The sequence below is a fragment of the Pantoea sp. GD03673 genome (assembly GCF_029844725.1).
In the GTDB taxonomy this organism is placed as follows: domain Bacteria; phylum Pseudomonadota; class Gammaproteobacteria; order Enterobacterales; family Enterobacteriaceae; genus Pantoea.
In genome coordinates this window covers 1-57,396 of the sequence record NZ_JAOCKJ010000004.1, presented here as the reverse complement: position 1 = coordinate 57,396, position 57,396 = coordinate 1, and the positions used below count along the sequence as shown (strand labels likewise).

At 56.9% G+C, this 57,396-nt stretch carries 49 protein-coding genes and 2 pseudogenes (1 of these 51 only partly in view); 31 read left to right on the top strand and 20 right to left on the bottom strand.

The window, feature by feature from the left end; translation table 11 throughout:
* From N5J69_RS08420 to dld, 3 genes are all read right to left on the bottom strand, one after another.
* Positions 1–2,010, bottom strand: partial view of a beta-N-acetylhexosaminidase gene (locus tag N5J69_RS08420; protein ID WP_279769543.1) — the 5' portion only. Its footprint begins 642 nt before the window's first position; only the first 2,010 of its 2,652 coding nucleotides appear in the window; its start codon is at positions 2,008–2,010; its stop codon lies off the left edge, out of view.
* 48 nt (positions 2,011–2,058) lie between these two features.
* Positions 2,059–3,456 carry an OprD family outer membrane porin gene (locus tag N5J69_RS08415; protein WP_279769542.1) on the bottom strand — a complete coding sequence of 466 codons (1,398 nt, stop codon included), beginning with the start codon at positions 3,454–3,456 and terminating at the stop codon, positions 2,059–2,061.
* A 292-nt stretch (positions 3,457–3,748) separates the two neighbouring features.
* Positions 3,749–5,449, bottom strand: coding sequence for a D-lactate dehydrogenase (gene dld / locus N5J69_RS08410; RefSeq protein WP_279769540.1), 1,701 nt, complete (start codon positions 5,447–5,449; stop codon positions 3,749–3,751).
* Positions 5,450–5,604: 155 nt separating this feature from the next.
* Between dld and bglX the strand changes: the two genes are divergently transcribed.
* The 3 genes and pseudogenes from bglX to N5J69_RS08395 all read left to right on the top strand — a co-directional run.
* Positions 5,605–7,902, top strand: a complete 2,298-nt coding sequence (gene bglX / locus N5J69_RS08405; protein WP_279769539.1) for a beta-glucosidase BglX — start codon at positions 5,605–5,607, stop codon at positions 7,900–7,902.
* A 96-nt stretch (positions 7,903–7,998) separates the two neighbouring features.
* Positions 7,999–8,874 (top strand): oxygenase MpaB family protein, encoded by an 876-nt coding sequence (locus N5J69_RS08400; RefSeq protein ID WP_279769537.1) that lies wholly within the window; start codon positions 7,999–8,001, stop codon positions 8,872–8,874.
* Between the two features lie 62 nt (positions 8,875–8,936).
* Positions 8,937–9,059, top strand: a pseudogene (locus N5J69_RS08395) (GNAT family N-acetyltransferase); the annotation flags it as partial.
* 72 nt (positions 9,060–9,131) lie between these two features.
* Here N5J69_RS08395 and N5J69_RS08390 read toward each other — a convergent pair.
* Positions 9,132–9,548, bottom strand: coding sequence for a GNAT family N-acetyltransferase (locus tag N5J69_RS08390; protein WP_279769535.1), 417 nt, complete (start codon positions 9,546–9,548; stop codon positions 9,132–9,134).
* 343 nt (positions 9,549–9,891) lie between these two features.
* Here N5J69_RS08390 and N5J69_RS08385 point away from each other — a divergent pair, with 343 nt between their 5' ends.
* Entirely contained in the window at positions 9,892–10,611 is a 720-nt protein-coding gene (locus N5J69_RS08385) for an alpha/beta hydrolase (protein WP_279769533.1), read from the top strand.
* A 238-nt stretch (positions 10,612–10,849) separates the two neighbouring features.
* Complete coding sequence (locus tag N5J69_RS08380) at positions 10,850–11,590, top strand: DUF4145 domain-containing protein (protein WP_279769532.1); 741 nt, start codon at positions 10,850–10,852, stop codon at positions 11,588–11,590.
* Between the two features lie 740 nt (positions 11,591–12,330).
* Here the strand turns inward: N5J69_RS08380 and N5J69_RS08375 are convergent.
* Positions 12,331–12,972, bottom strand: coding sequence for a hypothetical protein (locus N5J69_RS08375; protein ID WP_279769531.1), 642 nt, complete (start codon positions 12,970–12,972; stop codon positions 12,331–12,333).
* An 842-nt stretch (positions 12,973–13,814) separates the two neighbouring features.
* Between N5J69_RS08375 and N5J69_RS08370 the strand changes: the two genes are divergently transcribed.
* The 3 genes from N5J69_RS08370 (at position 13,815) to idi (ending at position 17,700) form a co-directional block, all read left to right on the top strand.
* Positions 13,815–14,924: a suppressor of fused domain protein gene (locus N5J69_RS08370; protein ID WP_279769530.1), complete on the top strand. Its 1,110-nt coding sequence runs from the start codon at positions 13,815–13,817 to the stop codon at positions 14,922–14,924.
* Between the two features lie 191 nt (positions 14,925–15,115).
* Positions 15,116–17,011, top strand: coding sequence for a methyl-accepting chemotaxis protein (locus tag N5J69_RS08365; RefSeq protein WP_279769528.1), 1,896 nt, complete (start codon positions 15,116–15,118; stop codon positions 17,009–17,011).
* A gap of 146 nt (positions 17,012–17,157) precedes the next feature.
* Complete coding sequence (idi, locus tag N5J69_RS08360; protein ID WP_279769525.1) at positions 17,158–17,700, top strand: isopentenyl-diphosphate Delta-isomerase; 543 nt, start codon at positions 17,158–17,160, stop codon at positions 17,698–17,700.
* Between the two features lie 56 nt (positions 17,701–17,756).
* Here the strand turns inward: idi and N5J69_RS08355 are convergent, their stop codons facing one another.
* Positions 17,757–19,232: an MFS transporter gene (locus N5J69_RS08355; RefSeq protein WP_279769523.1), complete on the bottom strand. Its 1,476-nt coding sequence runs from the start codon at positions 19,230–19,232 to the stop codon at positions 17,757–17,759.
* Between the two features lie 298 nt (positions 19,233–19,530).
* Here N5J69_RS08355 and N5J69_RS08350 point away from each other — a divergent pair, with 298 nt between their 5' ends.
* The 4 genes from N5J69_RS08350 to N5J69_RS08335 are packed head-to-tail and all read left to right on the top strand — an operon-like array spanning position 19,531 to position 23,280.
* Positions 19,531–20,442 (top strand): ABC transporter substrate-binding protein, encoded by a 912-nt coding sequence (locus N5J69_RS08350; protein WP_279769521.1) that lies wholly within the window; start codon positions 19,531–19,533, stop codon positions 20,440–20,442.
* A 3-nt stretch (positions 20,443–20,445) separates the two neighbouring features.
* Positions 20,446–21,621, top strand: coding sequence for an ABC transporter permease (locus N5J69_RS08345; protein WP_279769520.1), 1,176 nt, complete (start codon positions 20,446–20,448; stop codon positions 21,619–21,621).
* Complete coding sequence (locus N5J69_RS08340) at positions 21,614–22,561, top strand: ABC transporter ATP-binding protein (RefSeq protein WP_279769519.1); 948 nt, start codon at positions 21,614–21,616, stop codon at positions 22,559–22,561. The genes N5J69_RS08345 and N5J69_RS08340 overlap by 8 nt, the downstream gene beginning before the upstream one ends.
* On the top strand, positions 22,549–23,280 hold the full coding sequence (locus tag N5J69_RS08335) for an ABC transporter permease (RefSeq protein ID WP_279769517.1): 732 nt from the start codon (positions 22,549–22,551) through the stop codon (positions 23,278–23,280). The genes N5J69_RS08340 and N5J69_RS08335 overlap by 13 nt, the downstream gene beginning before the upstream one ends.
* Here N5J69_RS08335 and N5J69_RS08330 read toward each other — a convergent pair.
* On the bottom strand, positions 23,261–23,368 hold the full coding sequence (locus N5J69_RS08330) for a hypothetical protein (protein ID WP_008925078.1): 108 nt from the start codon (positions 23,366–23,368) through the stop codon (positions 23,261–23,263). The two genes, N5J69_RS08335 and N5J69_RS08330, sit on opposite strands and share 20 nt — an antisense overlap.
* 87 nt (positions 23,369–23,455) lie before the next feature.
* Complete coding sequence (locus N5J69_RS08325; protein ID WP_279769514.1) at positions 23,456–24,190, bottom strand: MerR family transcriptional regulator; 735 nt, start codon at positions 24,188–24,190, stop codon at positions 23,456–23,458.
* A 149-nt stretch (positions 24,191–24,339) separates the two neighbouring features.
* Here N5J69_RS08325 and N5J69_RS08320 point away from each other — a divergent pair, with 149 nt between their 5' ends.
* The 4 genes from N5J69_RS08320 (at position 24,340) to ybiB (ending at position 28,763) form a co-directional block, all read left to right on the top strand.
* The gene (locus tag N5J69_RS08320; protein ID WP_279769512.1) at positions 24,340–24,903 is read left to right on the top strand and encodes an XRE family transcriptional regulator; all 564 of its coding nucleotides are present in this window, start codon (positions 24,340–24,342) and stop codon (positions 24,901–24,903) included.
* Positions 24,900–25,418 carry a GNAT family N-acetyltransferase gene (locus N5J69_RS08315; protein WP_279769511.1) on the top strand — a complete coding sequence of 173 codons (519 nt, stop codon included), beginning with the start codon at positions 24,900–24,902 and terminating at the stop codon, positions 25,416–25,418. The genes N5J69_RS08320 and N5J69_RS08315 overlap by 4 nt, the downstream gene beginning before the upstream one ends.
* A gap of 181 nt (positions 25,419–25,599) precedes the next feature.
* A complete protein-coding gene (gene dinG / locus N5J69_RS08310; protein WP_279769510.1) occupies positions 25,600–27,768 on the top strand; it encodes an ATP-dependent DNA helicase DinG in 2,169 nt (722 codons plus the stop codon).
* A 26-nt stretch (positions 27,769–27,794) separates the two neighbouring features.
* Positions 27,795–28,763 carry a DNA-binding protein YbiB gene (gene ybiB / locus N5J69_RS08305; RefSeq protein ID WP_279769508.1) on the top strand — a complete coding sequence of 323 codons (969 nt, stop codon included), beginning with the start codon at positions 27,795–27,797 and terminating at the stop codon, positions 28,761–28,763.
* Position 28,764: 1 nt separating this feature from the next.
* Here ybiB and N5J69_RS08300 read toward each other — a convergent pair.
* The 3 genes and pseudogenes from N5J69_RS08300 to hutH (N5J69_RS08290) form a co-directional block, all read right to left on the bottom strand.
* Positions 28,765–29,922: pseudogene (locus N5J69_RS08300) on the bottom strand (M20 aminoacylase family protein).
* Between the two features lie 200 nt (positions 29,923–30,122).
* Positions 30,123–31,808, bottom strand: coding sequence for a urocanate hydratase (gene hutU / locus N5J69_RS08295; protein WP_279769507.1), 1,686 nt, complete (start codon positions 31,806–31,808; stop codon positions 30,123–30,125).
* A gap of 15 nt (positions 31,809–31,823) precedes the next feature.
* Complete coding sequence (gene hutH / locus N5J69_RS08290) at positions 31,824–33,374, bottom strand: histidine ammonia-lyase (RefSeq protein ID WP_279769486.1); 1,551 nt, start codon at positions 33,372–33,374, stop codon at positions 31,824–31,826.
* A 326-nt stretch (positions 33,375–33,700) separates the two neighbouring features.
* Between hutH (N5J69_RS08290) and hutC the strand changes: the two genes are divergently transcribed.
* Complete coding sequence (hutC, locus tag N5J69_RS08285) at positions 33,701–34,456, top strand: histidine utilization repressor (RefSeq protein WP_279769485.1); 756 nt, start codon at positions 33,701–33,703, stop codon at positions 34,454–34,456.
* A 109-nt stretch (positions 34,457–34,565) separates the two neighbouring features.
* On the opposite strand, the gene N5J69_RS08280 is transcribed toward hutC, so the two are convergent.
* Complete coding sequence (locus tag N5J69_RS08280; protein WP_279769484.1) at positions 34,566–35,129, bottom strand: HutD family protein; 564 nt, start codon at positions 35,127–35,129, stop codon at positions 34,566–34,568.
* Positions 35,126–36,481: a formimidoylglutamate deiminase gene (locus N5J69_RS08275; RefSeq protein ID WP_279769483.1), complete on the bottom strand. Its 1,356-nt coding sequence runs from the start codon at positions 36,479–36,481 to the stop codon at positions 35,126–35,128. Before N5J69_RS08275 ends, N5J69_RS08280 begins: the two co-directional genes overlap by 4 nt.
* A gap of 81 nt (positions 36,482–36,562) precedes the next feature.
* On the opposite strand from N5J69_RS08275, the gene hutI reads away from it, so the two are divergent.
* The 7 genes from hutI (at position 36,563) to hutH (N5J69_RS08240) (ending at position 43,653) form a co-directional block, all read left to right on the top strand.
* Positions 36,563–37,780 (top strand): imidazolonepropionase, encoded by a 1,218-nt coding sequence (gene hutI / locus N5J69_RS08270; RefSeq protein WP_279769482.1) that lies wholly within the window; start codon positions 36,563–36,565, stop codon positions 37,778–37,780.
* On the top strand, positions 37,777–38,568 hold the full coding sequence (gene hutG / locus N5J69_RS08265; RefSeq protein WP_279769481.1) for an N-formylglutamate deformylase: 792 nt from the start codon (positions 37,777–37,779) through the stop codon (positions 38,566–38,568). Before hutI ends, hutG begins: the two co-directional genes overlap by 4 nt.
* A 316-nt stretch (positions 38,569–38,884) precedes the next feature.
* On the top strand, positions 38,885–39,733 hold the full coding sequence (locus N5J69_RS08260; RefSeq protein ID WP_279769480.1) for a transporter substrate-binding domain-containing protein: 849 nt from the start codon (positions 38,885–38,887) through the stop codon (positions 39,731–39,733).
* 12 nt (positions 39,734–39,745) lie between these two features.
* Positions 39,746–40,465, top strand: a complete 720-nt coding sequence (locus N5J69_RS08255; protein ID WP_279769479.1) for an ABC transporter permease subunit — start codon at positions 39,746–39,748, stop codon at positions 40,463–40,465.
* A gap of 8 nt (positions 40,466–40,473) precedes the next feature.
* A complete protein-coding gene (locus tag N5J69_RS08250) occupies positions 40,474–41,199 on the top strand; it encodes an ABC transporter permease subunit (RefSeq protein WP_279769478.1) in 726 nt (241 codons plus the stop codon).
* A gap of 145 nt (positions 41,200–41,344) precedes the next feature.
* Positions 41,345–42,139, top strand: coding sequence for an ATP-binding cassette domain-containing protein (locus N5J69_RS08245; protein ID WP_279769477.1), 795 nt, complete (start codon positions 41,345–41,347; stop codon positions 42,137–42,139).
* An 8-nt stretch (positions 42,140–42,147) separates the two neighbouring features.
* A complete protein-coding gene (gene hutH, locus N5J69_RS08240) occupies positions 42,148–43,653 on the top strand; it encodes a histidine ammonia-lyase (protein ID WP_279770092.1) in 1,506 nt (501 codons plus the stop codon).
* Between the two features lie 3 nt (positions 43,654–43,656).
* Here the strand turns inward: hutH (N5J69_RS08240) and N5J69_RS08235 are convergent, their stop codons facing one another.
* On the bottom strand, positions 43,657–44,289 hold the full coding sequence (locus tag N5J69_RS08235; protein ID WP_279769476.1) for a flavin reductase family protein: 633 nt from the start codon (positions 44,287–44,289) through the stop codon (positions 43,657–43,659).
* A 142-nt stretch (positions 44,290–44,431) separates the two neighbouring features.
* On the opposite strand from N5J69_RS08235, the gene rlmF reads away from it, so the two are divergent.
* Positions 44,432–45,364: a 23S rRNA (adenine(1618)-N(6))-methyltransferase RlmF gene (gene rlmF / locus N5J69_RS08230; protein ID WP_279769474.1), complete on the top strand. Its 933-nt coding sequence runs from the start codon at positions 44,432–44,434 to the stop codon at positions 45,362–45,364.
* 228 nt (positions 45,365–45,592) lie between these two features.
* Here rlmF and glnQ read toward each other — a convergent pair whose 3' ends face one another.
* The 5 genes from glnQ to rhtA form a co-directional block, all read right to left on the bottom strand.
* Positions 45,593–46,315 (bottom strand): glutamine ABC transporter ATP-binding protein GlnQ, encoded by a 723-nt coding sequence (glnQ, locus tag N5J69_RS08225; protein ID WP_010254327.1) that lies wholly within the window; start codon positions 46,313–46,315, stop codon positions 45,593–45,595.
* Positions 46,312–46,971 (bottom strand): glutamine ABC transporter permease GlnP, encoded by a 660-nt coding sequence (gene glnP, locus N5J69_RS08220; RefSeq protein WP_013357248.1) that lies wholly within the window; start codon positions 46,969–46,971, stop codon positions 46,312–46,314. Before glnP ends, glnQ begins: the two co-directional genes overlap by 4 nt.
* A gap of 78 nt (positions 46,972–47,049) precedes the next feature.
* Entirely contained in the window at positions 47,050–47,796 is a 747-nt protein-coding gene (glnH, locus tag N5J69_RS08215) for a glutamine ABC transporter substrate-binding protein GlnH (RefSeq protein ID WP_090962721.1), read from the bottom strand.
* Positions 47,797–48,114: 318 nt separating this feature from the next.
* The gene (gene dps / locus N5J69_RS08210) at positions 48,115–48,618 is read right to left on the bottom strand and encodes a DNA starvation/stationary phase protection protein Dps (RefSeq protein ID WP_279769469.1); all 504 of its coding nucleotides are present in this window, start codon (positions 48,616–48,618) and stop codon (positions 48,115–48,117) included.
* Positions 48,619–48,943: 325 nt separating this feature from the next.
* Positions 48,944–49,858 carry a threonine/homoserine exporter RhtA gene (gene rhtA, locus N5J69_RS08205; protein WP_279769467.1) on the bottom strand — a complete coding sequence of 305 codons (915 nt, stop codon included), beginning with the start codon at positions 49,856–49,858 and terminating at the stop codon, positions 48,944–48,946.
* A gap of 368 nt (positions 49,859–50,226) precedes the next feature.
* Here rhtA and ompX point away from each other — a divergent pair, with 368 nt between their 5' ends.
* A complete protein-coding gene (gene ompX, locus N5J69_RS08200; protein ID WP_150012099.1) occupies positions 50,227–50,739 on the top strand; it encodes an outer membrane protein OmpX in 513 nt (170 codons plus the stop codon).
* A 235-nt stretch (positions 50,740–50,974) separates the two neighbouring features.
* On the opposite strand, the gene N5J69_RS22210 is transcribed toward ompX, so the two are convergent.
* Positions 50,975–51,166: a hypothetical protein gene (locus N5J69_RS22210; protein WP_033782439.1), complete on the bottom strand. Its 192-nt coding sequence runs from the start codon at positions 51,164–51,166 to the stop codon at positions 50,975–50,977.
* A 252-nt stretch (positions 51,167–51,418) separates the two neighbouring features.
* Between N5J69_RS22210 and mntR the strand changes: the two genes are divergently transcribed.
* From mntR to N5J69_RS08170, 5 genes are all read left to right on the top strand, one after another.
* On the top strand, positions 51,419–51,877 hold the full coding sequence (gene mntR, locus N5J69_RS08190) for a manganese-binding transcriptional regulator MntR (RefSeq protein WP_010254350.1): 459 nt from the start codon (positions 51,419–51,421) through the stop codon (positions 51,875–51,877).
* 20 nt (positions 51,878–51,897) lie between these two features.
* On the top strand, positions 51,898–53,007 hold the full coding sequence (locus N5J69_RS08185; protein WP_279769460.1) for an SLC13 family permease: 1,110 nt from the start codon (positions 51,898–51,900) through the stop codon (positions 53,005–53,007).
* 149 nt (positions 53,008–53,156) lie between these two features.
* Complete coding sequence (locus N5J69_RS08180) at positions 53,157–54,302, top strand: HlyD family secretion protein (protein ID WP_279769458.1); 1,146 nt, start codon at positions 53,157–53,159, stop codon at positions 54,300–54,302.
* Positions 54,299–55,867, top strand: a complete 1,569-nt coding sequence (locus N5J69_RS08175) for a DHA2 family efflux MFS transporter permease subunit (RefSeq protein ID WP_279769457.1) — start codon at positions 54,299–54,301, stop codon at positions 55,865–55,867. The genes N5J69_RS08180 and N5J69_RS08175 overlap by 4 nt, the downstream gene beginning before the upstream one ends.
* Position 55,868: 1 nt before the next feature.
* On the top strand, positions 55,869–57,396 hold a 1,528-nt coding region (locus N5J69_RS08170; protein WP_279769456.1), incomplete at its 3' end, for an efflux transporter outer membrane subunit.

Here is a 57,396-nt window from a genome sequence, read left to right as displayed (position 1 = left end):
GAAGTCCAGATAGAGGTAGTCAGGACTGGAAATCACAACGTCGTAACCTTTCTGAGACCAGTCCATGGCGCTGTCAAAACCGCCCCAGTAGAGGGTATCCCAGAAGTTGACCGCCACGTGTGGGGTCGCGAAAGCGGCGGCATTGGTCACTTCTTTTAAACCATCCTGCCAGGCCTGCATTTTGCCAATGCCGTGCCGGTTAACAATTTCACTGACGGTCAGAGCAAAATAGCCCGGCAGGTGCGCCAGATCTTCCACTTTGCCGCTCTTCACCAGCGCCTGGCACGCCTGTGATTTCGCCCACGGCAGATCTTCTTTACGCCAGTCGAGCAGACCGGTGCCTGGTTTAGGATTATTTTTGTCAGAATAGCCTGCGCCCAGCCGGATATTCTTCGCTTCATCGCCGCCAAAATGCCAGATATCGAGGGGCTGTCCCGCTTCCTGATGCATCGCCTGAATCTCTCCAATCACTTTGTCGGCAAAGCGTTGCGAGGTGTCAATGCAGGGATTGAGATAGCTGGTGCGGTCGTAGAACTGCACCGACGTGGTATTGGAGTCATCGGTGGGATCGATCAGGCGATAAGCGCTGGCCTGTTCCGGTTCTCCCTCTTTCATCAGCCGCTGGTAGCGTGCTTCCATGGCGATGACTGCCGCACGGGCATGGGCAGGCATATCAATTTCCGGGATCACCTGAATGTGGCGCGCCTGCGCATATTTCACAATGTCGATGTAGTCGGCACGACTGAAAAAGCCGCTGCCGTTGTTGTCGCTGAACGGACCGGAGCCAAGTTGCGGCAGCAGACAGCGCTGTTCGGTCAGGTCATGACAGCGTTTAGCTCCCACGTCCGTCAGTTCCGGCAGGCCGGGAATTTCAATGCGCCAGCCCTCATCATCACTGAGGTGAAAGTGGAAGCGGTTCATCTTCCAGGCCGCCATCTGATCGAGCAGTCGCATCACCGCCTGTTTGCTGTGAAAATTGCGGGCAACGTCCAGAAACGCGCCGCGGTAGGAATAGCGGGGCGCATCATGGGCTTCCAGCGAGGCAATGCGCGGCGTGCCCTCTGTGGGGACGAGCGAGAGGATCGACATCAGACCGTAGAAAACACCGGCCGCATCGTAGCCTGCCACGGTGGCGTGACGGGGAGTGATATCAAGAACGTATGCGCCCGATTTAGCCTGGTCGCCGCTGAACTGGCCCGGTTTGATCGCCGTCGTGATAGCGAACCCATCAGACGCTTCTTTCAGACCGAGCAGGGCCAGGTGCTGTTTCACTGCCTCAGCGGTTTCATTGCTAAGCCCGGTCAGCGTCAGACTGACGCCACGGCTGAGATCGGCGTCCTGTGGACGGAGTTTCACCTCAAGCGGCGTGGGTGTGATCTGGCCCCGCAGCGCAGAGGCGGGCAGGGTGGCAACATCATTGTTTTTCTCAAATCGGCTGGCGGGCTGCATCAGGACGTTGTTGTCATCGGCACTGCGTCGCCAGTGATCACCCAGCGGTAACACAAAATGGCTGGAATCTTCAAAGTCGGTGCTGGCAATAATTTTGGGGGTTGCCTGCCCTGACGTGACATACCAGCGCGGCATAACATCGCTGACAAACAGCTGCCAGTATTCGTTTACGATAGGAATCTCCACCGATTCGCCTGCGCCAATGCCGGTGAACTTCTCTGTGGGTTCAAGCCGGGTTAAGTCGCCAACCAAATGCGTCATCTTAAACTGATCGTTATCGACCCGCAGCGTCTGGTGGACGTTGCTCATATAAATAGCCCAGTGTCTGTCCGTCAGTGCCGGGCCATTGTTGGTGAGGGTAATGGTGGCGCGATTACAGGCGGCATAGTCGGCACCCAGCGCGGCGCAGTCGGTGCCATTCAGGGCAGCCTGATTGTCGTTCACCGCATAGGTGACGCCAAACTGGCTGATTTGATTCACGACCTGCTGCTCTGAGGGGCTGGCGTGTGCTGTCGCTGCAACGCCCAGCAGAGTGAGCGCGATAAGGCTTAGCTTAAACATAGTGATTCATCCTTGCTGATGAAGAAATATCCGGGAGTCCGCAGGGCGTCAGAACAGCGTAAACGGTACGATAACCATAAATTTGATGTCCTTTTCGTCCTGGAAGATGTTGCCGTAACCGCCGCTGTAGCTGGGCAGATCGCTGTGATTGTCGTAGCGGGTGTAGTGCAGTTTGAACTGGGTGTCTTTGGCCCGGCCCTGCTGGACCTGATAGATGAGATCCAGGTTCCAGGCAGACTCTTTCAGCCGCTGGCTCTGATCAACGGTGGGCAGCGAAGCGGGTCTGGCATCCCAGCCCCAGACGTAGGATGCGCCCACTTTCCATCCCGCCAGCTGCCACGGCGTTAAGTCGAGCATCGCACCCGCAAAGATCGCTTTCTCGCCGTTGGCGTTCCAGTCGGAACGGGCATCCCACCAGATATCCAGTCGCCCATTAGAGCTGGCGTACCCCGGCGTCATGCGTTGCAGAAAGAAACCCTGATTCCCCTCTGCTTTAACCCAGCTGCCTTCGAGCCGCAGATCGACCGGGCCGACGTTGTAGCCGACGGTGATTGCCTGTAACCACGCCAGGCCGTCATAGACATCACGGGAATTAGCGGCACCGCCTGAAACCTTGTCGTGTGCGCCGTAAAACTGATAGCTGGTGTAGAGTGCATTGCCGTAAGGGGTGGCCGACCAGGAGGCTTTGGCAAAATATTGATCCATATAATCCGCTGCCTGACCAAACGCGCCTTCCAGCACCAGATTATTTTTGAAGTCATATTTCATGCCGAACGAATGCAGATAACGGATATGCGTTTTGCCGTCTGCCTGCCGGAAATCATATAAGTCACGATACCAGGGGGCTTTATATTTATCGCTCCACATCCAGGAAAGCGATAATTCCCCCGCCTGCTGGAAGTCATACAGCGCGCCTGCTTCAACGCCGCGATAGGTGCCGGGTAAGAAACTCCAGTGCGGTGCCATGAGTGTCTGACCGACTGGCTGAATATAACCGGCACGTAACCAGTAATCGTTATATTTAAACTTCATCGCGGCTTTATAAACAGAGGCACCGCCGCTGTCGCCATTCCACTTTTCATCCCAGCGGGTACGCGCCTTACTGAAGCCAATTTCATTAGGCGCAGCGGGGCCGCTGCTGGAGAGCTCAGCCGCGCCGAAAACGGCGAGATCAAGACCAATCCACTCTCCGGCATAGCCAGACTGGAAGTCGAGATTACTGTTGAGCGAGGTGTGATGTAAATTAGCCCGATACTGGCCCTGATATTCACTTGATGGGTCGGTGTCTCTGCGGTCCCGCTGACGCTGCCAGTAAAAAACATTTCCCTTAAGCGAGGCGTCGTCTATAAATCCAGTGGCATAAACCGGTGCTGAACTTATTGCTGTTAATGCTAATGTTGCGGCAGTTATTTCAATTAACGCTAACGCGTAATTACGTTTTTGCATCTCTATTCCTCCCTGAATGAAATAAAGGTGTGTTTTAAGATCGTTATTTTTGTGGCGACAATCTATTTTTCGCGACGCGAATTATCAATTACTGTCAGGGGGTTTTGTGAGGTGAGACTCAAAAAGACACAAACGGGAAAAAATACGTTAAAACCTGTCGGTATAAGTGATTTTTGATGCAGAGGTTAATGAGGAACAGAGGCGTCACGACGGGAAAGGAAGGAAAGGCATCGCTCATTTCAGCGCGGTGAAAATCAGCCTGCTCATGCCAGCAGGCTGATCGATACGGGAATTACACCTGCTTCACAGCCCAGCCCTTTTGCTTACTGGTTTTGCCAATGCCGGGGTTAAAGCTGTTAGTCGGATCGAGCTGGCGATAGAACGCGGCCAGCTGCGGTTTGGCCTGATAAAGATGGCCGACATTGTGTTCAGCAGGGTATTCTGCGCCGCGCGCCTGAAGGATCTCCAGCATCTGCGCTTTCAGCGCATGCACATCGACGCCTTTTCTGACGATGTAATCCTGATGGAAAACATGACAGAAGAAGTGACCATAGTAGAGGCGATGGCTCAGTGAGGCGCTAATCTCAGCGGGGAGGGTTTCGAACCAGTCCGTATCATTGCGACGCAGGGCGATATCCAGCGCCAGAATATCCTCGACCTCATCGGCGTGTACAGCATGGTAGCGCACGGCCGCACCCGCCGCCGCGAAGCGATGCAGAAAGGCGTGCGCACCTTCTTTTCCTTCACACTCAAAGAACTCACCACCCCCTTCACGGAAATAGTCGCGCAAATAATTACGCGCTTCCGCCACGCCATCGCCAGACATCTTCAGCATCAGATGATGTTCATATTTGTCACGGTACTGTTTCATGCGTTCAGGCAGATGCGCCGGGAACAGTTTACTCAGCCGCTGCAACAGGCGATCGCTGAAGTGCGGTTTGACGAACGAGAGTTTATTCAGCCAGGCATCAACCCGCCCCTTCAGTGTGAAAAACAGCGGCATCTTGTCGGTGCCCAGCTTGTCGATCATCAGAAAGGTATCTTTGCCGTAGACTTCCGCAATGTCATAGATGTCGCGGTGCATATATTCGCCCGCCACCGGCAGATGGGTGAAACGGGCCAGTATGTGACGGCGGATATCACTGAGAACGCCGGGTTCGTTAGTGCCGATGTAAAACACCTGCTGCTGCGGTTCGCTGGCGAAGGTATCGAGTCGTACCGCGAAGACCGCCAGTTTACCGGCGCAACCGGACGCTTCGAACAGGCGACGCGCATCGGCATTGTAACGGGCGGGCGTGTCGGCATCGACTTCACGCACCCGGTCGGCATAGTCATGATCGGAGGCGTGACGGCCATCGTGCTGCACATCTTTGGGCTGCCAGCGATCGTCATCCAGCCGCCCCAGAATCTCTTCCGGCGAGGTGCCCAAATCGATACCCAGATGGTTCACCAGCTTCAGTTTTCCCTGCGCATCAATCTGAGCGAACAGGGCCATCTCACTGTAAGCCGGACCGCGTTTAATCAGCGAACCGCCGGAGTTATTGCAGATGCCACCCAGCACCGAGGCCCCGATACAGGAGGAGCCAATGACCGAGTGAGGCTCCCGTCCCAGCGGCTTCAGCGCTTTTTCCAGCTGATAAAGCGTGCTGCCAGGGAACGCCAGCACCTGCTGGCCTTCGTCGATGAGCTGAAGCTTATCCAGTCGCAGGGTACTGATAATTACCAGCGGACGATCGTAATCACTGGCGGGTGTTGAACCTTCGGTCAGGCCGGTATTTGCCGCCTGCATCAGGATGATGACATCGGCACTCACCAGCGTTTGCAGTACCCGCCAGAGCTCCAGCAGCGTACCGGGAAATACCACCGCCAGCGCATCACCCTCGCCGGAGCGAAAGCCTTTGCGATAGCGGGCGGTCTGTTCAGGTTCTGTCAGCAGATGTGAGGGGCCGACCAGGCGGCGAAGATCAGAAAGCAGGGCAGAGGTTTGTATCATGAGCAATTCCCTTGTCTTATCAGTGCGTCCTAACTGTAGCACGTCCGCAGACCTCAACGCAGTGTGAGCCTGACCGCTACCTGCTATTCTCATCTTGTGGCACACTGCCGCCTGTTTATTCGATATTGCGCAGTTACTTAAGAGAACCCAACCTGATGAAATGGATTTACTCTGTTAGTCTCGCTGTCTCCCTCGCGATGCAACCCGCACTGGCTGAGACCGTGCCCGGTCACCACCCGATGACCGAACAGGCGCGGGATGCCTTCGTTAACCAGCTGCTTAAAAAAATGACGCTGGACGAAAAAATCGGCCAGCTGCGTTTAATCAGCGTCGGCCCTGATAATCCGAAAGAAGCGATTCGCGACATGATTCAGAAGAGTCAGGTTGGCGCGATCTTTAATACCGTGACCCGTCAGGATATCCGCGCAATGCAGGATCAGGCGATGCAGCTCAGCCGCCTGAAGATCCCGCTGTTTTTTGCCTATGACGTGATTCATGGTCAGCGCACCATTTTCCCGATTCCGCTGGCGCTGGCGTCGAGCTGGGATCTGGATGCGGTAAAAGAGGTGGGGCGCGTCTCCGCCTATGAAGCGGCTGATGATGGCCTGAACATGACCTGGGCACCGATGGTGGATGTCAGCCGTGAACCGCGCTGGGGCCGTGGCTCTGAAGGTTTTGGTGAAGATACTTATCTCACCAGCGAAATGGGCCGCAGCATGGTGCAGTCGATGCAGGGTAAAAGCGCGGCCGACCGCTACAGCGTGATGACCAGCGTTAAGCACTTCGCACTCTACGGCGCAGTTGAAGGTGGACGCGATTACAACACCGTGGACATGAGTCCGCAGCGCATGTTCCAGGACTATCTGCCGCCTTATAAAGCCTCTCTGGATGCGGGCAGCGGCGGTGTGATGGTGGCACTGAACTCCATCAATGGCGTGCCCGCCACGGCAGACAGCTGGCTGCTGAAAGATCTGCTGCGCGATAAGTGGAAATTCAAAGGCATCACCATCAGCGATCACGGTGCCATCAAAGAGCTGATTAAGCATGGCGTCGCCAGCGATCCGCAGGACGCGGTGCGCATCGCCCTGAAGTCGGGCGTTGATATGAGCATGAGCGACGAATATTACAGCAAATATCTGCCAGCGCTGGTGAAGAGCGGCGAGGTCACCCAGGCTGAAATTGATGATGCGGCGCGCCACGTGCTCAACGTTAAATATGACATGGGCCTGTTTAATGATCCTTACAGCCATTTAGGCCCGAAAGAGAGCGACCCGCAGGACACCAATGCGGAAAGCCGTCTGCACCGGGCGGAAGCGCGCGACGTTGCACGTAAAAGCATCGTGCTGCTGAAAAACCGGCTGGAGACGCTGCCGCTGAAAAAATCAGGCACCATTGCCCTGATTGGTCCGCTGGCAGACAGTCAGCGCGACATTATGGGCAGCTGGTCCGCAGCGGGCGTGGCGAAGCAATCCGTTTCGCTGCTGCAGGGCATGCGCAACGCCACCGAAGGCAAGGCGACGCTGCTCTATGAGAAGGGGGCCAACGTCACCGACAACAAAGGGATTCAGGACTTCCTGAACCTCTATGAGCAGGCGGTTTCAGTGGATACGCGCTCAGCAGAACAGATGATTGATGACGCGGTCGCGAAAGCGAAGCAGGCTGATGTGGTGGTTGCCGCCGTGGGCGAAGCGCAGGGTATGGCGCACGAAGCCTCCAGCCGCAGCGACCTGGTGATCCCGCCGAGCCAGCAGAAGCTGTTAGCGGCACTGAAAGCCACCGGTAAGCCGCTGGTGATTGTGCTGATGAACGGACGCCCGCTGTCGATCGTGAATGAAGATCGCATGGCAGATGCCGTGCTGGAGACCTGGTTCAGCGGCACTGAAGGCGGCAACGCCATCGCCGATGTGCTGTTCGGCGACTACAACCCGTCGGGCAAACTGCCGGTCTCCTTCCCGCGTTCAGTGGGTCAGATTCCTGTCTATTACAACCATCTGCCAACCGGCCGCCCTTACAATTTTGCGAAGCCGAACAAGTACACGTCGCATTACTACGATGCGGTTAACGGCCCGCTCTATCCGTTTGGTTACGGCCTGAGCTACACCCGTTTCACCGTGTCGCCGGTAAAAATGTCGTCGCCGACCATGCCGCGTAACGGCAGCGTCGAAGCCAGTGTGACGGTAACCAACAGCGGTAAACGCGACGGCGCGACGGTGGTGCAGATGTACCTCAACGATCCGGTCGCGTCCATCAGCCGTCCGGTGCAGGAGCTGCGCGGCTTTAAGCGCATCATGCTGAAAGCGGGCGAGTCGCAAACCGTGACCTTTAAAATCGACGTGGATGCCCTGAAGTTCTGGAACCAGCAGATGCAGCACGTTGCAGAGCCCAGCAAATTCAACGTGATGATTGGGCTCGATTCCGTTCGTACGGAGAATGCGCAGTTTAACTATCAATAACCGTCAGCCTTTCCCCTGATTTCAGGGGAAGGTGATGCGGCGCGCCGTGAGCGTCCTGCTACCGCGCGTCGCATCATATCCACTATCAGAGCCGCCATGATTAATCTGCGTGACCGCATTCAGCAGCAGGTCTTCCGTCTTAATGGCCTGTCGATGAATGAATTTGACCTCTCTCAACCGCCTGGCGATCCCGGCCTGTTTGGCCCGGATAGCGTCATCTGGCGCGTCCACAGTGACTTCACCTCCATGATGTGCGGCGGGATCAGCGCGCTGCTGTTGCAGATGCTGCATCCGGCGGCACTGGCGGGCGTGTGGGATCACTCTAATTTCCGTGACGATATGATGGGCCGCCTGCGGCGCACCAGTCAGTTTATTGCGGTAACCACCTACGGTAATTCGCAGGATGCACAGACGCTAATCGACCGGGTGAAACGCATTCACCTGAAAGTCAGCGGCGTTGACAGCGCAGGTAAGCCTTATGCCGCCAGCGATCCGCATCTGCTGACCTGGGTGCATGTGGCAGAGACCAGCCGTTTTCTGGCGGCTCATCTGCGCTATAAAAACCCGCATCTCTCCCGCGCCGGACAGGATCGCTACTATGAGGAAGCGGCGCAGATTGCTGAAGCGCTGGGCGCGGCGGGCGTGCCGAAAAGCGTTGTCGATGTGGCAGATTACCTGCAACAGATGCGCCCAGAGCTGCGTTTTGACGAGCGTACGGCGGAAGTCACACGATTGCTGATGAATGCCCCTGCGCCGAGCTGGCAGGCGAAACCGGTAATGAAGGTGATGCTGAATTCAGGATTCGGGCTGATGCCCGCGTGGGCGCAGGCGATGTCTGGCAGGGAAATCGGCCGCTTTCAGCAGGCGATCATCGACCAGAAGATTAATGCGATTGCGGTGGGGCTGAGATGGTCGATTCAGCGCGGGGCGTGGTATCGGGCGATGGTCAGGATGGGGAGGGATGTGAGGTAAGGGGGCTCGGATAAAAAAGAGGGCGGTGTAGCTTACTCAGCGATGACGAAACGACAGCATTGACAGGGATCCATCAGCAACCGGCTATAGCGCTTTATCACCGATGCGGTTATGAGATATGCGCTGCATTTTCCCCTTATGCAGCAGATCCGTTGAGCGTTTTTATGTGCAAACAACTTCCTTAACGTCATGTTTCAGCGGGGCTAACGGGGGCAGATGCTGAGTTAGCATGCCCCCTGCGAACAGGTTATCTGGTTTTATCGGAGAGGCTTTTTCATTGAAGGTGATGTGTGAGGCACAAAACCATTCCGTTCATAAAAGGGGATCGCCTGCTGTCGGGCGTCAAGAAAAACAAAGTTCATATCCCTGCTTTCTGATTCAGCGGTGGCAAAATCCAGCAGTTTTTTCCCTATTCCCGTGCTTCTCAATGACTCATCGACGACCAAATCATCAACATGGAGATGTGATCCTCTGGCCAGAGTATGAACAGGACGGAAGCCCATCAGGCCGAGCATTTTCTCATCGCCAAATGCGCCAACAAGCTCATAACCGTTCATGGTCTGAATTCTGACGCTTTCGATAAATTTCTCTTCAGAGATATTTCGTAGCTGTGAAATCAGACCGTAAGCATTTTCCCACTCAAACGGCAATAATTTCCTGACTAAGATGTTCATCGTGCCCTCATTTCCATACAGGTTTCTGAATTTATATGCCCACAGGCCAGGATTCGCAACAGGGATTCACGTACTGGAAAAACGGAGCTGCCCTGCGTGAAATTCTGCTTTTCGTTTAGAGCGTAATAAAGAGTGACGAACCGTCAGCGCACTGGCAGTCGCAGACGCTACTCCTGGTTAAAAGACGCTTTTCAGGTTTGTGCCAGGAGCAAAGTTTCTCTGATGGTTCGGTCCGGCATGGGCGGTTAAGCTGTGTCCGGTTTTGCCAGAAGCTGACATCGGGGAAAACCTTTAATTACTGAAAAATGGTATATTTTCCGCTGCTCACACTTAGGGGATTTTAATGGATATGAGAGTCAATCAAGAAACATTAGAGCTTGAGATTGCGGAAAAAAATTTTGATGTGACCTTATTTCAGGTTAGTGATGCTACAGATTGTATTCTTTTTGCGCCAGGACTCGGTGGTAGCCCGCTACGTCACATGGGACTTATCCAGACATTTGCTCATCACGGAATATCGGTTGTGGCGCCACATTTCGAATTATTGACCTCGCCCTTTCCCACTAAAGCTGAATTGATAGAACGCGTTCAGCGGCTTGACCTGGCGGCTGAAAAATTCTGCTCACATTATGTTTCTGTTTCAGGCGTCGGTCATTCACTTGGGGCAGCAGTTTCACTTATCTATGCTGGAGCTACAGCATGGAGCAGTGCCAGAGAAGCCGTTTCGTTTAACGGCCACATTATCCTGAATCGACTTGTTCTTCTGGCACCACCTGCTGATTTTTTTCCAGCACCTCTGTCATTAGCCTCTATAAATGTTCCACTTCAGATTTGGGCGGGCGAAAAGGACGTAATTACTCCACCGTTACAGGCAACATTTCTTCATCAGTCATTAAATGCCCAAACATACTCTGAACTGCATATTGCTGAAAACGCTGGCCATTTTACCTTCATCAACGCGCTCCCTCCACGAGTAACAGACCCTCATCCATCGCGAAACGAATTTCTTATGAGCCTGGGAGAAAAAATATCTCAGTTCATAACATCGCCCATGATTAGATGATGTGCAATTCTCGCATTAATGTGTGTCTGCTCAGTGCCAGAAGCAGACGTTAATAACATCACTGTGTTTTGAATAACGAGGAATGATTAGAGAGAATTCACCTTCATACTGAGAAGAATGTCTAAAACTCGCTATACATGCTCTTTTAAAGAATTTGGTTATAGTTTACTTTAAAGCAGGCGTTTATTAGATATGAAATTCACCGACCTTAAAATTCATAAAAATGGAGTGAAAGAGAATGCCTGTTCATAAAATATCTGGAGTGTTTTTCGACGATCTGCAGGTGGAGTGGCCCTGTCCGGCATGTGGACAGAAAACTTTACTGATTCTTAAAGAGAGTTTTACTTTAAACGACTCGCTGGATACTAGCAGAAATTCCAGTGAAACCTGGTTTGAACCAGAGATGCATTCATCAGTTTTCAGTTGTATGGCCCGCTGCTCAAGGAGCCAGTGTGGGGAAGTTGTGGGCTGTATAGGTAACAGTGGCTATGAACAGCAAGGCTGGGATGAAGAATCGCCCTATGAATACTATCGGTGGCACCAGCCTTTCAGCTTTGTTCCGTCTTTACATCCTTTTGGACTCCCAGAGCAATGCCCTGAAGAAATTGCCAAACCTGTCGAAGCTTCGTTTTCCATTTTTCTAATGCAGCCCGGTGCGGCAGCAAACTTGATCAGGATATCGGTTGAAAGGATGCTGACAGCTATGGGGGTAGCAGAACGAACTGATAAGGATAGGCGCATCCCATTACATAGCCGTTTGGAAATACTTCCAGAATTGTATGCATCATTTTCTAAGCCCCTTATGGCCATCAAATTTTTAGGTAATGCAGGAAGTCATACCTACGATGGAGTTAAAACAAGGGACATCGAAGATGCGTTCGAGATTATGGAGTATGTCGTCAATGATTTGTTCTCTGGCCGAAAAGAATCTATCGGTGTACTGACTAAGCGGTTAAGCGATAAATTCAAAGAAGCCTGACGGAGGCGGCGGTTGTTCACTGGCGCATTAATATTAAGTCTGTTTTGTGCTGTAAGTGCAACGGGGCGATGCAACGCTACCGGTTCATGCGGTGATGGCAAAATACATCATTTAGGATGTTCTTTAACTCCACGCCCCCGCATATTGATCGAAGATTGCCCGGAAAGGATCGGTTTCGTACTTAAAATTTCCCTCTAAGTATAAGGTAATAAGCGTAAAAAAATTACACAATACAGGTAAAGCAATTACCTCTTAAATCTGCAAAGGAGAGCGAGCATGAGTCTCAAGCCCAGCCCGAAACGAATTGCCGAATCAACAGGAGAACCTGATAAACGCCAGAGCGACAATAAAAAACGACGGGAAATACTAAATAACTAAAACCCAGTAACAGCCCAAAAAAATAAATCAGTGAATCAATGACCTACGGAGATTCTTCTTTTCTATGACTCAGGGCTAAAGAATTGCCGTGCCGACCGCTGTGAAGGGGCTGAAACTCTTTTTAAATAAATCCTATAAGTGGGGTCCTGCTGATGTAAGGACTTTGTAAAAAAATCACTATGAACAAACTATGTGCATCTAAACTATTGCTACAAAAGCTTTGCTCTGGTTTAATTTCCGCTCCTCGCTCTTATCTGACAATGTTCTTTGGAAGATCTGATGACAGAAGCGGACTTGATGAAAAAACACAATCAGAGTATCTCTTTTCTTGTTGTTAAATATAATGTGTGCTAGGTGATTAGTTAATCTGCTTTTAATTTCCCGGCTTTTACGAATATTTCACAGAGTTTAGTTGGAAGTATTGCACCACCATCAAATCCTCCATTATTTTTTCCAAGTCCCGCATTAACAAATGCAAGCAGAAGAGATTGTTCCATTCTCACGGATTCAGCAATATCACACATTGAAAATGCAGCCAATGTAGGAATATCAAACGCAGGAATACGTTCTAAAGCAACTAGCACACGACGAAATTCAGTAAAATTAATCTCTTTACTGGCAAATGCCTTAAAAAACTTTGCTGCCAGTTCTGGCTTATCTTCACTCTCCATTCGGTCTATTATTTCGATTATTCTTGCGCCAGCCTTCCCGCTAAATTTATCATCCTCATTCAACTTATCGACCATAGCTACTCGCTCGGAATTTGAAAGATCAGAAAATTGAGTTAAGAAGCGAATAAGTTTTTCGGTGAACATATAGTCCCTTGCAGAACCTACAGCACTAAATATCCCAACGGCAGTATTTACAAAAGGAATATCTTTCAGAATATCTGAGTCAATCAGCATATCCAGTCCGCACTCAGCGTACTCTTTGCTGAGATCGACGACTGATTCTGATTTGATAGCACTTATCAATGCGGAACCGCGTTTGGAGTCTTTTTCCATGTCTCCTCCGATGAGAATCTAGGCTGTCATTTTTAAAATCTAACGTGGCACGTTTAGGCGTCGATCAATTATCAAGAATGCGATAGATTCTATTTTACCTTATTAAGCATTCACTTTAAATCAACTGGGGGCCAGATCAAGTACCATCCAAATGAACGCGACACGCGACCACGTTTTGAGCCGTTCTGATCCCTGTTGATACATGTACTGCGACACCAACTTAGGAGAATGTGTCCGCACTTCACTCAAAGCGCGCCCTCTGCGCAGTACTTTCATCTGCGTCATCCCATAAGCATCAGCCATAGCTATTTATTATCTGGCCCTGGTCAGGATTGCTCTGAACAATTCAATGGTCTTCCAGATGTCATCCTGCGTATTGCCATCCCAGTCACGGACTTCGACCAACTCAGATTTGAGCTTTTTTATGAGGATATGTGCATCTGAAATTTCATCTTTTCGACATTTTGATGTAATACGAGTTATCGCGGTTGTGGGGAAACTGGATTGAGGTGGAAGATGGGTATATTCGGCTGCAATGAGTTTCTGTAATTTACGCGATCAACACATTTGCAGGCGAGGTTAGGATGAAAGACGTTATGTTGCCTGATAACTCTTTCAAAAGGAGCCGTGAAAATAGTGGAATCCTTGATTTCCGCTCCTCGCTCATAGCAGCCTTTGAACCAACAACAGCCGCACGATAAAAAGCCCCGTCTCATTACAGACCCTCACCAACACCCCAGCGCCCACACTTTGAGATTATTACCCTTGTCTCAGGTAGCGGCAGTCAGGATCCTGCTCTATTCTCGGGGAAAATGGATTCCTCCAGGCTTTGTCGAGGCACTATGACGTACAAATCCCTGATTGCTGAAGTCCACAATCAGCAGCGCACACTGACCGCCATTGTCGAACAGGATGAGCGCACCGCTTATTTTTACATCTGGCCCACCGACCTGTTCCGCAGTCAGTATGCGGTGCGCGGCTGCTGGCTACGAAACCTGCTGCCTGCACCGGCGCAGGAAGATCGTGCGGCGATGGAGCAGGGCATTGCGCCGCTGCTCAGCGCCGAATATTGCCGTAATCTGGAAGCCGAGCCCGCGCTGGATCCGGCCGGTCTTCAGGTCCTGTGGGAGCCTTCTGATGATGGCGCGGCGCTATGGTATTACGGCCAGCTGCTGGCGGTGATCCCTGGCTGGAGCCTCTATCAGGAGAAGCAGGTGAGCTTCTCTGCGGGCTGCATCAAAAAGAACCGGCTCACGGCCCCGCTGGGTTCCGCATCAACCAATGACTACTACGCCCGGGCGGAGCATCAGCGTCAGTTCTGGCGTGAATGGCACGACGGCAGCGAGTGGGACAAGGTGCAGCAGGATCTCATGGCCTGCTATCAGGCACGCTTTGGCGAGTCGGTAAAATATTACGCAATCGATCAGGGCAGCTGGCCGCCGATGGCGATCTCCCAGCACTGGCATCAGGGTGTCTGGTACTTCCTGACGATCGGCATGAGCATCCGGCCCATGCCACAAGTCGATTATCTGTTTGATGAGCTGGCACCGCAGTATCGCCGTGTGGAACTGGGTATGGCCGTTGACGGTGAAATCATGACCGAAGGCAACGCGGTGCAGATGGCGAGCGCGCTGGCGGAGTTTGTGCATCTGCCGTGGGCGCGGCTCACCTGGCTGGGGGAAGGGCATACGCTGGCATCGGAAGTGGCACCGGTCGGCTTCGAAAGCTTCCTGCTGGCGAATGAACTGGCAACCGAACAGGCGCAGTTTACGCTGCCCAAGCGTGATGGCGATCGACCCACCTTACTCTGGACCACACCCATCACCGAAGCGGAGCGGCAGTTTGCACAGGCCGATGAACATGGCGGTCAGAAGTTACGGGAATTGTTAACAGCGGAGGGCAGCGATCACGTTTTCCGTCCGCGCCAGCAGGTAGTCGATTCAGAGGAGTAGGCCAGAAACAGCGCGCCTTCAGACGCATTCCCCGGCATCTGTCGGGGGTGTGATAATTGCTCGGTGAAATTATAATTTCACAAAAATCAAACATTTTTCAAATATGTGATCCTGCTCATCTCAAGTTCCTGCTAAGCGAGCCGTTAACCCGGATCAGGCAATCGCGCCGCACCAGGTTCAGGGGCACAAAGATGTTTAAAACAACACAATCCCGCTTTACCGCAACAATGATCGCATTCTTTGTTGCGCTTTTACTCGTTACAGTCTGGGTTATCAATCAGTTCGTCGCGCCACAGCTTGTCGACAGCGAAAGCCGTCTCGTTCGCTATCAGGTTGATTCCCTTGCCTCCGGCATCGTCGAACAGATGAACCGTGTGCAGGCCCAGCAGCGTGCCATTACCGAAGCCGCCTCCGTCATGGACAGCGCCACCATCGACACCCTGTTACCGACGCTGGTAAACCAGTATCAGGACAGCAATGTGTTCGGTGGCGGTATCTGGCCCCTGCCAAACCGCCGTGATCCGGCCAAAGAGAAAAACAGCAGCTTCTTTGCGCGTAACGCCAGCAATGAACTGCAGGTTAACACCTACTGGAACTCCGACGCCGCCGACAAATACTGGGAGCAACCCTGGTACAAAGATGGCCTGGCTGCCGCGAAAGGCCAGTGTGCTTGGGCAAAAGCTTATCAGGATGCTGCCAGCCCGCAGCCACGTACCAACTGTGCTATGGCCATCTACCGCAACGGCACGGCCTGGGGTGTCGCCACCATCGACGTGACGCTGGGGTTCTTTAACCAGCTGGCGAAGCAGATGGGCGAAACCATTCATGGCAATGTGCTGATCGTGGAAGCCGATGGCAAAGTGGTCGGCAACGGTGCGCTGGTGAATGCCGCCCCGAAGCTGGAGAACCTGGCTGACGTGCAGATGCCAATGGCTGCACCGCTGAAAACGCTGCTGAACGGCGTGGGCAATCAGCCGCTGGAAACCACCTTTGACAGCAGCGAAGGTGAGCAGACGCTGTTCGTGCAGGCCATTCCCGGCAGCCCGTGGTACCTTGCCAGCAGCCTGCCGACCAGTCTGCTGAAAGCGCAGTCACACAATATGCTGACCCGCCTGGGTCTGGTGCAAATCCCACTGGCGGTGATCCTGCTGCTGGTGTCGCTGGGCTTTGTCCGCGCCATGATGAAACGTCTTAACGTGCTGAACAGCAATATTGAAGCGTTATCCAGCGGCGGTGCCGATCTGACCCAGCGTCTGCCAGCCAGCAACAGCCCGGAATTTAACGCCGTTGCGCAGAGCTTCAACCAGTTCATCAGCTATCTGCAGGGCCTGCTCCAGCAGGTAGGCGACAGCGCACTGGCGATTACAGCGGCGTCCCGCGAAATCGCCAGCGGCAACGCCAATCTCTCCTCCCGTACCGAAGATCAGGCCAGCTCGATTGTCGAAACGGCCGCGTCGATGGAGCAGCTGACCGGCACGGTGCGTCAGAACGCCGACAACGCGACTCACGCTAACCAGCTGGCGGGCGATGCCTCGCAGGTGGCTGCACGTGGCACCGAAGTGGTCCGTCAGGTGGTCTCGACCATGGGTGAAATTCATCATTCATCCCGTAAAGTGGTCGATATCATTAGCGTGATCGACAGCATTGCATTCCAGACCAATATCCTGGCACTTAACGCCGCGGTAGAAGCCGCCCGTGCCGGTGAACAGGGTCGTGGTTTCGCCGTGGTGGCATCAGAAGTACGCAATCTGGCACAGCGTTCAGCCAATTCAGCGCGTGAGATTAAAAAGTTAATCGAAGAGTCTGTGGCAAACATCGATACCGGCAGTGCGCTGGTTGAGCAGGCGGGTCAGACCATGGATGAGCTGATGAAGGGCGTAAGCAGTGTCACGACCCTGATGAGCGAAATCATGTCAGCCAGCCGCGAGCAGAGCATGGGTATCGAACAGGTTAACGTGGCGATTACCCAGCTGGATGGCACCACGCAGCAGAACGCCGTGCTGGTGGAACAGGTTTCCGCTGCCGCGCAGGCGATGGAGTCGCAGAGCACCCAGCTTGAGCGGGTGGTTCAGAGCTTCCGACTGTAATCCCTCTCCAGGCCAGCTTTGCTGGCCTGATTTCCTCTCTGCTTCATCCGCTTATCTCTACCTGACACGGGTAAAAAATCCGCGATGTTCCGCCCAAACGGCTAATTCTGTGCCAGAATAGTTGGGAATAATCTCAAGGAAACGCCATGTCTGCTATTGAAGTTATCCTCGTTGACCACCTCGATCGTCCCACCGGCAAAATGGAAAAGCTGGAAGTGCATGAAAAAGGACTCCTGCACCGCGCGGTGACGGTCTACGTCTTCAATTCCCGGCAGGAGCTGTTACTGCAGCGGCGTGCCAGCGACAAATATCACTGTGGTGGCTTGTGGAGCAATACCTGCTGTGGTCATCCTTATCCCCATGAATCGACCCTCGACGCCGCCGGACGTCGTCTGCGTGAAGAGATGGGAATGGAGGTGACGCTGACGCCGGTGTTTGAGCTGAGCTACAACCTGAAGCTCAGTAATGGCCTGACCGAGCATGAATATGGTCATGTCTTCTTTGCCGTCTGCGACAGTCTGCCTCAGCTGAATCCCGACGAAGCCGATGCCTTTGATTACCGTCCGATGGCGCTGATTGAGCAGCAGATGCAGCAGCAGCCACAGCAGTTTACGCCGTGGTTTTTGCATACCTTCCCGCGTATCCCGGACTATCTGGAGCAGTTTCCTTTCCCGGCCGTTACGGCATAAAAAAAACCGCACTGAGGTGCGGTTTTCCTGCGCTCTGTTTACGCCCTGACCGCTGTTTATCGCGGCAGTTCAAAATCCTCCGCATCCACATCATACCCCGACGGTTCCCAGCGAATGGCCAGCAGCGCCAGCAGTCCGGCCAGCGGAGCCAGGAAGATCACCCAGAAGACGCCGGTGCCAAGCGCCGCAACCAGCACCGGGAACAGAAACAGCGAAACGGTTGAACTGCCGCGCATCAGCGTCTGGTTGAAGCCCACGCCCACACCACGCAGCGACGTAGGGTAGCTCAGTGACGCAAAAGTCATGGTATGCGACCCCGGCCCAAATCCCTGACCAAACAGGAACAACGCCAGCATGCCAATCGCCAGGGCGGCTTCCTGACCGCCTTCCGGGCGACCAATCAGTGCCAGCCCGAGCAGCGCCACACACTGACAGCTATAGCCCGCGACCGACATCTTCCACGCCCCCAGACGTGGCACCAGTCGTACCGCGAGCATCCCGCCGACAAAGGCAAACAGCAGATTCAGCGCCAGCGACACCAGAATCGTGGTGAGCATCGACTGGGCAAAGAAGCTGGAGATAATCACCGGCAGACCAAACGCCACGGCGTTATAGGCAAAGGATGACGCGACAGAGGTAACGGTCGCCAGCAGGGTACGGCGGCGATAAACGCCCTGCAGCAGCGCTCCATAGTTGCGCCAGCTCGCTTTGCGCACCGGCGTGGCAGGCGTGATCGCAGCATCAGGGGCCACCTGAGCGTTGATATTCCAGGCACTGCGCAAAATCGCCGCTGCGCCTTTCAGGTCGCCCTGATTGGCTGCCCACACCGGGGATTCACTCATGTAACGGCTACGGATAGCGATGATGACAATTGCCGGAACGGCACCAAAACCGAGGATCAGTCGCCAGAGCCAGTCGGTGTGGCTCTCAGGCAACACCGCATAAAGCAGCAGCACCAGCAGATACGAAATACTGATCGCCGCGTACCAGGTTGGACACCACATCGCCACGCTGGCCGCTTTATTCCCTTTGCCGCGCAGCCTCGAAAACTCCGCCAGAAACGCCATCGCCACCGGCAGATCGATCCCGACGCCCAGACCCATCACAAAGCGCGCGCCAGCCAGCACATACTCATTGGGTGCAAACGCACAGGCAATAGCCGCCACCACGAAAAAGAACATATCGGCCATAAAGACCCGATAACGGCCAATTTTGTCGGTGAGATAACCGCCGATCAGCGCGCCCGCAATCGCCCCGAAGGTGATCGCCGAGGCGACCATGCCCGTGCCGGACGGGGTGAGATTAAATTCGCGGGTGATGTCTTTGATGCCAAAGGCCAGCGCGCCCAGGTCGTAGGCGTCAAGAAACACGCCGCCCAGCGCAATCGCCACCACAATGCGGGCATTATTGCGGGCGCTGTCGCCGCTGTTCACTAATCGGGAGACGTCAGCGGCGCTGCGAATCCACGCCGTTTCGCCCCCGGGCGAACGTCCTGCGGTTGCCACATGGGCGGAAGAGGTCAGGTCGGACATGATGTTGTGCTTCTTTTAAATAAAAACAGATTCCCGAGAGTAGCCGTTCAGACGCCCAGACGTAAATTCAATTCAGTTATATGAAATGATTCCACAGTCTCAAATCCTGATCGGTTTGCGATAAAGTCCGCTGCATCACCGCCGCGCCAGGCTACGCTTTTAAGGCAGATTATTTCCGCTGCATCTCCTGCCAGCCTCCCGTTCAGCAGCAGGAGAGCAGCCTGCAGGACGCCACGCGAACACATCACGCAATAACGAAACGCAAAACCACACGCGATAAAGCGATAAGGAAAAGGCCATGATCAGAATTCGGGGTTGGATGGGTGTCAGCGCTTTGCTGCTCAGTATGGGGATGGCACAGGCGGCGGATCCGGTGCGGGTCGGATCAAAAATTGATACCGAAGGATCACTGCTGGGCAACATCATCCTTCAGGTGCTGGAAAAGCATGGGGTTAAAACCGTCAATAAAATCCAGCTCGGCACCACGCAGGTGGTGCGGGGTGCGATCACGGCAGGCGAACTCGACATCTACCCGGAATATACCGGCAACGGCGCATTCTTCTTCAACGATGAAAAAGACAGTGCCTGGAAGAATGCCGCCGCAGGCTACGAAAAGGTGAAAAAACTCGACGCGGAGAAAAACCATCTGGTGTGGCTGACACCGGCACCGGCCAACAACACCTGGACCATCGCCGTGCGTAAAGATCTGGCCGAAAAAAACCAGCTCACCTCGCTGGATGACCTCAGCGCCTGGCTGAAAAAGGGCGGCACGTTCAAACTGGCGGCCTCAGCCGAATTTATCGAACGCAGTGATGCCTTACCCGCCTTTGAAAAAGCCTATGGCTTTAACCTCAAACAGGATCAGCTGCTGTCGCTGGCGGGCGGCGATACCGCTGTCACCCTCAGCGCGGCGGCCCAGCAGACCTCCGGCGTGAACGCGGCGATGGCCTACGGCACCGACGGTCCGGTGGCGGCGTTAGGTCTGCAGACGCTCAGCGATCCTAAAGGCGTTCAGCCGATTTATGCGCCGACGCCGGTGATCCGCGAATCGGTACTGAAAGCTCACCCGCAGATTGCCGAATGGCTGAAGCCGGTGTTCAGTGCGCTTGATGAGAAGACGCTGCAACAGCTCAACGCCCGAATTGCGGTCGACGGCCAGGACGCCAGCAGCGTAGCGACCGAGTGGCTGCAGCAGAAAAAGCTGCTGTAACCGATGCAGAAATCGCGGGACGCGATACGCCGTCCGGTGCAGCAGCCGGTGGCATTGCTGCTGCTGACGTTGCTGAGCCTGGCGCTGGTGGCGTTGCCGTTTCTTAACTTCGCCCCGAACCGTCTGGTGGCAGGCGAACCGCTGATGGTCTGGCAGATCAGCCGCTTCGGGCTGTTGCTGGTGCCGCTGGTGCTGCTGTGGCTGCTCCTGTGGCGACAGCCAGCGCGCAGCACGCTGATTCTGTCGCTGCTGGCGGCAGAGCTGATGCTGGCCGTGCTTATCTGGCTTAGCGGTCATCAGGCCACCTTACTCAGCCAGCAGGGCAGCCGTCTGGCGCGTACCAGCTTTGCCAGCGGCCTGTGGTGCAGCGGTGCGCTGATCCTGCTGCTGATCACCGATCAGGTGCGACAACTGACTCCCCATCGGCTGGCACAGTTGCTGCTCAATCTGCAGGTCTGGCTGCCGCCGCTGGTGCTGCTGTTCAGTGGTCAGCTCAGCGATCTCTCCCTGCTGAAGGAATACGCCAGCCGCCACGCGGTGTTTGATGCGGCGCTGAGCCGTCATCTCACGCTGCTGGCGGGCACTGTGCTGCCTGCGCTGATGATTGCGCTGCCGCTGGGCGTTACGCTGTTCCGGCGGCCTGGCTGGCAGGGAAGTGTGTTCGGCGTGCTGAATGTGATCCAGACGGTGCCCTCGGTGGCGCTGTTTGGTCTGCTGATTGCGCCGCTGGCCGGTCTGGCTCAGCATTTTCCGTGGCTCGGCGAGTGGGGGATCAGCGGCATTGGCATGGCCCCGGCGCTGATCGCCCTGGTGCTTTATGCGCTGCTGCCGCTGGTGCGCAGCGTGGTGGTGGGGCTGCAACAGGTGCCCCGCGAGGTGCGCGAAAGTGCCCGTGGCACGGGCATGAGCGGCTGGCAGCAGTTTATCGCTGTGGATGTGCCGCTGGCGTTACCGGTCTGGCTGGCGGGCCTGCGCGTGGTGGTGGTGCAGACGCTGGGCATGGCGGTGGTCGCGGCGCTGATTGGTGCAGGTGGCTTTGGCGCGATTATTTTCCAGGGACTGTCAGGCAGTGCGCTTGATCTGGTCTTGCTGGGCGTGATCCCGGTGATCGCGCTGGCGGTCGTCATTGATGCGCTGTTCCGCCTGCTGATCTCACTGCTGGAGAGAAAAGATGATTGAGTTTAGGGGCGTTTCCCGTGCGTTTAACGGCAAAGCGGCGGTGAAAGATCTGACGCTGAAGGTGGCAGCGGGGGAGTTCTGCGTGCTGCTCGGCACTTCCGGCTCTGGCAAGTCAACCACGCTGAAGATGATCAACCGGCTGGTAGAGGCTGACAGCGGTGAAATCCGCTACGCGGGTGAGTCGATTCGCCAGCTCGATGCCCGCACATTACGGCGACGCATGGGCTATGCCATTCAGTCGATTGGCCTGTTTCCGCACTGGACGGTGAAGAAGAATATCGCCACGGTGCCGGTGCTGCTGGGCTGGTCCCGGTCACAGATCGATGAACGCATCGCGGCGCTGCTGGCGCTGCTGAACCTTGACGCACAGCTGCTGAATCGCTATCCGCATCAGCTCTCCGGCGGGCAGCAGCAGCGGGTGGGCGTGGCGCGGGCGCTGGCGGCTGACCCGGAAGTGCTGCTGATGGATGAGCCGTTCGGCGCGCTCGACCCGGTGACGCGTGGCGTGCTGCAACAGGAAATGCTGCGTATTCATCGGCTGTCGGGCCGCACCATTGTGCTGGTCACCCATGACATCGACGAAGCGCTGACGCTGGCGGACCGCATCGTGCTGATGGATAACGGTGAAATTGTTCAGCAGGGCAGGCCGGTGGCGCTGCTCACCCAGCCGAAAAATGATTTTGTGCGCGACTTTTTTGGTCGCAGTGAAATGGGCGTAAGGCTGCTGTCGCTGAAACAGGTCGGCCATGCCGTGCGGCGTGGCGAGTGGCTGGCAGGTGAACCGATCGCTGCGGCGCTGACCCTGCGCGATGCCCTGTCGCAGTTTATCGCCCGGCGCACTGATAAACTGCCGGTCATTGACGATCATCAGCAGCCGCTGGGCGTGCTCCATTTTGGCGACCTGCTGCAACTGCGTGAGGGATTAACATGCACAGGTTAAAGGACCCGCTGCTGTGGCTGGTGCTGTTCTACGGCGCACTGCTGACCCTGATGCCCTACAGCGGGCCGCTGTTTCACCGCTGGTTTCCGGAACTGGCCCGGCCACTCTATCAGCAGGAGAGCTTCTGGCAGCTGACGCTGGCGCATCTGTTTCTGGTGATCACCGCCAGCCTGCTGGCCATTGTTATCGGTATGGGCAGTGGCGTGCTGGTAACGCGACGCGCGGGGCGTGCTTTCCGGCCACTGGCAGAAACCATCGTGGCGGCGGGGCAGACTATACCGCCGGTGGCGGTACTGGCGATTGCGGTGCCGGTGATGGGCTTTGGCGCGTGGCCTGCCGTGGTGGCGCTGCTGCTTTACGGATTACTGCCGGTTTTACAGGGCACGCTGGCGGGAATTGATAGCGTACCCGCCAGCAGCCGCGAGATCGCTGTTGGTGTCGGCATGAGTAGCTGGCAACGGTTGTGGCAGATTGAGCTGGCCCTGGCGGCACCAGTGATCATCGCCGGGATACGCACGTCGGTCATTATTAACATCGGTACTGCGGCTATCGCCTCGACGGTGGGCGCAAAAAGTCTGGGATCGCCGGTGATAATCGGCTTAAGCGGATTTAATACAGCTTATGTGATTCAGGGGGCGCTACTGGTGGCGCTGCTGGCAATCGTGAGCGATCGCCTGTTTGAGCGCCTGCAACGCGGGTTTAGCGTGAGTGAACGATAAGAGAGTATCCCACCAGCATCAGACCGCTGGTGCCGCCGACGGCCATAATGAAAAACAGCGTGGCGAAAAAGGCTTTTTTGACATTCATGGGTGAAACCTGAGCTCGTTAACAGTGAGGCGGGGATAATAGCGCGCGCAAGGCAGGAGGCAAAGTGCCCGGCGTGCGTTTTTGTTATCAGGCGGGTTCATGTAACCGGACGGCATAGCCCTGTTCCTGCCAGTGTGACAGCTGCTCCTGCTGGCGACGGGTCAGTTTTTTACCGGTAAAAACAAACATATTCAAGCCGGGAAAGAGTTCAGGTCGGGGGACATCCAGCGGTTCAGCCAGAACGTCAATCCGCCAGCCATGCTGCGACAGACGCCAGCCTTCCAGCCAGATACGCGTCCGATCGTCGATGCCCCAGCCAATAATCAGTGCATCTTTACCCGATTTTTTGCGGCTGCCCGTCAGGCAAAACGCAACATAATCAATCAGCAGACCATCAAGCAGACTACACATGGTACGGGCGGTGTTCTGGTCCAGACTCAGCTTCTGGCGCACCGGCATGAAAACGTGATCAATCAGCGCATCAATCGGATGTTCGCGACCAATCGCGGCAATTTTATTGCGAAGTTTAGCGGGTCTGACGTGACGCAGTACGCTGATCAGCTCATCCTGCAGGGTAGTCCAGCCATCGTGTGCATCAACATCGCCACCTTCCAGCAGTGCCTTTACTTTACCGACCGGCACGCCACTTTCAATCCAGCGCATGATCTCTTCGATGCGCTGCACATCTTCTTCGTCAAACTGACGATGTCCGCCTTCAGTGCGTTGCGGCTTCAGTAAGCCATAACGACGCTGCCAGGCGCGCAGGGTGACTGGGTTTATGCCACAGCGCTCGGCGACGTCACCGATACTGTATAAGGTCATAAATTCCTCTTTGGGTTGGTCTGAGTGCAATTACCATAACGAAGCAAATTAAGTTGTACAATACATTTCGCAATGTACAACTTGACTGATACGGCTTTTCCAGGCTATATCTCAAATAAGAGAATTAATCCCATATATGAGAAAACACCATGCCGGAGCTGAATACAGAGCAACGACTGGCAGTGCGGCTGGCAGAATTACGCCTGCAACGCGGCTGGTCTCTTGATGAACTTTCCGTCGCCACCGGCATCAGCCGGGCGACATTATCGCGCATTGAGCGAAGCGAGACCAGTCCTACGGCTGCGTTGCTTAATCGTCTGTGCGTTGCTTACGGCTTAACGATGTCCCGCCTGCTCAGTGAAGTGGAAGAAGAGTCCAGCCTGCTGGTCCGGAATGAACAGCAGCCGGTGTGGCAGGATGACGTCAGCGGCTTTATTCGCCGGAATATTTCACCACCTGCACTTCATTTTAGATGCGAACTCGTAGAGGGCAAGTTACGGCCCGGTGCGCGTATCGATTATGATGCGCCACCCATCCAGGGACTTGAGCAGCATATCTGGCTGCGCGAGGGCGGTCTCACTATCACGATGGGGTCTCAGGAGTGGACGCTGCAGCCCGGCGACTGCTTACGCTTTCATCTGATCGGAAAATCCGCTTTTGAGGCGCACCTGACCGACGGTGCGCGCTACCTGCTGGTGGTGGCGAAACCATGATTGATTACACCACTCTCAGCGCGACCCAGGCGCAACAGCATCTGGGTGAACTCACCGACGTTTTACAGGGCTGTGTGGCAGACGGTGCCAGCGTCGGCTTTATTGATGCCGAAGACGATGCGGTAATGACGCGATTCTGGCAGCAGCGGATCGCCAGCCTGACCACGGGCGACAGCGAAATAATGGTTGCGCGTCAGCACGGCCGCATCGTAGCAACGGTCATCATCAGCCGCAGCGCCATGCCCAATGGCCGTCACCGGGCGGAGATCAGCAAACTGCTGGTGCATCCGCAGGCGCGCCGTCAGGGTATCGCGCGTGAACTGATGCAGCGTGCTGAGCAGCGGGCACGCGCCCAGGGCAAAACCCTGCTGGTGCTGGATACGCGCAGCGGTGATGTCGCGAGCGACCTCTATCGCTCGCTGGGCTGGCAGGTAGCGGGGTCGATTCCCTGTTATGCCGAATCCACGGCAGGCGTGCTGGATGCCACCACCTACATGTACAAAGTGCTGGCGTAGAGAGCCGATGATGTCAGTGCCTGCCGCCTGCCGGATCGGCCTCTGCTCACTGGCTGCCTGCGCAACCGGCATATAACCGCTGAATTTTACGACGGCGCACGAAAAATTCGGCGCGAAAGCTGACGCCGCCAGGATACTGTGTAAAAATACAGGCCATTTTTTCGGTGTGGTAACGCAAATCATGGCCCTGACAGCCGCAGTAAAAAGCCAGATAGCGCAGTGGTATAAAGCGCTTCAGCAGCAGGTGCCTGATTTTATTCCGCGTGCGCCGCAGCGCCAGATGATCGCCGAAGTGGCGAAATGCCTGGCCGGTGACGATTCGCGCCATCTGGCGGTCGAAGCGCCGACCGGCGTGGGAAAAACCCTCTCCTATCTGATTCCGGGTATTGCGGCCAGCCGCGCCCAGGAAAAGCAGCTGGTGATCAGCACCGCTAACGTGGCGCTGCAGGATCAAATCTTCACCAAAGACCTGCCGCTGCTCAAAAAAATCATCCCCGATCTCACATTTACCGCCGCCTTTGGCCGCGGGCGTTATGTCTGTCCGCGCAATCTGGCCGCGATGGCAGCCGATGACGATCAGCAGGGCGATCTGCTGCTTTATCTGGACGATGACGCCGTCAGCAGCACCAAAGAAGAACAGACCCAGTGTGGCCGGTTGCAGAAATCGCTGGATCGTTACCAGTGGGATGGCCTGCGCGATCACAGTGAGGAGAACGTCAGCGACAGCCTCTGGCAGCGCCTCTCCACTGACAAAGCGAGCTGCCTGGGCGCGCACTGCCGCTGGTATCGTGAATGTCCGTTCTTTGTGGCGCGACGCGAAATCGAGCAGGTGGATGTGGTGGTGGCGAACCATGCGCTGGTGATGGCGGCGATGGAAAATGAATCCGTGCTGCCCCCCGCCAAAAACCTGATGCTGGTGCTGGATGAAGGGCATCACCTGCCGGAAGTTGCCCGCGATGCGCTGGAGATGAGCGCCGACATCACGCCAGGCTGGAGCAGCCTGCAGCTCGACCTCTTTATCAAGCTGGTTGAGAGCATTATGACGCAGATGCGGCCAAAATCGCCGCCGCCGCTGGCTAACCCGGAGCGGCTGAAAGCACACTGTGATGAGCTGCGCGAACTGCTGACCATCACCGCGCAGGCATTGAATCCGCTGCTGCCGCCGCATAACCAGCCGGGCGAATTCCGCTTTGTGCTGGGCGCGCTGCCGCAGGATCTGCTGGATCTCTGCGGCCGGCTGTTCAAACTCAGTGACGCGCTGCGCGGGCTGAGCGAAGGCCTGATCAACGCACTCAGCGAGCAGACCGGCAAGGTTGATATTGTGCGGCTGCATCGTAATCTGCTTCAGCTCAACCGGCAGTTTGGCTGGTTCGAATCCATCAGCAAACTCTGGCGGCTGGCAGCGATGGAAAAAGCCTCTGGCGCGCCGGTGTCGAAGTGGATCACCCGTGAGCTGCGCGAAGGTCAGGCGCACCTGCTGTTCCACTGCGCGGGCATCCGGGTCAGCGACCAGCTGGAGAAGATGCTGTGGCGCAAAGTTCCGCATGTGGTGGTCACCTCCGCCACGCTGCGATCGCTCAACAGCTTCAATCGCCTGCAGGAGATGTCGGGACTCAGCGAAAAAGCGGGCGACCGCTTTGTGGCGCTCGACTCGCCGTTTAACCATGTGGCGCAGGGCAAGCTGGTGATCCCGCAGATGCGCCTGGAGCCGCTGATGACGCACGAAGCGGAACACATCGCCGAGATGGCCGGTTTCTTCCGACAGCAGATGGCAGAGAAAAAGCATAAAGGCGTGCTGGTGCTGTTTGCCAGCAACCGGGCGATGCAGCAGTTTGTTGCCTGTCTGCCCGATCTGCGGCTCGCCATGCTGGTGCAGGGCGATCAGCCGCGCAGCCGCCTGGTTGACCTCCACCGTCAGCGCGTTGCCAAAGGCGAAACCAGCATCCTGATTGGCCTGCAGTCTTTTGCTGAGGGGCTGGATCTCAAAGGCGATCTGCTGAGTCAGGTGCATATCCATAAAATCGCTTTTCCCCCGGTGGACAGTCCGGTAATTTTGACCGAGGGCGAGTGGCTGAAAAGCCTGAAGCGCTATCCGTTTGAGGTGCAGAGTTTACCGAGTGCTTCATTCACCCTGATTCAGCAGGTCGGACGCCTGATTCGCAGCCATCAATGCTATGGCGAAATTGTGATTTATGACCGCCGTCTGCTGAGCAAAGCCTATGGCAGCCGGTTGTTAGCTGCGCTGCCGATCTTCCCGATTGAACAGCCGGAAACGTCTGAGCCTGCAGCGATACCGGCCACCGTGGTGCCAAAGCACACCGTGCGTAAACGACGTCCCACGCGGCGCTGAGCCGCGCACTTAACCGGAAGCGAGTGATGGAACTGAATAAAATCATTAAAGAGGTAGGTCGCGGTAAAAATCATGCCCGCGATATCGACGTTGATACTGCTGTGGCGCTCTATGGCGCGATGCTGGCAGGCGAGGTGCCGGACCTGGAACTGGGCGCTATTCTGATTGCGCTTCGCATTAAGGGCGAAGGCGAAGCGGAAATGCGCGGCTTTTATCAGGCAATGCAGGCGCAGATGATGTCGCTGCGTGCGCCGGAGAACCGCCCGATGCCGGTGGTGATCCCCAGCTACAACGGTGCGCGCCGACAGGGCAATCTGACGCCGTTGCTGGCGCTGCTGCTGGTGAAACTCGGCTTCCCGGTGCTGGTGCATGGCGTCAGCGACGACGCAACGCGCATTACCAGTGAGGCCGTCTTTGCCGCACTCGGTATTGCCCCCGTTACCACGGCAGAGGCGGCGCAGGCGAAACTCGACCAGGGCGAACTGGCTTTTATAACCATTGATCATCTCTGTCCACCCATGGCGAAACAGCTGTCGCTGCGCTGGCGGATGGGGGTGCGCAACAGTGCGCACACGCTGGCAAAACTGGCTACGCCATTTGCGGAACGCGCGGCGCTGCGGCTGTCGAGCGTGTCGCATCCCGAGTATGTGCCGCGTGTGGCGAAGTTTTTCAGTGACATTGATGCCCCTGCGATACTGCTCAATGGCACGGAAGGGGAGGTTTATGCGAATCCACAGCGCTGCCCGGCGATCAGCATGATTCAGGGTGCAGGCGCGGAAGCGGAAGTGTGGGTGGAGCGTCAGCCCGAAGTAACCGTTGAACTGCCAGCAGATAAAACGGCAGAGGTCACCGCGCGCTGGATTGAACAGGTGCTGAATCAGCAGCGTCCGGTGCCCGCGTCACTGCGGTTGCAGCTTGCCTGCTGCCTGCGCGCCAGCGGCCGGTGCGACTCGCTGGCGGCGGCAGAGCAGCAAATCGTCGTTGCCGGTTACTGATTCAGGCGGCGGGCAGTGCCTGTTCAACCAGGTTCTGCCAGAAACGAATGCCAATCGGCAGCAGTGCGTCATTGAAGTCATAGCGGGCATTGTGCAGCGGTGCGGAAGGTGTTTCACCGTCCGCGCCCAGCCAGAAGTAAGCGCCGGGACAGGCTTCCATCATGCAGGCAAAATCTTCTGACGCCATCGACGGATTAACCTGCCAGTGAACCTATTCTGCGCCCAGCGTTGCCCGCGCCACCTCGCGCACCTGCTCAGCTGGTGCCGCATGGTTGGCGGTAACCGGATAACCCGGTAACCACGTTATCTCGCCGCTGACGCCAAACGGACGTGGCAGGGTCGCGACAAACTCATCCACCAGCCCGCGCACTTTTTCACGTACGCTGGTCTGCAGGCAGCGCACCGTGCCGCGCAGCACAATCTGTTCCGGGATAACGTTTATCGCTTCACCACCGTGAATCTGCGTTACGCTGACCACGGCAGAAGCGAGCGGCGAGAGCCGGCGTGACGGAATGGTCTGCAGCGCCAGAATCAGCTCGGCCGCCACCACCATCGGATCGGCACCGCTTTCCGGCATCGCCGCATGGCAGCTTTTGCCGTGCAGGGTAATTTCAAACGAATCCAGCGACGCCATCATCGCGCCAGGGTTCACGGCCAGTGAGCCGAGCGGCAGCCCCGGCCAGTTGTGCATCGCATAGATCGCATCCATCGGGAAGCGCTGAAACAGTCCCTCTTCCACCATTTTGCGTGCACCGCCCAGATTCTCTTCAGCAGGCTGGAAGATGAAATGCACCGTGCCGCTGAACTGACGTGTAGCCGCCAGCTGTCGGGCGGCGGCCAGCAGAATGGCGCTGTGACCGTCGTGTCCGCAGGCGTGCATGACGCCGGGCGTCGCGGAACGCCACTCAGCGTCGCCTTTTTCCGTAATGGGCAGCGCATCCATATCCGCACGCAGTCCGATAACCGGGCCGGGACCGTTTTCCAGTGTGCCGATGACGCCCGTGCCCGCCAGGCCACGAAACACCTGCAATCCCGCCCGCGCTAATTCTTCCGCAATAAACTGGCTGGTTTGCTGTTCCTGGTAACCTAATTCGGGGTGGCGATGAAACTCACGACGCCAGCGCAGGGCATCTTCAAGCAGGGCAGGGGAAAGGGTCATGCAGAGTCGCGCTCCATACAGAATGAGAAGATTTCACTTTAGAGGTCGGGTGGCGCGGCGTCTATCGCCATCAGGACTAAATCCGGCTATAGGCTAAATCAAAATGGAATAAGTAATAAGGAAGTGCTCGCCGGGCAGAGGGTAAAAAGGGAATAACGAAGGGAAACCGGGGCAGGCTGCTGCCCGCCCCGGTTAATACATTACTTCTGCATAGGCAGGTTCAGGCCATGCTCAGCCGCGCACTGCTGCGCCAGTTCATAGCCGGCATCAGCATGACGCATCACACCGGTGGCCGGGTCGTTCCACAGCACGCGACCCAGACGCGCATCGGCCTCTTTGCTGCCGTCACAGACAATCACCACACCAGAGTGCTGTGAGAAGCCCATGCCGACCCCGCCGCCATGATGCAGGCTGACCCAGGTTGCGCCGCCTGCGGTATTCAGCAGGGCATTGAGCAGCGGCCAGTCGGAAACCGCATCCGAGCCATCCTTCATCGCTTCCGTCTCACGGTTAGGGGAGGCGACCGAGCCGCAGTCGAGATGGTCGCGGCCAATCACCACCGGCGCTTTCAGTTCGCCGTTACGGACCATTTCGTTAAATGCCAGACCGGCCAGATGCCGTTCACCCAGTCCCAGCCAGCAAATGCGTGCAGGCAGTCCCTGGAAGGCGATACGCTCCTGCGCCATATCCAGCCAGCGATGCAGCGTTTTATGGTGCGGGAACAGCTCTTTGAGTTTTGCGTCGGTCTTGTAGATATCTTCCGGATCGCCGGACAGCGCCACCCAGCGGAACGGGCCTTTTCCTTCGCAGAACAGCGGACGAATGTAGGCCGGTACAAAGCCGGGGAAGTCGAAGGCGTTGCTGACGCCCTCATCCAGCGCCACCTGACGGATGTTGTTGCCGTAATCCACGGTCGGGATGCCCATATGGCAGAAGTCGAGCATCGCCTGGACGTGAACCGCCATGGAGGCGCGGGCCGCTTTTTCTACCGCTTTCGGCTGTGAGACACGCGCCTGCTCCCAGCGCGCCACATCCCAGCCGATTGGCAGATAGCCATTAATGGGATCGTGGGCCGAGGTCTGATCGGTCACGATGTCCGGCTTTGGTCCGCCCGCCTGAGCGCGTTTTACCAGCTCCGGCAGGATCTCGGCGGCATTGCCCAGCAGGCCAACCGAAATCGCTTTTTTCGCGGCTGTAGCTTCGCTGATTAACGCCAGCGCCTCGTCCAGCGTGGTGGCTTTGTAGTCGACGTAACGCGTACGCAGACGGAAATCGATGCGTGACTCCTGGCACTCAATCGCCAGCACACAGGCCCCGGCCAGCACACCCGCCAGGGGTTGTGCGCCGCCCATGCCGCCCAGCCCGGCGGTGAGGATCCAGCGTCCGCTCAGGTCGTTGTTGTAGTGCTGACGTCCCGCTTCCACAAAGGTCTCATAGGTGCCCTGCACAATGCCCTGCGCACCGATATAAATCCAGGAACCGGCGGTCATCTGGCCGTACATCATCAGGCCCGCTTTATCCAGCTCGTGGAAGTGGTCCCAGGTTGCCCAGTGCGGCACCAGATTGGAGTTTGCCAGCAGTACGCGGGGCGCATCCGCGTGGGTGCGGAAGATGCCGACCGGCTTGCCGCTCTGGATCAGCAGCGTCTCATCCGGCTGCAGCGCCCGCAGCGAACGCAGGATCTGCTCGAAGCACGCCCAGTTGCGTGCGGCTTTACCGATGCCGCCATACACCACCAGATCTTCCGGGCGTTCGGCGACATCCGGATCGAGGTTGTTCTGAATCATGCGGTAAGCCGCTTCAATCAGCCAGTTGGCGCAGTGCAGTGTGGTGCCGTGTGGGGCACGAATCTCACGTGCCACAGCCTGAGAAAGAGTTTCGCTCATGAAAGATTCCTTAATTCAAGAAGTTGGGTGCATGCTCGGCAGCAGCGCGGTCAATGCCTGAGGCCAGTCAGCGCGGCTAGCCCACTGACGCATTGCCTCGATATCCGGTGCCAGCAGACGATCTTCCTCAAGGAAGGCAACCTGCTCGCGGATGGTGTCAATGGCCTGCTCGATCAGCGAGGAGCTTTTCAGCGGCCGGTTAAATTCAATTCCCTGCGCGGCGGCCATCGCCTCAATGCCGACGACGGCCGCGCTGTTAAAGCACATGCTGCCGAGACGGCGGGCGGCGTAGGTCGCCATCGAAACGTGATCTTCCTGATTCGCGGAGGTGGGCAGGCTGTCGACGCTGCCCGGATGGGCCAGCGATTTGTTCTCAGAAGCCAGCGCGGCAGCGGTGACCTGGGCGATCATAAAGCCGGAGTTGACGCCGCCGTCGCTTACCAGGAAGGGCGGCAGGCCCGACAGGCCGCTGTCCAGCAGCAGCGCCAGTCGCCGTTCAGAAATGGCCCCGACTTCAGCAATCGCCAGCGCCAGGATGTCAGCAGCAAAGGCCACCGGCTCAGCGTGGAAATTACCCCCGGAGATCACATCGCCGCTGTCGCTGAACACCAGCGGGTTGTCTGAGGCTGCGTTTGCTTCGATTTCCAGAATCCGTGCTGCATGACGGATGTTATCCAGACAGGCACCCATGACCTGAGGCACGCAGCGAATGGAGTAGGGGTCCTGAACGCGGCCGCAATGCGTATGCGACTGCAGAATTTCACTGCCCGCAATCAGGGTGCTGACGGCTGCCGCGACCGCAATCTGGCCCTGCTGGCCGCGTGCCTGATGAATACGGGTATCGAACGGTTTCAGCGAGCCTTTGATCGCCTCCAGCGACAGCGCACCGGCCATCAGACCGGCGGCAAACAGGTTTTCCCCTTCGAACAGGCCGCGCAGCGCCAGCGCGGTTGATACCTGAGTGCCGTTGAGCAGCGCCAGTCCCTCTTTCGGACCGAGCACAAACGGCGACAGGCCCACGCCTGCCAGTCCTTCTGTAGCCGGGATCAGCGTGCCATTGCGCCGCACCTGACCCTCGCCCAGCAGCATCAGCGACATGTGCGCCAGCGGAGCCAGATCGCCGGAGGCACCGACCGAGCCTTTTTCAGGAATGCAGGGCATCACGCCCGCATTGAACAGCGCCAGTAGCGCCTCAACCAGTTCGATGCGCACGCCGGAGTGACCGCGCGCCAGGCTGATGATTTTGGTGGCGACCACCAGACGGGTGACATTGTCGGGCAGCAGTTCGCCCAGCCCGACGCTGTGTGACAGCACCAGATTGCGCTGGAGATCCGCCAGCCTGCTGGCCGGGATCTGCGTCTGTGCCAGCTTGCCAAAGCCGGTATTAATGCCATACACCACGTTGCCGGAGGCGACAATGGCATCCACGGTCTGTTGCGCTGCTGCAATCGCCTGACGCGCACTGTCGTCGAGACTCAGTGTGACATTACCCTGATAGATAGCGCGTAATGTGGCGAGGTCCACCTCGCCGGGCACCAGGCGCAATGCCTGAAATGAACCTGACATAGTCTACTCCTGTCTATACACGTGTGCTGGCATGGCTAAGCTGCTTTCCTTGCCCTGAACCAGCGGAATAATGCGAGTGAAACATAAGCGTTAACCCTTGTCTATGCTTGTCTATACAATCAAGTGAAGTAAGCAAGTGCCGTGCCAGGCCGATCACAAAAATCGATCGTCCGTCCGGCGCGGGTTGCGCGTGAAACGTTTCCAGGAGAGTGCACCATCAGGATGCGCAGGTTGCACCAGTGGGGCAAGGTGGAAGCTGCTGGATGTATATACATTCACGCAGTGAGACAGTAAACTCAGGGGACTTTCAGCATAAGGAACAGCAAATGGTTGAGCATACGGCACTGGCACAACTGGCGGCGGCGATGAGCGATGAACCCGCGCCGATCTATCAGCGGGTCAAGCAGGCCATCGTCAGCCAGATCCGTGAAGGGTTGTGGAAAGCGAATCAGCGTGTGCCATCAGAAAGTGAACTGGTTAATGAACTGGGCGTCAGCCGCATGACCATTAACCGGGCGCTGCGTGAACTGACCAGCGAAGGCTACCTGGTGCGAATGCAGGGCGTTGGCACCTTCGTGGCCGAGATGAAAGGCTACACCGCCATGCTGGAGGTGCATAACATCGCCGATGAGATCGCGCAGCGCGGTCATCAGCACAGCTGTAAAATTCTTGCTATCGGCCAGAACAAAGCCGATCCCGAGCAGGCTGCCGTGCTGGGACTCACCACCGGGCAGACGCTCTACCATTCGCTGATTGTGCATTACGAAAATGACCTGCCGGTGCAGCTTGAGGACCGTCTGGTGAATCCGCTGGTCGCCCCTGACTACCTGACGCAGGATTATCAGCAGATGACGCCCTACACGTATCTGATGCGGGTCGCGCCGCTGACAGCAGGCGAGCACATTGTTGAAGCAGTGCTGCCCGATGCGCGTCAGCGTAAACACCTGTCGCTGGATGAACACGAACCCTGTCTGCTGATTCGCCGTCAGACCTGGAGCGACACAAAAATCGTGACCTATGCGCGTCTGCTCTATCCCGGCTCACGTTACAAACTGCTGGGTCGCTTCAGGGGGCACGGTTAAGAGCCGAGCCCATTAGGCTATTTTATTTGTCAGTCTGAACTTGGGCAGTGCTCACAATCCTCACGTACTACGTGTACGCTCCAGTTGTTCCGCGCTGTCCGTGTCCAGACTACCTGCAACAATTACGCCTACTGGGATAGGCTCTAAGCCGGGTAAACAGCAGGCGGGCCCCGGATTCGCACGGGCTAAGCGCCGTCTCCTCATCGACCCACCATGCGCCCTGATGCGGGTGCAGCTTCTCCCCGTCAGCGGTCTGCCACGCGCCCGCCAATACCCAGGCGACGCCGTGCAGACTCCTGACCGGCGTGGTGACGACCTCAACTTCGGCCTGCCATTCGTCCCGTCGGGTCATGATATTGAAATCTTCGCTGACGCTGCCCTGCAGCTGCGCCATCAATTCAAGTTCACCGGCAAACGCCCAGGGCTGCTGCGGGGTGAGCAGGTGCTGCACATCAGGCGCGGTTAACCGCACCGGATCGCCGTGCAGCAGGGTAATCACCCGATCAATGCCCGCAAAGGCAGAAAAGGGGCCGTCCTGCGCCAGCGTGGCAATGCTGGCGCGCCAGCCGAAGTGCTCAGCGCCGGGCGGAAAGCGGATAATTTCGCGGGTCTCGCCACCGCCGTTGCGCCAGCGGCTGACCGCCAGCTCCGCGTAAGTGAAACGGGCCATCATTGCAGCGCCGCCATTGCCTTTGCAAAGCGTGCGGCACACGCCGCCTGCTGCGGATGCATCCCCTCTTCGATCACGGCTTTACCCGCGACATAGACGTCCCGAATCTGATCGCGCTGCCCGGCAAACAGCCAGCGGTTCAGCACGGCGTGGGATGCCACGCTGCCGAGCCATGCCTCATCACGCAGCACCAGCCAGTCGGCGCGCTGACCCACCGCCAGCGTGCCCTGCTGAATGCCACACGCCTGCGCGCCGCCCGCCGCCGCCTGTTGCCACAGCAGATCGCCCACCGACGGCTGGCCGGGCAGGGTAATGCGGTTGCGGCGCTGGTCGCGCAGTCGCTGGGCATACTCCAGCCAGCGCAGCTCTTCCTGGGCGCTCAGCGAGACATGGCTGTCAGAGCCGATGCCCCAGCGTCCGCCCTGCGCGATATAGTCTGCCGCCGGGAAAATGCCGTCGCCCAGGTTGGCTTCGGTGGTTGGACAGAGGCCCGCCACCGCGCCGCTTTGCGCAAGACGCGACAGTTCGCTCTCATCCAGATGGGTGGCGTGGATCAGGCACCAGCGCGCATCGACTGCAAAACGGTTCAGCAGCCAGGCCACCGGGCGTTCGCCACTCCACGCCAGCGAATCATTGACCTCTTTCTGCTGTTCAGCCACATGAATATGCACCGGCAGCGCCGGATCGCTGGCCGCCAGTACGTCGTGCATCTGGCTCTCACTGACCGCCCGCAGGGAATGAAAACAGAGGCCACGGTTCAGCAGTGGTCGCTGCTGCTGCCACGCATCAAGTCGGGTCTGCTGTTGCAGGTAGTAATCGGTTTGCTGGATAAAACGCTTCTGACCCGCCGCCGCTGGCTGGCTGCCAAAGCCGCTGTAGCTGTAGAGCACCGGCAGCAGGGTCTGGCCGATACCGGCAATCTCCGCTGCTTCAATCAGCTGTTGCAGCATCGCATCATCCGGGTAGCGCGAGCCGCTGGGGTCGTGGTGCAGATAGTGAAATTCAGCCACCTGGGTGTAGCCGCCTTTCAGCATCTCAATGTAGAGCAGGGCGGCGATATCGCCCACCTGCTGCGGGGTCAGACGCTGCACCATGCGGTACATCAGATCCCGCCAGGTCCAGAAACTATCCTGTGGATCGCCCGCCACTTCCGCCAGACCCGCCATCGCCCGCTGGAAGGCGTGCGAGTGCAGGTTGGCGATCGCCGGGATCACCTCGCCGTTGAGGTGGATAGCCTGATCCGCGTGGCTTTCCGGGGTAACAGAGTCGATAAAACCGGCCTGATTGACCGTGATACGCACCTGCTGCTGCCAGCCTTCCGCCAGTAATGCACGCGGGGCAAAAAAAGTCGTCATGGTTGATCCTCATCGGATGTAGTTGTATATACATATACATACTTTGAGGCACAGTGTAAACGGCGGAGGCATGAGGCAGCGATGGCAGAAGAGATGCACGTAGAGACGGTGTGGACCGGGGCGGATCTGGTCACCATGCGTGACGGAAAGTACCATCTGATACCTGAGGGCGCGCTGGCGGTGCGGGCGGGCAGGCTGGTGTGGGTGGGGCCAGAAGCGGAGATGCCCGCGTTCGTCGCCGATCAGCATCATCATCTGCCGGGCGGCATTGTGACGCCGGGGCTGGTGGATTGTCATACCCATCTGGTATTCGGCGGCGACCGCAGTCAGGAGTTTGAGAAACGTCTGAATGGCGTCAGTTACGCAGAGATTGCCGCGCAGGGTGGCGGCATCCTCTCAACCGTGCGCGCCACACGGGCGGCGACTGAAGAGGAGCTGGTGGCCGCAGCCCGCTGGCGGCTCGATCGCCTGCTGGCAGAGGGTGTGACCACCGTGGAGATCAAGTCCGGCTATGGCCTGGATGAAGAGAGCGAACTGCGGATGCTACGGGCAATTCGCCAGCTGGGAGAAACCGTAGCGGCCGATGTCCGCGCCACCTGTCTGGCGGCCCACGCCTTTCCACCGGAATTTAAGCACGACCCGGAGGGCTGGGTGGATATCATCTGCGAGCGGCTGCTGCCGCAGGTGCAGGCGCTGGGACTGGCGGATGCAGTGGATGCATTCTGCGAGCATCTCGCCTTTTCACCCGAGCAGGTGGCGCGGGTGTTTGACCGGGCAGTCGCGCTGGGTATGCCGGTGAAGTTGCATGCGGAACAGCTTTCGGCGCTGGGGGGCGCTGCACTGGCAGCCCGCTATGGTGCGCTTTCGGCTGACCATCTTGAATATGCCACCGAAGAGGATGCCCGTGCGATGGCGCAGCATGGCACGGTGGCGGTGCTGCTGCCCGGTGCGTTTTATCTGCTGCGCGAAACCCAGCGCCCGCCGGTGGATTCCTTCCGGCGACACGGCGTGCCGATGGCGCTGGCCAGTGATGCCAATCCCGGCACTTCGCCTGCATTGTCGCTGCGCCTGATGCTCAATATGGGCTGCACCCTGTTTGGCATGACGCCGGAAGAGGCGCTGGCGGGCGTGACCCTGTGGGGGGCAAAAGCGCTGGGACTGGCGGAAAGTCACGGCTCGCTGGAGGCGGGAAAAGTGGCAAACTTCGTCCACTGGCCGCTGGCCCGTCCGGCAGAACTGGTTTACTGGCTGGGTGGTGAACTGCCCTGTACCGTTATTTATCGTGGAGAACCGCAATGAACCCTTTCCATTTTACCCAGGGCAGCCTGCCGCTGCTGGTCAGCATTCCCCACGCCGGTACTGAACTGACGCCAGAGGTGGAGGCCGGATTGAGTGAGGCTGCACGCGGCTTACCCGATACCGACTGGCATATTCCGCTGCTGTATGATTTTGTGCGCGATCTCGGGGCCAGCGTCTTAATCGGTCGCTACTCCCGTTATGTGGTTGACCTTAATCGCCCGCCTGATAATCAGCCGCTCTACACCAGCGCCACCACCGGCCTGTTCCCGGAAACTCTGTTCGACGGCACGCCGACCTTTGCGCCCGGTAAAACGCCCGATGCCACGGCGCGTCAGGGTTATATCGATCAGATCTGGCAACCCTATCATCAGCAGATTCAGCAGGAGCTGGCGCGGCTTAAAGAGCAGCACGGCTACGCGCTGTTGTTTGACGCACACTCTATTGCCAGCGAAATTCCCCGCCTGTTTGAGGGGCGTCTGCCCGATATCAATATTGGCACCATCGATGGCGCAAGCTGCACGCCTCACATGAGCGCGGCCGCAGAAGCGGTGTGCGCCGCACAGCACGACTACAGCTGGGTGATCAATGGGCGCTTCAAAGGCGGCTACATCACCCGCGCCTATGGCCAGCCGCAGCAGCAGATTGAGGCGATTCAGCTGGAACTGGCGCAGCTCAACTACATGGATGAGACGCCGCCTTACGCCTGGCAGCAGGCGCGTGCTGCAGCGTTACAGAAAGTGCTCAAATCACTGATCCACGCCATGCTGGCACAGGCCAGGGCGCAATAATCTTTCCCGGCGGCGATGCGTCACGCTGGTGCATCGCTGCGCTAATCAGGTGCAGGCGGGGGCAGGCTCTTTGTCTGCTCCCACACTTCCGCCTTCATTCATCGCTTTTGCAGAGCTGGCATAACCTTTGCTAGGTTGTATGTACAAGTGCTGCAGCGCATCGCTCATCTGAATAAATTCCGTCTGGCTCACAAAATGATAAAGCCGGCAATGAACTGCTCTGCGTTAACTTGTATATACATGACATATCATCCTGTGAAATTTATGTTAAATCTCGTCAGGGCGATCACCAGGCCGCTACTTTCAGGAGAACCGTATGACGCACCCTCTGACTCTTCGTCGTTTATGTCTCACTACGCTGGTTTCCAGTCTGCTGCTCTGTGGCGTCAGTGCCCAGGCTAAAGAATGGAAGTCAATAACCATTGCCACTGAAGGCAGTTATGAACCCTGGAACCTCACCCTGCCGGGCGGCAAGCTGGGCGGTTTCGAGCCGGAGCTGATGGCGGACCTCTGCCAGCGCATGGCGATTCAGTGCAAGCTGGTGGTGCAGAACTGGGATGGCATGATTGCCGGGCTGAATGCCGGAAAATATGACGTGATCATGGATGCGATTGTGATTACGCCCGATCGCAAAAAAGTGGTGAATTTCACCGTGCCCTACGCTTCAACACCCGCCACCTTTATCACGGTGAAAGGATCATTGCTGCCCGCCGACAGTAAGATCATCAAGCTCACCGATGAGGCTAAAACCGTGGAGACCGCCATTGCGCCGCTGAAAGCGGCGCTGAAGGGCAAAACGATCGGTATCGCCTCCGGCACGGTCTACACGCCGTTTATCGACAAGTACTTTAAAGATGTTGCGGATGTCCGTGAATACACCAGTTCAGCGGATGCGATCCTGGATTTGCAGGCGGGGCGCATTGATGCGGTGTTTGATGATGTGACCTTTGCACAGTCAATGCTGGCAAGACCTGATAACCGCAACCTTAGCTTCAGCGGGCCTCAACTGGGCGGCCCTATCTGGGGTGAAGGCGAAGCGATGGGAGTACGCATGGCAGACAACGATCTGAAAGCCCGGCTGGATCAGGCAATTAACGCCGCGCTGGCCGACGGCACAGTGAAAAAGCTGAGCGAGAAGTGGTTCAAAACTGACGTCACACCCTGAGTGAGGTAACTGATGATAAGCCTGCTGAGTTTTGGCCCCGAGGGCTGGGGACGGTTGATTCTGAGTGCCACGCTGACCACGCTGCTGCTGTCGTTTGCCGCGTTGCTGGTGGGTGCGGTAGTGGGATCGGGCGTTGCCGCCGCAAAGTTATCCCCGCACCGGGCGGTGCGCTGGCTGGGGGAGAGCTACTCGGTGATCTTTCGTGGCATTCCTGAACTGCTGGTGATCTATTTATTCTACTTCGGCGGATCGGGACTGATCACGCAGATCGGACAACTGTTTGGCGCGGACGGGTTTATCGAAGCGCCGCCGTTTCTGATCGGGGCGCTGGCGATCGGGCTTATCTCTGGCTCCTACCAGGCGGAAGTGTATCGCGCCGCACGGCTGGCGCTGGCGAAAGGAGAGATCGAAGCCGCCGTCGCCATTGGCATGCCGCGCTGGCGCATCCGGCAGCGCATCCTGCTGCCGCAGGTGGCGCGCTATGCGCTGCCCGGCCTGTCAAACGTCTGGCAGATGAGCCTGAAAGATTCGGCACTGGTGTCGGTCACCGGCATTGTCGAGCTGATGCGGGCCAGTCAGATTGCCGCCGGTTCGACCCGCGACTACTTCTCCTTTTACCTGGTGGGCGGTGCCTGTTACCTGTTGCTGACGCTGCTGTCGAACCGCGCCTTTCTGCGGGCCGAATCCCGTCTTGGTCGCGCCTGGCAAAGCCGCACCGCTGCACAGCATTAAGGAGACTTATGATCGATTTTGCGTTTCTCACTGACACCTTCCTTAAGCTCAGCGCCGCACTGCCGGTCACGCTGGGCCTGTTTATCAGCGCGTTTCTCTGCGGAGGCGTGCTGGCGGTGGGTATTCTGGCGCTGCGCATGAGCCGCTGGCGGTTACTGAGTGCGTTTGCCCGTGGCTACATTCTGGTGTTTCGCGGCTCGCCGCTGATGATTCAGCTGTTCCTGATCTACTACGGTCTGGGGCAGTTTGGGGTGATCCGTCACAGCCTCTTCTGGCCGTTTCTGCGCGAGCCTTTTACCTGCGCGGTGCTGGCACTGTCGCTCTGTACCGCCGCCTACACCGCAGAGATTCTGCGTGGTGCGCTGCTGGCGGTGCCCCCCGGCCAGGTGGAAGCGGGAATGGCATGCGGCATGTCACGCGGACTGTTACTGCGGCGCATTATCGCGCCGGTGATGCTGCGTTATGCGCTGCCTGCTTACTCCACCGAAGCGATTCTGCTGGTGAAATCGACCGCGCTGGCAAGCCTGGTAACGGTCTGGGATGTCACGGGGGTGGCGCAGCAGATCATCCAGCGCACCTACCGCACCATGGAGGTGTTTCTCTGTGCGGCGGCAATCTACCTGATCCTCAACTTCATCATTGTGCAGCTGTATGCCCTGCTGGAGCGGCGTCTGACGCCGGTGCATAAACCGGAAAAAAAGCCGTTACCGGCCGCTAAGAACCTGGCCCGGTAGGCATCATTGTGTGCAGGCAGTCTGCACGCGGACAGTGCACCGCACCCCGGCGTAAGTGGGGAGTGTCAGCACGGTCCGGGTTAAGAGTGACAAATAAACCAGCCTGATTGGCCAGGCTCTGAGCCGATCCCCGGAGGAGAAAAACATGTCTGAACGGCCACCCGTTACGCTGTCGGCCAGCGATATCCATAAATCTTTTGGTGCCATGGAGGTGCTGAAAGGCATCTCACTGCAGGCGCACAAGGGCGATGTCATCTCAATTCTCGGTGCCAGCGGCTCGGGTAAAAGTACGCTGCTGCGCTGCATTAATCTGCTGGAGACACCCGATTCCGGCGTGGTCAGCGTGGGCGGTGAAACCATTGAGATGAAGCGCCATGCGCGCGGGCATCAGCTTGCGGCCAATCCGCGTCAGATTGAGCGGCTGCGTTCCCGGCTGGGGATGGTGTTTCAGAGCTTTAATCTCTGGTCACATCTCACCGTGCTGCAAAATGTCATCGAAGGGCCGCATTACGTGCTGAAGCGCGATAAAAAAGCGTGCATCGCCCAGGCAGAACAGCTACTGGATCGGGTTGGCCTGCTGAACCGCAAGGATTTCTATCCCGCTCAGCTGTCGGGCGGTCAGCAGCAGCGGGTGGCAATTGCCCGTGCGCTGGCGATGGACCCGGAAGTGATGCTGTTTGATGAACCGACTTCGGCTCTCGACCCGGAACTGGTGGGTGAGGTGCTGAAGGTGATGCGCAGCCTGGCAGAAGAGGGGCGCACCATGCTGGTGGTCACGCATGAGATGGGCTTTGCCCGTAACGTCTCTAACCGGGTGGTGTTTATGCATCAGGGCACGATTGACAGTCAGGGCACCCCGGAGGCGATGTTCGGCGAGGCAGGGTCGACGCGCTTCAGGCAGTTTATTTCCAGTCATCATCAGGTGGAGCCGGTGGTATGAGCGACGTGATGAGTCAGACGCTGGTCTGGGGCGACAGCCCGCTGAAATGGCAGGAACTGGTACAGGTCGCCCGGTACGGTGCCAGCCTGACGCTCAGCGACAGTGCCTGGCAGCGCATCGCACAAAGCCGTGAAATCGTCGGCAACATCGTGGCGTCGGGGCAGGTGGCATACGGCATCAATACCGGGCTGGGGGCGCTCTGCAATATCACCCTGTCTGAAGATGAGCTGGGCCAGCTGTCGCGCAATACCCTGATGAGCCATGCCTGTGGCGTTGGTCCGGTGCTGTCAAAACCGGAAGCCCGTGCCATTCTCTGCGCCGCCATTGCCAACTACAGCCACGGCAAATCGGGTGTGTCAGTGGCGCTGGTGCAGCAGTTGCTGGCGCTGCTCAATCGGCAGATTACGCCACAGGTGCCGTCGCAGGGCTCGGTGGGCTATCTGACCCACATGGCGCATATCGGTCTGGCGCTGACGGGCCTCGGCGAGGTGGAGTGGCAGGGTGAGATCATGCCCGCGCAGCAGGCGCTGGCCGGGGCGGGATTAGCCCCTTACCGGCCAGGCGCAAAAGAGGGGCTGAGTCTGGTCAACGGCACGCCCTGCATGACCGGCTTAGCCTGTCTGGCCCTGGATGATGCCGGACGTCTGCTGGACTGGGCCGATGTCACCGGCGCAATGAGCTTTGAAGCGCTGCGTGGTCAGCTTGTGGCATTTGACCCTGAAGTGCTGGCACTCAAGGCCAGTCCGGGGATACAGCACAGCGGCGAACGCCTGCGTCAGTTGTTACGTGACAGCCCGCTGCTCAACGCGAGCACTGGCATCCGCACTCAGGATGCGCTGAGCCTGCGGTCAATGCCGCAGGTCCACGGTGCCTGCCGCGATCAGTTCGATCACGCTGCCCGTCAGGTGGAGACCGAACTCAACGCCTGCACAGACAACCCGCTGATTCTGGGCACCGTGCAGAAGTGGCGCGTGGTGTCACAGTCGAATCCGCACGGCGAGTCGGTGGCGATGGCCTGTGATCTGCTGGCGATTGCGCTGGCGGAGCTGGGAAGCATTGCCGAGCGACGGCTGGATCGGCTGGTGAATCCGCTGGTCAGTGGCCTGCCGCCGTTTCTGGTGGCGGAGCCAGGGGTTAATTCCGGCATGATGATTGCGCAATATGTGGCGGCGTCGCTCTGTGCGGAAAACCGTCAGCTGGCGCAGCCTGCGGTGCTCGACAACTATGTGACATCGGGACTGCAGGAAGATCATCTGAGCCTGGGCACCGGGTCAGCGCTGAAGCTGCTGAAGCTGGTCAGCAACGTCGATCACATTATCGCGATTGAGTACCTGCTGGCGGCGCAGGCGCTGGAGTTTCACGGTGAATCACAGCTGGCAGCCGGCACCCGGCGTGCCTGGCAGTTGATCCGGCAGGTTGTTGAGCGCTGGCAGCAGGATCGCTGGCTGGCCCCCGACATCGCCCGTGCGGTGGCGCAGATTAAAGCGCACCGGGCCGATGCGCTTCTGGCGTAAGGATTACGTCCGGCGTGCGTCCGGACGGACTAAATCAAAGCGCTGAGCTTCGCTGATGCCGTAATAAGCGCTGGGACCGCCTGCGCGCAGAATCGGCTCAGCTTTGGCGGTCTGGTAAATGCCCTCTTCAAGCAGCGATTCATCAATGTGAATTTCCACCGCTTCGCCCATCACCAGCCAGCTGTCGAGCAGGTTGCCGCTGGCATCCTGCAGCTGAATCAGTTGCGTCAGACGGCATTCGAAGTTGACCGGGCTTTCTGCCACCAGGCTGGCGCTGACCTGTGACGCGGCCAGCGGCGTTAAACCGGCAAAGGCGAACTCATCCTGATCCGCAGGGAGTGAAGCGGAGCTTTCATTCATCGCTTCCGCCAGAGGGCGGGTCGCCAGGTTCCAGACGAACGCTTTCGTCTCTGCAATATTGCGCACGCTGTCTTTCCAGCCGCTGCTGGCAAAACCGATAATCGGTGGATGATAGTTAAAGCAGTTAAAGAAGCTGTAAGGGGCCAGATTGCGCTGGCCGCTGACGCTGACTGAGCTTATCCAGCCAATCGGGCGCGGGCCGATAATGGCATTCAGCGGATCGTGCGGCAGACCGTGACCAGCACGGGGTTGATAGGAATAGCGTTTAGGGGTCATAACCTCTCCAGCAGGGGAATTTTATTTATCTTAGCCCGACAGCATCGCCTGACGGAATCGGAAAGAGGTAAGCGGATGGTGCGGGTTTATTTTCCGCCGCCTACAGCGTATTGTACGCGCGCCTGAATAACTGAGAGAACGTATGAAAAAGTCAGCCAGCACGTCGCCCTTCCACGCCCGCAATCGCCATCAGGGCGAATACGATTTTGCCGCGTTAACCGCTGCGCATCCGCCGCTGGCGGCTAAAGTCCGGCCCAACGGTTATGGCGTGCAGTCCGTGGATTTCGCGGATCCGGAGGCGGTCATGCTGCTGAACCAGGCGCTCATCAGACTGTTTTACGACATCGACTGGCAACTGGCTCCCGGCTCACTCTGCCCGCCCGTGCCGGGACGTGCCGATTATCTGCATTACCTGGCCGATCTGCTGGCGCTGGACAACAACGGCGTGATCCCGGCAGCGGACGTGCTGGATGTCGGCTGCGGCGCAAACTGCATCTATCCGCTGATTGGTGCGGCGGAATATGGCTGGCGCTTTACCGGCACCGAGATAGACGACGCCGCCATCAAAGCCGCTAACCGCATTATTGCAGCAAATCCGCGCCTGACGCGTCAGATTCGTCTGCGTCGTCAGAAAAACAGCGATGCGGTGCTGGCGGGCGTGGTCAGCAAAAATGAGTTCTTCAGCGCGGTGATGTGTAACCCGCCGTTCCATGCGTCGGCGGAAGAGGCGGCAGCGGGAACGCAGCGTAAAGTCCGCAATCTCGGACTTGAAAAGAACGCACCGCTTAACTTTGGCGGGCAGCACAATGAACTGTGGTGTCCCGGTGGCGAAAAGGCGTTTATCGGTAAGATGATCGCCGAGAGCGTGGCGTCAGGTCGCCAGATCGGCTGGTTTACCTCGCTGGTGTCGCGCAAAGAGAATTTACCGGCGCTGGAAAAACAGCTGCAGGCGCTCGACGTCGCGGAAGTGCGGGTAGTGAATATGGCGCAGGGTCAGAAGCAGAGCCGCTTCCTGGCGTGGAGTTTCATGCCTGCCGCCCAGCGCAGCAAACTGCTGAGTCGCCTGGGGCGCTAAGGTGTTTGACTGCTGATAATCAGGGCGAATCTGACCGCAACGAATAAGCTTAACGCACCGGGAACACAGGCAGAGAAGGAAAGCGTCCCGCGCCAGGGAAGGCGCGGGCCGAGCGTGTCATGGATGACGGTTTTTGCGTCTTTCCGATCTGACTGTGTTCACGGTGCAGGCACGGTGTTACTGCGGCTTGGGGCATAAAAAAACGGGCCGCGATGCGGCCCGTTTTCATCAGGAGACGTGCTGCAGGAATTCGCGCAGACGCTCGCTGGGTGGATTGCTGATCAGGCTATCGGGATCGCCATCTTCCGCAATCCGGCCTTTGTCGATGAAGATCAGGCGTGAAGCCACTTTCTGGGCGAAGCCCACTTCGTGCGTCACAATCACCATCGTCATGCCTTCTTCTGCCAGATCCTGCATCACTTTCAGCACCTCGTGACGCAGTTCCGGGTCCAGCGCGGAGGTTGGCTCATCAAACAGCATCATTTTCGGCTTAACGGCCAGCGCACGGGCAATCGCCACACGCTGCTGCTGGCCGCCGGACAGCTCAGATGGGAAGTGGTGCGCCCGCTCGGCAAGACCGACTTTGCCCAGCAGTTCACGCGCCAGCTGGCGTGCAGCCTCTTTGCTGGCACCGCGCACCCGGATGGGACCAAAGGCGACGTTGTCCAGCGCACTCATCTGTGGGAACAGATGGAACTGCTGAAACACCATGCCCGCTTCCTGACGGATCAGGCGGTCGTCCACTTTCGGGTCATTGACGCGCAGGCCATCAACAATCAGCTCACCGCTGGTGATCTCTTCCAGCTTGTTAATGCAGCGCAGCAGTGTCGATTTACCGGAACCGGATGGGCCGATAATCACCACCACTTCGCCCTGGTTAATCTTCAGATCGATATTGTGCAGCACCTGGGTCTGACCAAAATGCTTCGAGACATCTTTAAATTCAATCACAGGATTTTCACCCTTTTCTCAATGCGGCGCAGCACAAAGCTCAGCACCAGCGTAATTACCAGATAGATAATCGCGACGGCGCTCCAGATTTCCAGAGCGCGGAAGTTACCGGCAATAATCTCCTGACCCTGACGTGTCAGTTCAGCCACACCGATAACAATAAACAGCGAGGTATCTTTAATGCTGACAATCCACTGGTTGCCCAGCGGCGGCAGCATACGGCGCAGAGCCAGCGGCATGATCACGTAGCGAAGTGTCTCACGGCTCGACAGGCCAAGGGCCAGTCCGGCTTCGCGAAAGCCCTTGTTGATCGACAGCACGGCACCACGGGTAATCTCGGCAATATACGCGCCGGAGTTAATCATGATGGTCACCACTGCTGCGGTGAAAGGATCAATGCGCAGGTCAGGGAACGCCATCGGCAGAGCGAAGTAAATAAACATCACCTGCACCACGATAGGGGTGCCACGGATGATTTCGATAAACACCAGCGCGATGTTATTGGTGATCCAGCCACCGTAAGCGCGGGCAAAACCGGCCACCAGCCCGATAAACAGACCGCCAACCAGGCCGATGATTGAGATAATTAAGGTCAGTTTGGCGCCTTCGAGCAGCGCTGGCATGGCGGGCCAGATGACGCTCCAGTCAAACTCCATGGTGTCACTCCAGATATGTTGCGATGGAAAAAAGCAGGGAAAAAGTTTCCCTGCTGAAATCAGATAACGGGCAAATTATTATTTAGGTTCGGTGCCGAACCATTTTTTATAGAGCGTGTTGTAGGTGCCGTTCTCTTTCAGGGTTTTGAGTGCGCCGTTAACTTTTTCACGCAAATCGTCGCTGCCCTTCGGGAAGGCAATGCCATACTGCTGCGCTTCAATGGAATCGCCTACCGCTTTAAAACGGCCTTTACCGGCAGTGTGGATGAAGTACAGGATGTTTGGCGTGTCGTGCAGCACCGCGTCGGCACGGTTAGTGCCCAGCTCCATGTAGGCGCTGTCGATGTTCGGGAACTGACGCAGATCTTTAGACTTGATGTTGGCTTTGGCGTATTCCACAGAGCCGGTGCCGCTTTTCACAGCGACCACTTTGCCGTTCAGATCGCTGATGCCTTTGATGTCGTTTTCATTGTTACGCACCATCACCTGCAGACCGCTTTTGTAATAGCCGTCAGAAAATTCGATGGCTTTTTTACGTTCTTCAGTAATGGTAATACCTGCCAGAGCCAGATCGACATTGCGCGTTTGCAGCGCGGGGATAATGCCGCTGAAGTCCATTGGCTTCAGGGTGTAATCGAGCTTCAGCTCTTTGGCAATGGCATCCCACAGGTCCACGTCAAAGCCGACATATTTGTCACCCTGTTTGAATTCAAACGGAACAAAGGCGGTATCTGTTGCGACGACCAGCTTTTTTTCTGCTGCGGTGGAAGAGAGAGAGAAGGCCAGCGCCAGCGCGGCCACAGAAACTTTTAACAGTGACTTCATCATTTTTTCCTTTTTACTACCAGGCGGCAGGGCCTGTGTTTGCGGCTTGTCATATGAAAGAATTATGCCAACTTTGCAAAATCCGCGAAATCAGAGACTTAAATAACACAGCTGACACGATTTTGCAGTTAATTCTGCCACTGCACCATTATGGTGATCATTTTTGGTGCAGTTGACTGTTTTGGTGCAACCGGTAGTGTGCCTCAGTTGTTAAGGCTGTGAAGCGGGGGAGAAGAGAACTGTTAACAGGGTCATAAAAATGCGGTAACACAGACGTAAAAAAGGCGGGTTTCCCCGCCTGATTGCGTGCTGCGCGTCTTATTCAATGTTGGCTTCGATGAACCACAGGAATTTATCCAGGTCGCGTGATGCCGCAGTAAAGATGTCCGCGGTATCTTCGTCTTTCACTTCTGAAATTGCTTTGCGGGTGTCGTTAGCCACAACGCTGTAACGATCGGCCAGCGCTTTCAGATGATCCTGCACGCTGTGAATGTTCAGCGGATAGCTTTTCAGTGGGGTCTGGTCATTCACGACCTGCGTGGTGCCCAGCGCCACGCCGCCCAGCTGAACAACACGCTCAGCAATGGTGTCCTGGTGGTCGGTAATCGTGGTGCGGAAACCATCCAGCATCTCATGTACACCGATAAAATTCGCGCCGCGCATGTTCCAGTGCGCCTGCTTGGTGATCAATGACAGGTCAATAAACTCGACTACCAGACGGTTTAACACCGCGATGGTGGCTTTCTTCTCGTCTTCGGCCACGTCGTTGCGGGTATAAATCAGGTCAGAAGATTTAGTTTTAACCAGTTTAGCGGTACTCATCGTTTCAGTCCTCTCTTTGATGGTTGTCCTAATCAAGTACCGGATAAGTATAGCAGCGCTTTTCAGCTTTGCAGAAACGACTTTGTCGATGGATGAAATAGCGTGTGTCTTGATTAATTGCAGCGCCGTGCCGGAAAGGTTACAGCCATGTTAAAATATAGCTTTTATTAAATAGCTTTTTAAATCATTAAGTTATGTTCAGTTGTAAATATCAGGTAAGTGACTGTTTCAAAATAGGTTGAGCAATAAAACGCAGCGGTTAAGAATAATTCTCATGCTGCGCATGATTGTTATTTCGCCCGCCAGCGTGGCGGGCGGAAATCGCTTATTTTTGCCTGTCGTCTGATAATTCGATGCTGCTTAACTGACTCTTTTTTGGCCTCATTGTCAGCGTTGACCCTGCCGAAGCGATAATGATGGCCAGCAGCGCCAGCCACTGCAGTGCGCTCAGCGTTTCGCCCAGAAACAGCATGCCGGAAAAAGCGGCCATGGCAGGTTCAAGGCTCATCAGCGTGCCGAAAATTCGCGCCGGTAAGCGGGTAAGGGCAATCATCTCCAGTGAATAGGGAATGGCGCTGGAAAGCAGCGCGACCAGCAGGGCAATCGGCATCACGGCCCATGTCCAGATGCCGCTTTCTGCGAACGTCAGGCCCAGCGGCACAAAAATGACCGAGGCAATCAGTGAACCGATGGCGACGGTAGCCGGGCCATGTTCTGCGCCTGCCCGCTGTCCCGCCAGGATGTAGATCGCCCAGCAGGCACCGGCTGCCACAGCCAGCGCGGCACCCAGCGGGTCAATCGCCGTCATCTCTGTTCCAAAAGGCAGCAGGAACCACAGACCAATCACCGCCAGCAATACCCAGACAAAATCCAGTGGCCTGCGCGATCCAAACAGCGCGAGTGCCAGCGGGCCAGTAAACTCCAGTCCCACCGCCACGCCCAGCGGCACGGTACGAATCGCCAGATAAAACGTGAAATTCATGGTGCCCAGAGCCAGGCCATACATCAACAGGGGCAGCCGCTGTTCCCGGCTGAAACGCAAGCGCCAGGGTTTGAAAATGACACAGAGTATCAGGGTGCCAAAGCCCAGGCGCAGTGCGGTAATCCCTGTGGCACCCACAGAAGGAAACAGGCTTTTTGCCAGTGAAGCACCGCCCTGCAGCGACAGCATCGCAATCAGCAGTACGGCAATCGGCATGACTATCGGGGCAAGATTTTTAGAGGCGGGAGAGGCAGACATCCTGTGTACTTTTCCTGTTCAAAAACGCAATGAGTCAGCAAGTGTAAAGGAAATGGCGGCCAAAGAATCCCGGAATTGTGTTTTAAATTTGACTTAACTGAACGATTTTTGCCCAAAATCAGGGCCGTTTAGGTAAAGAAATGTCAGGATTTTTTAGGATTTAACTTAAAGAGGGAAATGAGCACGAAATGATTATTGCAGAAAGATGACGGATTTTATAAGAAAAATGAATGACATAGGATGTCGCATTAACGTCCTGTTACACCAAACTTTCTGTTAGACAACAAAATCCGGGCAGAGTTTCTCGCTATTTTTTGTTATATTTTCAGCGTTGTCAGGAGAGAAGTATTTTCACATTTGAGGTGGTTATGAAAAAAATTGCATGTCTTTCAGCATTAGCCTGTGTACTGGCAGTATCTGCAGGTTCAGCAATGGCACAGAGCACCGTAACTGGTGGCTATGCTCAGAGCGACTATCAGGGCGTGGCTAACAAAGCTAACGGCTTCAACCTGAAATACCGCTACGAAGACGGTTCTAACCCACTGGGTTGGATCGGTTCATTCACCTACACCGAAAAAGATCGTACCGAAGCTGGCATCTACAATAAGGGCCAGTACTACGGTGTGACCGGTGGTCCTGCTTACCGTCTGAACGACTGGGCGAGCATCTACGGTGTTGTGGGTATCGGCTACGGTAAATTCCAGCAGAACGATACTGCATCACGCGCGAAAACTGATTCAAGCGACGTAGGCTTCTCTTACGGCGCAGGTCTGCAGTTTAACCCAATTCAGGACGTCGCGCTGGACGTGGGCTACGAGCAGAGCCGCATCCGCAATGTTGACGTAGGTACCTGGATTGCTGGCGTAGGTTACAGCTTCTAAGTTTAGCTTAGCTGACCTGCAAAAAAACGGCCCCTTGTGGGCCGTTTTTTATTGTGCTGATTTTACCCATCCGCCTTTCACGTTGACCCGTTCTCTGACGCTTTATGATATCGACAGCCAGTAACGCCCCATCCGTTAATGTCGGCAGGCGCAGAAGTGGGTAGGCAAATCAGAAGATGAGAATGAAAAGGGGAGTAGGCCTCTCAGCCGTTAGCTGAAAGGCGCTGAATCAGGATTAGCCGCGCCAGATCAGATTCTGACAGCGACGATCGGCGGGCTTGTGGCCCAGCAGTTTTTCAATCAACATCAGACGCAGTGTGAACGGGGAACGCGTCAGCAGGCACAGCCAGGATTTCATCTCCGTGGTTGTTTTCTTTTCAGCCTGGAAGCATTTGCTGCAATCTAAGCAACATTTCAGGGTGCTCATAGAATCACCTCCCAATCATTGTCGACGCGGTAGTGAGCAGACTGCGGCGGCATGGTCATCATCACCGGCGCAACAGAGGATCTACAAGGATCGCTCTTTTCCTGCTTACATTATCATCAAATATAGCACTGGCTATATCGTTTAGCCAAGGCTAATGACGAAAAATTTGAGCTTCTTTGCGGCTGGTTTACAATGAGCGCAGCTAAATCCGTACAGCAGTGTCAGTGCGGGAAATAATAATGAGGAAGCTGAATGAGTCGTCGTGCTAAAAGCGTGGTTTCTGCCCCGAAAGGACCACTAAAAGATATTGAAGAGCATGTCGAAGGTTTTCGGCAGGTGCGTGAAGCGCATCGTCGGGAATTAATTGATGACTACGTTGAGCTAATCTCTGATTTAATTGGTGAATTTGGCGAAGCGCGTCAGGTCGATATGGCGGCACGCCTGGGGGTTTCACAACCTACTGTGGCGAAAATGCTGAAGCGGCTTGGCAGTGCCGGGCTGGTTGAGCAGGTGCCTTATCGGGGCGTATTCCTGACCGGAGAAGGTGAGAAGCTGGCGGAGGAAAGCCGCGCCCGTCATCATATTGTTGAAAGTTTTTTGCTGGCATTAGGCATCAGTCCTGAAACCGCCCGTCGCGATTCAGAAGGGATTGAGCATCACGTCAGTGATGAAACGCTGGCTGTGTTTAAGAAGTTCTCCGAAACCCGTTAACGCTAAGGCGTACCCTCACCATGCCTCAACTGCTTCGATCTTTTTTGCATGACTCTATTTTGCATTTATTAATCGTGATTGGTGTAGTTCTGGCATTTCTGGCGGATTTCCGCTGGGCCGATCTGCCCGGTGCCGTGGACTGGCATACCATTATCACGCTCACCGGGCTGCTGATCCTGACCAAAGGACTGGAAACCAGCGGCTACTTTGACGTGCTCGGAGGACGACTGATTGCGCGTTTCCGGCACGAGCGGGCACTTGCGCTGTTTATGGTGCTGGCTGCGGCGTTGCTCTCGACGTTTCTGACCAACGATGTCGCGCTGTTCATTCTTGTGCCGCTGACCCTGACGCTGCGTAAGTTCTCCCGTTTACCGATCTCGCGACTGATTATTTTCGAGGCGCTGGCGGTTAACGCCGGATCGCTGCTGACGCCGGTCGGCAACCCGCAAAACATTCTGCTGTGGAGCCACGGTAAGTTAAGCGTCGTTGCGTTCATTGTGCAGATGCTGCCGCTGGCCGTCTGGCTGCTGCTGAGCCTGATGGTGGTGACCTGGTTCAGCTTTTCAAAGCGGTCGATTGATAAGCATGACAACCCGGAACAGCCGCAGTGGCAGAAGCCGCTGTTTATCGTCAGCGTCGTATTGTACCTGCTGTTTATCGCCGGTCTGGAGCTGGAGATCACCGGCTGGATACTGCTGCTGATCCTCGCCACATTCCTTGTCATGGCACGTCCGGTGCTCCAGCGCATCGACTGGAGCCTGCTGGCGGTGTTTATCGCCATGTTTATTGACGTCTTCCTGCTGATCCGGCTGCCAGTGATGCAGGCACACTTTGATGCAGTGGCGCATTTTGGTCAGGGGCAGCTCTACCTGCTGGCGATTGGTCTTTCTCAGGTGATCAGCAACGTACCGGCGACCATTCTGCTGCTGCAAAAAGTGCCGCCGTCGGAGGTGCTCGCCTGGGCCGTCAACATTGGCGGATTCGGACTGCTGCCGGGTTCTCTTGCCAACCTGATTGCGCTGCGAATGGCCAAAGACAAAGCCGTCTGGTGGCAATTTCACCTCTTTTCCCTTCCTCTGCTGGCCTGGTCAATGGCCAGCGGCTGGCTGTTGCTGCGGTTGCTTAATTAGGCCCGACGCATCCTGCTGCCCCCGTCAGGTGGCAGGATGTGCGCCATTCCTCAAGTTTCGTAAAGTTGCACTGGATTTTGTCAATTTCCGATATAAGGTTAACAGGACCTTTATGCCCGGAATCAGGGCCTTAGCCAGTGATGGGAACTATGAGCGAGAATAACCAACGCGATCCACACCAGCAGGACGCAGATAACGCGACGGATAAAGACCGTCAGTCAGAGGAAAATCAGGACAACGACCAGCAGCCTGAGCGTAAACGCCCCGGTAAAAAGCCGCTGATTATTCTGGCAGTGGTAGTGGTGATTATGCTGATTGTCGGCTTCTGGTTCTGGTTCTCTACCCGTAATATCGAAACCACCGATGATGCCTTTACCGAAGGCGACGCCGTGACCATTGCGCCGAAAGCGTCCGGCTATGTCGTGAAGCTGCTGGTGAAAGATAACCAGCGGGTGAAGAAGGGCGATCTGCTGGTGGAAATCGACCCGAGCGACAATCGCGCCCAGCGCGAACAGGCTAATGCGCAACTCGGTTTAGCCGTTGCACAACTGCATCAGGCGCAGGCCCAGCTGGCGCTGTCAAAGGTTCAGTATCCGGCACAGCGCGATCAGGCGCTGGCGGATCAGGCCAAAGCAGAAGCGAACCTGCTTAATGCGCAGGCCGATTATCGTCGCCAGCGTGGCGTTGACCCGCGTGCGACCAGCCAGCGTAATATCGACAGCGCGTCCGCGCAGTTACGCTCAGCGCAGGCGCAGTTACAAAGCGCGAAAGCCCAGGTTGAAGTCGCGTCACAGGTTGCCCTGCAGATTCGTCAGCAGGAGACGAATGTTGAAGCGCGTCAGCAGCAGGTTGAGCAGGCGAAGGCGCAGTTGAGCACGGCCGATCTTAACCTCTCCTATACCCAGGTTCGCGCACCTTATGACGGGTTCATCACTAAGCGTAACGTTCAGCTGGGCACACTGGTGCAGGCCGGTTCATCGTTGTTCTCACTGGTCTCACCTGAAATCTGGGTGACTGCGAACTTCAAAGAGTCGCAGCTGCAGCGCATGAATCCGGGCGACAGGGTGGAAATCAGCGTCGATGCCTGGCCTGACATGAAGCTGGAAGGACATGTCGACAGCATCCAGATGGGTTCCGGTTCACGCTTCTCAACCTTCCCGTCAGAGAACGCCACCGGTAACTACGTGAAAATCGTTCAGCGCGTACCGGTGAAAATCGTCATCGACAAGGGGCTTGATCCGAATCATCCGCTGCCGCTGGGTCTCTCGGTTGAACCGAAGGTAACGGTGGAATGAGTACGGCGCAGAGCTGGAAACCGGCCAGCAACCCGTGGCTCGTGGCGATCACGGTGACGCTGGCGGTGTTTATGGAGATTCTCGACACCACCATCGTCAACGTGGCGCTGCCGCACATCGCCGGTTCGCTCTCCTCCAGTTACGATGAGTCAACCTGGGTGCTGACCTCCTATCTGGTGGCGAACGGTATCGTGCTGCCTATCTCTGCGTTCTTCAGCCGTCTGTTTGGCCGTAAACAGTTTTTCCTCATCTGCATCGTGATGTTCACCATCTGCTCGTTCCTGTGTGGTATCGCAACGGAACTGTGGCAGATCATTCTGTTCCGCGTGCTGCAGGGCTTTTTTGGCGGCGGATTGCAGCCGGTTCAGCAGTCTGTGCTGCTGGACTACTTCAGGCCGGAAGATCGCGGCAAGGCCTTTGGTCTCTCCTCTATCGCCATTATTGTCGCGCCGGTGATTGGCCCGACTTTAGGGGGCTGGATCACCGATAACTACAGCTGGCGCTGGGTGTTCTTTATTAACATTCCGGTCGGTGTACTGACCGTGCTGGCGATCTATCAGCTGCTGGAAGACCCACCGTGGGAGCGGAAATGGGCGAAAGGTAAACTGAAGATCGATTACATCGGGATCAGCCTGATTACCTTAGGGCTGGGGTGCCTGCAGGTGATGCTGGATCGCGGGGAAGATGAGGACTGGTTCGCCTCCCACTTCATCGTGCTGTTCGCGGTTCTTGCGCTGGTCGGCATCGTCGGGGCCATTTACTGGCTGATGTATGCCCGTAAGCCGGTGGTCGATATTCTGGTGATGAAAGACCGCAACTTCTGGGTAGCGGGCCTGTTGATGGCAGGCATGGCGATGATTCTCTATGGCAGTTCTGTGGTGTTGCCACAGCTGGCACAGCAGGATCTGGGGTACACCGCTACCTGGTCAGGGCTGGTGCTGTCGCCCGGAGCCGTGCTGATTGTGCTGACCATTCCGCTGGTCCTGAAGCTGATGCCGATTGTTCAGACGCGATACATCATCGCCTTTGGCTTCAGCTGTCTGGCCGTGGCGTTTTTCTATTCCGCCACCTTAACGCCGGATGTCGATTTCAGCACGCTGGTGATGATGCGCAGCGCACAGTCCATCGGGCTGGGTTTCCTGTTTGTCCCGTTAACAACGATCGCCTTTGTCACCATTCCGCAGCGACTCAATGCTGACGCCTCGGCGCTGTTTACCATGTTCCGAAACGTTGCCGGATCGATTGGGATCTCGCTGTCGACGGCGGCCATCACCGAACGCGAGCAGGTGCGGTCGGCGCACATGGTGCACAACATGACGCCGTTGAACGAGCCGTTCAACATTACGCTTCAGCACTGGGCGCAGGCGATACGTGATTTTACCTCGGCAGTGGGGGATCCGGTGACGCTGGCAACCGGACAGCTCTATCAGGAGATGATTGCGCAGTCGCGCATCCTCGCTTATATCGATGTCTTCTCAGGCCTGAGTATTGTCGCCCTGATTTTGATTCCATTTTGCTGGCTGCTGTCGCCGATTAAGAGCGAAGGCAGTGCAGGAGCACACTAACATGAAGGTTTTTTACTCTCATCGCCTGAAACCCCTGACATTACTGCTGGCCATAGGGCTGGCAGGCTGCGCCGTCGGGCCTGACTATCAGGCACCGAAACCCGCCGTACCGGGTGGTTTTAACACCCTGGATTCGCAGGAAGCGTCAAAGCCACAAAATGCCGCCATCAATTCACGCTGGTGGCGCAGCTTCAACGATCCGCAGCTCGACAGTCTGATCGAGCGGGCGATAGCAGGCAACCTGAGCCTGCAGCAGACGGTGCTGCGCATTGCCGGTGCGCGTGAACAGCTCAACCAGGCGCAGGGGAGCCTGTTACCCAGCCTGAGCGGTTCGGCCAAAGTCACGCGTCAGCAGCTCGGACTGGAAGGCTTGCTGAAAGCCAATGGGGCCACCGATCAGCTCGACAGCAATGTAGCCAGTCAGCTTAACGGCCTGACTCAGCCGGTTAACCTCTATCAGGGCAGCTTCGATGCCAGCTGGGAACTGGATTTGTGGGGTAAAGTGCGCCGTCAGGTTGAGGCCGCCAACGCCCGGCAGCAGGCGGCGATAGAGCAGCGCAATGATGCGCTGGTGTCACTGGAGGCTGAAGTGGCCCGTGCGTGGCTGCAACTGCGTGGCGCGCAAAGCACGATTCAGACGCTGCAACAGCAGATTGAGATTGCGCAGCAGACGACCGGGCTGACCCAAAGCCAGCAGCGTAATGGTCTGGCTCCGCTGACCGATGTGGAGAATGCCCGCGCCCAGCTGAGTACGCTGCAGGCGCAGCTGCCGCAGTATCAGGCGCAGGCGCGGCAGGCGATGAATGGCCTGGCGGTGCTGCTCGGCAAGACGCCGGGCGCACTGGATGCGGAACTCAGTACGCCGAAACCGTTGCCGCCGCTGCCGCAGTTTGTGCAGGTGGGCATTCCCTCTACGCTGGCGCGCCGTCGTCCTGATATACGTCAGGCTGAAGCGACGCTGCATGCGCAAACCGCGGAAATTGGCGTCTCTGTCGCGCAGCTTTTCCCGAGCCTGTCGCTGACCGGCCAGCTGGGCGTGCGCAACACCGACGTCAGCTATCTGGATAACTGGAGCAGCCATTTCTACAGTTATGGCCCCTCGTTATCGATCCCGATTTTCCAGGGTGGACAGCTGGTGTCGAGCGTGAAGCTGGCGCGGGCGCAGCAGGCGAGTGCCGCACTGGATTATCGCCAGACGGTGCTGACCGCGTTGCAGGATGTGGAGAATGCGCTGGTCAGCTACCGCGCCGATCAGCAGCGCGTAACCGCGCTGGATGAGACAACCGGTGCCCTTCAGCGTGCCTTTGATCTCGCCAGCGACAGCTACCGGCAGGGGCTTTCCACCTTCCTTGAGGTGCTGGATGCCCAGCGTCAGCTGGCACAGGCGCAGGAGCAGGCGACACAGGCGCGGATGCAGAGCGCGCTTGATTTAGTGGCGCTCTATAAAGCGCTGGGCGGCGGCTGGGAAACCTACCAGAACGTTGAGATGCCGCAATATCCGGTGTTTGGCCCGGCGACCCAGGCTAATT

What these genes read in the sequence shown, in the direction of transcription:
- N5J69_RS08415 (WP_279769542.1), bottom strand. Translation starts at nt 3,456, where the DNA reads ATGCAAAAACGTAATTACGCGTTAGCGTTAATTGAAATAACTGCCGCA.
- dld (WP_279769540.1), bottom strand. Translation starts at nt 5,449, where the DNA reads ATGATACAAACCTCTGCCCTGCTTTCTGATCTTCGCCGCCTGGTCGGC.
- bglX (WP_279769539.1), top strand. Translation starts at nt 5,605, where the DNA reads ATGAAATGGATTTACTCTGTTAGTCTCGCTGTCTCCCTCGCGATGCAA.
- N5J69_RS08400 (WP_279769537.1), top strand. Translation starts at nt 7,999, where the DNA reads ATGATTAATCTGCGTGACCGCATTCAGCAGCAGGTCTTCCGTCTTAAT.
- N5J69_RS08390 (WP_279769535.1), bottom strand. Translation starts at nt 9,548, where the DNA reads ATGAACATCTTAGTCAGGAAATTATTGCCGTTTGAGTGGGAAAATGCT.
- N5J69_RS08385 (WP_279769533.1), top strand. Translation starts at nt 9,892, where the DNA reads ATGGATATGAGAGTCAATCAAGAAACATTAGAGCTTGAGATTGCGGAA.
- N5J69_RS08380 (WP_279769532.1), top strand. Translation starts at nt 10,850, where the DNA reads ATGCCTGTTCATAAAATATCTGGAGTGTTTTTCGACGATCTGCAGGTG.
- N5J69_RS08375 (WP_279769531.1), bottom strand. Translation starts at nt 12,972, where the DNA reads ATGGAAAAAGACTCCAAACGCGGTTCCGCATTGATAAGTGCTATCAAA.
- N5J69_RS08370 (WP_279769530.1), top strand. Translation starts at nt 13,815, where the DNA reads ATGACGTACAAATCCCTGATTGCTGAAGTCCACAATCAGCAGCGCACA.
- N5J69_RS08365 (WP_279769528.1), top strand. Translation starts at nt 15,116, where the DNA reads ATGTTTAAAACAACACAATCCCGCTTTACCGCAACAATGATCGCATTC.
- idi (WP_279769525.1), top strand. Translation starts at nt 17,158, where the DNA reads ATGTCTGCTATTGAAGTTATCCTCGTTGACCACCTCGATCGTCCCACC.
- N5J69_RS08355 (WP_279769523.1), bottom strand. Translation starts at nt 19,232, where the DNA reads ATGTCCGACCTGACCTCTTCCGCCCATGTGGCAACCGCAGGACGTTCG.
- N5J69_RS08350 (WP_279769521.1), top strand. Translation starts at nt 19,531, where the DNA reads ATGATCAGAATTCGGGGTTGGATGGGTGTCAGCGCTTTGCTGCTCAGT.
- N5J69_RS08345 (WP_279769520.1), top strand. Translation starts at nt 20,446, where the DNA reads ATGCAGAAATCGCGGGACGCGATACGCCGTCCGGTGCAGCAGCCGGTG.
- N5J69_RS08340 (WP_279769519.1), top strand. Translation starts at nt 21,614, where the DNA reads ATGATTGAGTTTAGGGGCGTTTCCCGTGCGTTTAACGGCAAAGCGGCG.
- N5J69_RS08335 (WP_279769517.1), top strand. Translation starts at nt 22,549, where the DNA reads ATGCACAGGTTAAAGGACCCGCTGCTGTGGCTGGTGCTGTTCTACGGC.
- N5J69_RS08330 (WP_008925078.1), bottom strand. Translation starts at nt 23,368, where the DNA reads ATGAATGTCAAAAAAGCCTTTTTCGCCACGCTGTTTTTCATTATGGCC.
- N5J69_RS08325 (WP_279769514.1), bottom strand. Translation starts at nt 24,190, where the DNA reads ATGACCTTATACAGTATCGGTGACGTCGCCGAGCGCTGTGGCATAAAC.
- N5J69_RS08320 (WP_279769512.1), top strand. Translation starts at nt 24,340, where the DNA reads ATGCCGGAGCTGAATACAGAGCAACGACTGGCAGTGCGGCTGGCAGAA.
- N5J69_RS08315 (WP_279769511.1), top strand. Translation starts at nt 24,900, where the DNA reads ATGATTGATTACACCACTCTCAGCGCGACCCAGGCGCAACAGCATCTG.
- dinG (WP_279769510.1), top strand. Translation starts at nt 25,600, where the DNA reads ATGGCCCTGACAGCCGCAGTAAAAAGCCAGATAGCGCAGTGGTATAAA.
- ybiB (WP_279769508.1), top strand. Translation starts at nt 27,795, where the DNA reads ATGGAACTGAATAAAATCATTAAAGAGGTAGGTCGCGGTAAAAATCAT.
- hutU (WP_279769507.1), bottom strand. Translation starts at nt 31,808, where the DNA reads ATGAGCGAAACTCTTTCTCAGGCTGTGGCACGTGAGATTCGTGCCCCA.
- hutH (WP_279769486.1), bottom strand. Translation starts at nt 33,374, where the DNA reads ATGTCAGGTTCATTTCAGGCATTGCGCCTGGTGCCCGGCGAGGTGGAC.
- hutC (WP_279769485.1), top strand. Translation starts at nt 33,701, where the DNA reads ATGGTTGAGCATACGGCACTGGCACAACTGGCGGCGGCGATGAGCGAT.
- N5J69_RS08280 (WP_279769484.1), bottom strand. Translation starts at nt 35,129, where the DNA reads ATGATGGCCCGTTTCACTTACGCGGAGCTGGCGGTCAGCCGCTGGCGC.
- N5J69_RS08275 (WP_279769483.1), bottom strand. Translation starts at nt 36,481, where the DNA reads ATGACGACTTTTTTTGCCCCGCGTGCATTACTGGCGGAAGGCTGGCAG.
- hutI (WP_279769482.1), top strand. Translation starts at nt 36,563, where the DNA reads ATGGCAGAAGAGATGCACGTAGAGACGGTGTGGACCGGGGCGGATCTG.
- hutG (WP_279769481.1), top strand. Translation starts at nt 37,777, where the DNA reads ATGAACCCTTTCCATTTTACCCAGGGCAGCCTGCCGCTGCTGGTCAGC.
- N5J69_RS08260 (WP_279769480.1), top strand. Translation starts at nt 38,885, where the DNA reads ATGACGCACCCTCTGACTCTTCGTCGTTTATGTCTCACTACGCTGGTT.
- N5J69_RS08255 (WP_279769479.1), top strand. Translation starts at nt 39,746, where the DNA reads ATGATAAGCCTGCTGAGTTTTGGCCCCGAGGGCTGGGGACGGTTGATT.
- N5J69_RS08250 (WP_279769478.1), top strand. Translation starts at nt 40,474, where the DNA reads ATGATCGATTTTGCGTTTCTCACTGACACCTTCCTTAAGCTCAGCGCC.
- N5J69_RS08245 (WP_279769477.1), top strand. Translation starts at nt 41,345, where the DNA reads ATGTCTGAACGGCCACCCGTTACGCTGTCGGCCAGCGATATCCATAAA.
- hutH (WP_279770092.1), top strand. Translation starts at nt 42,148, where the DNA reads ATGAGTCAGACGCTGGTCTGGGGCGACAGCCCGCTGAAATGGCAGGAA.
- N5J69_RS08235 (WP_279769476.1), bottom strand. Translation starts at nt 44,289, where the DNA reads ATGACCCCTAAACGCTATTCCTATCAACCCCGTGCTGGTCACGGTCTG.
- rlmF (WP_279769474.1), top strand. Translation starts at nt 44,432, where the DNA reads ATGAAAAAGTCAGCCAGCACGTCGCCCTTCCACGCCCGCAATCGCCAT.
- glnP (WP_013357248.1), bottom strand. Translation starts at nt 46,971, where the DNA reads ATGGAGTTTGACTGGAGCGTCATCTGGCCCGCCATGCCAGCGCTGCTC.
- glnH (WP_090962721.1), bottom strand. Translation starts at nt 47,796, where the DNA reads ATGAAGTCACTGTTAAAAGTTTCTGTGGCCGCGCTGGCGCTGGCCTTC.
- dps (WP_279769469.1), bottom strand. Translation starts at nt 48,618, where the DNA reads ATGAGTACCGCTAAACTGGTTAAAACTAAATCTTCTGACCTGATTTAT.
- rhtA (WP_279769467.1), bottom strand. Translation starts at nt 49,858, where the DNA reads ATGTCTGCCTCTCCCGCCTCTAAAAATCTTGCCCCGATAGTCATGCCG.
- ompX (WP_150012099.1), top strand. Translation starts at nt 50,227, where the DNA reads ATGAAAAAAATTGCATGTCTTTCAGCATTAGCCTGTGTACTGGCAGTA.
- N5J69_RS22210 (WP_033782439.1), bottom strand. Translation starts at nt 51,166, where the DNA reads ATGAGCACCCTGAAATGTTGCTTAGATTGCAGCAAATGCTTCCAGGCT.
- mntR (WP_010254350.1), top strand. Translation starts at nt 51,419, where the DNA reads ATGAGTCGTCGTGCTAAAAGCGTGGTTTCTGCCCCGAAAGGACCACTA.
- N5J69_RS08185 (WP_279769460.1), top strand. Translation starts at nt 51,898, where the DNA reads ATGCCTCAACTGCTTCGATCTTTTTTGCATGACTCTATTTTGCATTTA.
- N5J69_RS08180 (WP_279769458.1), top strand. Translation starts at nt 53,157, where the DNA reads ATGAGCGAGAATAACCAACGCGATCCACACCAGCAGGACGCAGATAAC.
- N5J69_RS08175 (WP_279769457.1), top strand. Translation starts at nt 54,299, where the DNA reads ATGAGTACGGCGCAGAGCTGGAAACCGGCCAGCAACCCGTGGCTCGTG.